The sequence below is a fragment of the Nostoc sp. genome (genome assembly GCF_036916985.1).
Lineage (GTDB): Bacteria > Cyanobacteriota > Cyanobacteriia > Cyanobacteriales > Nostocaceae > Nostoc.
In genome coordinates, this window is sequence record NZ_JBALFD010000014.1 from 57,672 (window position 1) to 115,342 (window position 57,671).

56 protein-coding genes (1 of these 56 only partly in view) are annotated in these 57,671 nt (G+C 41.1%); 28 read left to right on the forward strand and 28 right to left on the reverse strand.

Features of this window, described 5'->3' with window-relative positions:
- The 4 genes from V7L07_RS03845 to V7L07_RS33410 form a co-directional block, all read right to left on the reverse strand.
- Nucleotides 1-1,047, reverse strand: the 5' portion of a protein-coding gene (locus V7L07_RS03845) for a hybrid sensor histidine kinase/response regulator (protein WP_335055224.1). It extends 570 nt beyond the left edge of the window; only the first 1,047 of its 1,617 coding nucleotides appear in the window; it begins with the start codon at nt 1,045-1,047; the stop codon falls past the left edge of the window.
- Between the two features lie 11 nt (nt 1,048-1,058).
- Complete coding sequence (locus V7L07_RS03850; protein ID WP_335055226.1) at nt 1,059-1,664, reverse strand: chemotaxis protein CheX; 606 nt, start codon at nt 1,662-1,664, stop codon at nt 1,059-1,061.
- A gap of 6 nt (nt 1,665-1,670) precedes the next feature.
- Nucleotides 1,671-2,036: a response regulator gene (locus tag V7L07_RS03855; RefSeq protein ID WP_335055229.1), complete on the reverse strand. Its 366-nt coding sequence runs from the start codon at nt 2,034-2,036 to the stop codon at nt 1,671-1,673.
- 285 nt (nt 2,037-2,321) lie between these two features.
- On the reverse strand, nt 2,322-2,459 hold the full coding sequence (locus tag V7L07_RS33410) for an IS1/IS1595 family N-terminal zinc-binding domain-containing protein (protein ID WP_442936004.1): 138 nt from the start codon (nt 2,457-2,459) through the stop codon (nt 2,322-2,324).
- A gap of 144 nt (nt 2,460-2,603) precedes the next feature.
- Between V7L07_RS33410 and V7L07_RS03860 the strand changes: the two genes are divergently transcribed.
- From V7L07_RS03860 to V7L07_RS03885, 6 genes are all read left to right on the forward strand, one after another.
- Nucleotides 2,604-4,790, forward strand: coding sequence for a chemotaxis protein CheA (locus V7L07_RS03860; RefSeq protein ID WP_335055231.1), 2,187 nt, complete (start codon nt 2,604-2,606; stop codon nt 4,788-4,790).
- Nucleotides 4,783-5,235: a chemotaxis protein CheW gene (locus tag V7L07_RS03865; RefSeq protein ID WP_335055233.1), complete on the forward strand. Its 453-nt coding sequence runs from the start codon at nt 4,783-4,785 to the stop codon at nt 5,233-5,235. The genes V7L07_RS03860 and V7L07_RS03865 overlap by 8 nt, the downstream gene beginning before the upstream one ends.
- 34 nt (nt 5,236-5,269) lie before the next feature.
- Nucleotides 5,270-6,571, forward strand: a complete 1,302-nt coding sequence (locus V7L07_RS03870; RefSeq protein ID WP_335055235.1) for a methyl-accepting chemotaxis protein — start codon at nt 5,270-5,272, stop codon at nt 6,569-6,571.
- A gap of 73 nt (nt 6,572-6,644) precedes the next feature.
- Nucleotides 6,645-7,715, forward strand: a complete 1,071-nt coding sequence (locus V7L07_RS03875) for a protein-glutamate methylesterase/protein-glutamine glutaminase (protein ID WP_335055237.1) — start codon at nt 6,645-6,647, stop codon at nt 7,713-7,715.
- Entirely contained in the window at nt 7,715-8,551 is an 837-nt protein-coding gene (locus V7L07_RS03880; protein WP_335055238.1) for a CheR family methyltransferase, read from the forward strand. The genes V7L07_RS03875 and V7L07_RS03880 overlap by 1 nt, the downstream gene beginning before the upstream one ends.
- A 589-nt stretch (nt 8,552-9,140) precedes the next feature.
- Nucleotides 9,141-9,452: a hypothetical protein gene (locus V7L07_RS03885; RefSeq protein WP_335055239.1), complete on the forward strand. Its 312-nt coding sequence runs from the start codon at nt 9,141-9,143 to the stop codon at nt 9,450-9,452.
- Between the two features lie 245 nt (nt 9,453-9,697).
- On the opposite strand, the gene V7L07_RS03890 is transcribed toward V7L07_RS03885, so the two are convergent.
- The 4 genes from V7L07_RS03890 to V7L07_RS03905 form a co-directional block, all read right to left on the reverse strand.
- Nucleotides 9,698-10,336 carry a histidine phosphatase family protein gene (locus tag V7L07_RS03890; RefSeq protein WP_335055241.1) on the reverse strand — a complete coding sequence of 213 codons (639 nt, stop codon included), beginning with the start codon at nt 10,334-10,336 and terminating at the stop codon, nt 9,698-9,700.
- A gap of 381 nt (nt 10,337-10,717) precedes the next feature.
- Nucleotides 10,718-11,062 carry an isochorismatase family protein gene (locus V7L07_RS03895; RefSeq protein WP_335055243.1) on the reverse strand — a complete coding sequence of 115 codons (345 nt, stop codon included), beginning with the start codon at nt 11,060-11,062 and terminating at the stop codon, nt 10,718-10,720.
- Nucleotides 11,059-11,583, reverse strand: a complete 525-nt coding sequence (locus tag V7L07_RS03900) for an adenylate kinase (protein WP_335055245.1) — start codon at nt 11,581-11,583, stop codon at nt 11,059-11,061. The genes V7L07_RS03895 and V7L07_RS03900 overlap by 4 nt, the downstream gene beginning before the upstream one ends.
- A gap of 526 nt (nt 11,584-12,109) precedes the next feature.
- Complete coding sequence (locus tag V7L07_RS03905; protein ID WP_335055247.1) at nt 12,110-12,865, reverse strand: phosphocholine cytidylyltransferase family protein; 756 nt, start codon at nt 12,863-12,865, stop codon at nt 12,110-12,112.
- A gap of 107 nt (nt 12,866-12,972) precedes the next feature.
- Between V7L07_RS03905 and V7L07_RS03910 the strand changes: the two genes are divergently transcribed.
- Entirely contained in the window at nt 12,973-13,317 is a 345-nt protein-coding gene (locus V7L07_RS03910; RefSeq protein WP_335055249.1) for a hypothetical protein, read from the forward strand.
- Nucleotides 13,318-13,327: 10 nt separating this feature from the next.
- Here V7L07_RS03910 and V7L07_RS03915 read toward each other — a convergent pair whose 3' ends face one another.
- On the reverse strand, nt 13,328-14,050 hold the full coding sequence (locus V7L07_RS03915; protein ID WP_335055251.1) for a 2OG-Fe(II) oxygenase: 723 nt from the start codon (nt 14,048-14,050) through the stop codon (nt 13,328-13,330).
- Between the two features lie 491 nt (nt 14,051-14,541).
- Between V7L07_RS03915 and V7L07_RS03920 the strand changes: the two genes are divergently transcribed.
- Together V7L07_RS03920 and V7L07_RS03925 are read left to right on the forward strand one after the other, a co-directional pair.
- On the forward strand, nt 14,542-14,982 hold the full coding sequence (locus tag V7L07_RS03920) for a KTSC domain-containing protein (protein WP_335055253.1): 441 nt from the start codon (nt 14,542-14,544) through the stop codon (nt 14,980-14,982).
- 63 nt (nt 14,983-15,045) lie between these two features.
- Nucleotides 15,046-15,543 (forward strand): molybdenum cofactor biosynthesis protein MoaE, encoded by a 498-nt coding sequence (locus V7L07_RS03925; protein ID WP_335055255.1) that lies wholly within the window; start codon nt 15,046-15,048, stop codon nt 15,541-15,543.
- Between the two features lie 518 nt (nt 15,544-16,061).
- Here V7L07_RS03925 and V7L07_RS03930 read toward each other — a convergent pair.
- On the reverse strand, nt 16,062-16,985 hold the full coding sequence (locus V7L07_RS03930; protein WP_335055257.1) for a nucleoside hydrolase: 924 nt from the start codon (nt 16,983-16,985) through the stop codon (nt 16,062-16,064).
- A 14-nt stretch (nt 16,986-16,999) separates the two neighbouring features.
- Here V7L07_RS03930 and V7L07_RS03935 point away from each other — a divergent pair, with 14 nt between their 5' ends.
- Nucleotides 17,000-17,431 carry a nucleoside deaminase gene (locus V7L07_RS03935; protein ID WP_335055259.1) on the forward strand — a complete coding sequence of 144 codons (432 nt, stop codon included), beginning with the start codon at nt 17,000-17,002 and terminating at the stop codon, nt 17,429-17,431.
- 57 nt (nt 17,432-17,488) lie between these two features.
- Here the strand turns inward: V7L07_RS03935 and rbsK are convergent, their stop codons facing one another.
- Nucleotides 17,489-18,424, reverse strand: coding sequence for a ribokinase (gene rbsK / locus V7L07_RS03940; protein ID WP_335055261.1), 936 nt, complete (start codon nt 18,422-18,424; stop codon nt 17,489-17,491).
- 428 nt (nt 18,425-18,852) lie between these two features.
- Here rbsK and V7L07_RS03945 point away from each other — a divergent pair, with 428 nt between their 5' ends.
- The 8 genes from V7L07_RS03945 to V7L07_RS03980 all read left to right on the forward strand — a co-directional run bounded on the left by V7L07_RS03945 (nt 18,853) and on the right by V7L07_RS03980 (nt 29,072).
- Nucleotides 18,853-19,551, forward strand: coding sequence for a hypothetical protein (locus V7L07_RS03945; protein ID WP_335055263.1), 699 nt, complete (start codon nt 18,853-18,855; stop codon nt 19,549-19,551).
- A gap of 379 nt (nt 19,552-19,930) precedes the next feature.
- Nucleotides 19,931-23,785 carry a CHAT domain-containing protein gene (locus V7L07_RS03950; protein WP_335055265.1) on the forward strand — a complete coding sequence of 1,285 codons (3,855 nt, stop codon included), beginning with the start codon at nt 19,931-19,933 and terminating at the stop codon, nt 23,783-23,785.
- Nucleotides 23,786-24,145: 360 nt separating this feature from the next.
- The gene (locus V7L07_RS03955; protein ID WP_335055267.1) at nt 24,146-24,325 is read left to right on the forward strand and encodes a hypothetical protein; all 180 of its coding nucleotides are present in this window, start codon (nt 24,146-24,148) and stop codon (nt 24,323-24,325) included.
- A gap of 3 nt (nt 24,326-24,328) precedes the next feature.
- Nucleotides 24,329-24,511 carry a hypothetical protein gene (locus V7L07_RS03960; RefSeq protein WP_334980317.1) on the forward strand — a complete coding sequence of 61 codons (183 nt, stop codon included), beginning with the start codon at nt 24,329-24,331 and terminating at the stop codon, nt 24,509-24,511.
- 31 nt (nt 24,512-24,542) lie between these two features.
- Nucleotides 24,543-26,228, forward strand: coding sequence for a M14 family metallopeptidase (locus tag V7L07_RS03965; RefSeq protein WP_335055269.1), 1,686 nt, complete (start codon nt 24,543-24,545; stop codon nt 26,226-26,228).
- A 145-nt stretch (nt 26,229-26,373) separates the two neighbouring features.
- A complete protein-coding gene (locus V7L07_RS03970) occupies nt 26,374-26,532 on the forward strand; it encodes a hypothetical protein (RefSeq protein WP_335055271.1) in 159 nt (52 codons plus the stop codon).
- 74 nt (nt 26,533-26,606) lie between these two features.
- On the forward strand, nt 26,607-26,942 hold the full coding sequence (locus V7L07_RS03975; protein ID WP_335055273.1) for a GNAT family N-acetyltransferase: 336 nt from the start codon (nt 26,607-26,609) through the stop codon (nt 26,940-26,942).
- 444 nt (nt 26,943-27,386) lie between these two features.
- Entirely contained in the window at nt 27,387-29,072 is a 1,686-nt protein-coding gene (locus V7L07_RS03980; RefSeq protein WP_335055275.1) for a fasciclin domain-containing protein, read from the forward strand.
- A 563-nt stretch (nt 29,073-29,635) separates the two neighbouring features.
- Here the strand turns inward: V7L07_RS03980 and V7L07_RS03985 are convergent.
- The 7 genes from V7L07_RS03985 to V7L07_RS04015 all read right to left on the reverse strand — a co-directional run bounded on the left by V7L07_RS03985 (nt 29,636) and on the right by V7L07_RS04015 (nt 34,761).
- On the reverse strand, nt 29,636-30,238 hold the full coding sequence (locus V7L07_RS03985; protein ID WP_335055277.1) for a hypothetical protein: 603 nt from the start codon (nt 30,236-30,238) through the stop codon (nt 29,636-29,638).
- A 45-nt stretch (nt 30,239-30,283) separates the two neighbouring features.
- Nucleotides 30,284-31,309 (reverse strand): glucokinase, encoded by a 1,026-nt coding sequence (locus V7L07_RS03990; protein ID WP_335055279.1) that lies wholly within the window; start codon nt 31,307-31,309, stop codon nt 30,284-30,286.
- A gap of 84 nt (nt 31,310-31,393) precedes the next feature.
- Nucleotides 31,394-32,041: a histidine phosphatase family protein gene (locus V7L07_RS03995; RefSeq protein ID WP_335055281.1), complete on the reverse strand. Its 648-nt coding sequence runs from the start codon at nt 32,039-32,041 to the stop codon at nt 31,394-31,396.
- A gap of 285 nt (nt 32,042-32,326) precedes the next feature.
- Complete coding sequence (locus V7L07_RS04000) at nt 32,327-33,010, reverse strand: SAM-dependent methyltransferase (protein ID WP_335055283.1); 684 nt, start codon at nt 33,008-33,010, stop codon at nt 32,327-32,329.
- Between the two features lie 12 nt (nt 33,011-33,022).
- Nucleotides 33,023-33,586: a Uma2 family endonuclease gene (locus V7L07_RS04005; RefSeq protein ID WP_335055286.1), complete on the reverse strand. Its 564-nt coding sequence runs from the start codon at nt 33,584-33,586 to the stop codon at nt 33,023-33,025.
- Between the two features lie 168 nt (nt 33,587-33,754).
- Complete coding sequence (locus V7L07_RS04010) at nt 33,755-33,994, reverse strand: type II toxin-antitoxin system Phd/YefM family antitoxin (protein WP_335055288.1); 240 nt, start codon at nt 33,992-33,994, stop codon at nt 33,755-33,757.
- A 35-nt stretch (nt 33,995-34,029) separates the two neighbouring features.
- Nucleotides 34,030-34,761, reverse strand: coding sequence for an ABC transporter ATP-binding protein (locus V7L07_RS04015; RefSeq protein WP_335055290.1), 732 nt, complete (start codon nt 34,759-34,761; stop codon nt 34,030-34,032).
- A gap of 161 nt (nt 34,762-34,922) precedes the next feature.
- Here V7L07_RS04015 and V7L07_RS04020 point away from each other — a divergent pair, with 161 nt between their 5' ends.
- Nucleotides 34,923-35,774 (forward strand): Rpn family recombination-promoting nuclease/putative transposase, encoded by an 852-nt coding sequence (locus V7L07_RS04020; protein ID WP_335055535.1) that lies wholly within the window; start codon nt 34,923-34,925, stop codon nt 35,772-35,774.
- A 2-nt stretch (nt 35,775-35,776) separates the two neighbouring features.
- On the opposite strand, the gene V7L07_RS04025 is transcribed toward V7L07_RS04020, so the two are convergent.
- The 6 genes from V7L07_RS04025 to V7L07_RS04050 form a co-directional block, all read right to left on the reverse strand.
- Nucleotides 35,777-36,568 (reverse strand): ABC transporter ATP-binding protein, encoded by a 792-nt coding sequence (locus tag V7L07_RS04025; protein ID WP_335055292.1) that lies wholly within the window; start codon nt 36,566-36,568, stop codon nt 35,777-35,779.
- Between the two features lie 52 nt (nt 36,569-36,620).
- The gene (locus tag V7L07_RS04030) at nt 36,621-37,559 is read right to left on the reverse strand and encodes a branched-chain amino acid ABC transporter permease (protein WP_335055294.1); all 939 of its coding nucleotides are present in this window, start codon (nt 37,557-37,559) and stop codon (nt 36,621-36,623) included.
- A gap of 54 nt (nt 37,560-37,613) precedes the next feature.
- Complete coding sequence (locus tag V7L07_RS04035) at nt 37,614-38,216, reverse strand: Uma2 family endonuclease (RefSeq protein WP_335055296.1); 603 nt, start codon at nt 38,214-38,216, stop codon at nt 37,614-37,616.
- Nucleotides 38,217-38,230: 14 nt separating this feature from the next.
- Entirely contained in the window at nt 38,231-39,181 is a 951-nt protein-coding gene (locus V7L07_RS04040; protein ID WP_335055298.1) for a branched-chain amino acid ABC transporter permease, read from the reverse strand.
- Nucleotides 39,182-39,188: 7 nt separating this feature from the next.
- Nucleotides 39,189-40,457, reverse strand: a complete 1,269-nt coding sequence (locus tag V7L07_RS04045; protein ID WP_335055300.1) for an ABC transporter substrate-binding protein — start codon at nt 40,455-40,457, stop codon at nt 39,189-39,191.
- A gap of 477 nt (nt 40,458-40,934) precedes the next feature.
- Nucleotides 40,935-41,258, reverse strand: coding sequence for a DUF6464 family protein (locus tag V7L07_RS04050; RefSeq protein WP_335055302.1), 324 nt, complete (start codon nt 41,256-41,258; stop codon nt 40,935-40,937).
- 557 nt (nt 41,259-41,815) lie between these two features.
- Here V7L07_RS04050 and acnB point away from each other — a divergent pair.
- From acnB to V7L07_RS04075, 5 genes are all read left to right on the forward strand, one after another.
- Nucleotides 41,816-44,479 carry a bifunctional aconitate hydratase 2/2-methylisocitrate dehydratase gene (acnB, locus tag V7L07_RS04055; RefSeq protein WP_335055537.1) on the forward strand — a complete coding sequence of 888 codons (2,664 nt, stop codon included), beginning with the start codon at nt 41,816-41,818 and terminating at the stop codon, nt 44,477-44,479.
- Nucleotides 44,480-44,633: 154 nt separating this feature from the next.
- On the forward strand, nt 44,634-46,340 hold the full coding sequence (locus tag V7L07_RS04060; RefSeq protein ID WP_335055304.1) for a DUF262 domain-containing protein: 1,707 nt from the start codon (nt 44,634-44,636) through the stop codon (nt 46,338-46,340).
- Between the two features lie 212 nt (nt 46,341-46,552).
- Entirely contained in the window at nt 46,553-46,972 is a 420-nt protein-coding gene (locus V7L07_RS04065) for an endonuclease domain-containing protein (protein ID WP_335055307.1), read from the forward strand.
- 182 nt (nt 46,973-47,154) lie between these two features.
- Nucleotides 47,155-47,367, forward strand: a complete 213-nt coding sequence (locus V7L07_RS04070) for a hypothetical protein (RefSeq protein ID WP_335055309.1) — start codon at nt 47,155-47,157, stop codon at nt 47,365-47,367.
- Nucleotides 47,354-47,626, forward strand: coding sequence for a type II toxin-antitoxin system RelE family toxin (locus V7L07_RS04075; protein WP_335055311.1), 273 nt, complete (start codon nt 47,354-47,356; stop codon nt 47,624-47,626). Before V7L07_RS04070 ends, V7L07_RS04075 begins: the two co-directional genes overlap by 14 nt.
- A gap of 222 nt (nt 47,627-47,848) precedes the next feature.
- On the opposite strand, the gene V7L07_RS04080 is transcribed toward V7L07_RS04075, so the two are convergent.
- The 3 genes from V7L07_RS04080 to V7L07_RS04090 all read right to left on the reverse strand — a co-directional run bounded on the left by V7L07_RS04080 (nt 47,849) and on the right by V7L07_RS04090 (nt 51,022).
- Nucleotides 47,849-48,601, reverse strand: coding sequence for a hypothetical protein (locus V7L07_RS04080; protein ID WP_335055313.1), 753 nt, complete (start codon nt 48,599-48,601; stop codon nt 47,849-47,851).
- A 363-nt stretch (nt 48,602-48,964) separates the two neighbouring features.
- On the reverse strand, nt 48,965-49,360 hold the full coding sequence (locus V7L07_RS04085) for a hypothetical protein (RefSeq protein ID WP_335055315.1): 396 nt from the start codon (nt 49,358-49,360) through the stop codon (nt 48,965-48,967).
- Between the two features lie 1,377 nt (nt 49,361-50,737).
- The gene (locus V7L07_RS04090; RefSeq protein ID WP_335055316.1) at nt 50,738-51,022 is read right to left on the reverse strand and encodes a hypothetical protein; all 285 of its coding nucleotides are present in this window, start codon (nt 51,020-51,022) and stop codon (nt 50,738-50,740) included.
- 301 nt (nt 51,023-51,323) lie between these two features.
- Between V7L07_RS04090 and V7L07_RS04095 the strand changes: the two genes are divergently transcribed.
- The 4 genes from V7L07_RS04095 to V7L07_RS04110 all read left to right on the forward strand — a co-directional run bounded on the left by V7L07_RS04095 (nt 51,324) and on the right by V7L07_RS04110 (nt 54,083).
- A complete protein-coding gene (locus V7L07_RS04095) occupies nt 51,324-51,629 on the forward strand; it encodes a hypothetical protein (RefSeq protein ID WP_335055317.1) in 306 nt (101 codons plus the stop codon).
- 2 nt (nt 51,630-51,631) lie between these two features.
- Nucleotides 51,632-51,853, forward strand: a complete 222-nt coding sequence (locus V7L07_RS04100; RefSeq protein WP_335055319.1) for a hypothetical protein — start codon at nt 51,632-51,634, stop codon at nt 51,851-51,853.
- Between the two features lie 879 nt (nt 51,854-52,732).
- A complete protein-coding gene (locus V7L07_RS04105; RefSeq protein WP_335055321.1) occupies nt 52,733-53,830 on the forward strand; it encodes a Gfo/Idh/MocA family protein in 1,098 nt (365 codons plus the stop codon).
- Nucleotides 53,831-53,837: 7 nt separating this feature from the next.
- Nucleotides 53,838-54,083 carry an HNH endonuclease gene (locus V7L07_RS04110; protein WP_334780151.1) on the forward strand — a complete coding sequence of 82 codons (246 nt, stop codon included), beginning with the start codon at nt 53,838-53,840 and terminating at the stop codon, nt 54,081-54,083.
- A gap of 406 nt (nt 54,084-54,489) precedes the next feature.
- On the opposite strand, the gene V7L07_RS04115 is transcribed toward V7L07_RS04110, so the two are convergent.
- Nucleotides 54,490-57,225, reverse strand: coding sequence for a DUF3536 domain-containing protein (locus tag V7L07_RS04115; protein WP_335055323.1), 2,736 nt, complete (start codon nt 57,223-57,225; stop codon nt 54,490-54,492).
- Nucleotides 57,226-57,671: the final 446 nt, after the last annotated feature.

The following is a 57,671-nucleotide window of genomic DNA, read 5'->3' on the forward strand; positions in this document are numbered from 1 at the left end:
TAATCCGCCAGAACTTCGGCTTGTGCTACTATCTGCCTGACGAAAATACTCGAATACGTGTGGCAGAAAATCAGGATTAATACCTTTACCCGTATCACAGATTCTCAGTTGTATCTGAGAATCAATCTGTTCTAAGTAGACTTTGACTTTTCCACCGGATGGAGTGAATTTAATGGCGTTAGAGAGTAAATTCCAAACAACTTGTTGAAGACGACTACCATCACCCTTAACTTGTCCAATTTCTATATCGAGATAAAGATTAATTTGAATAGACTTTGCTTCTGCTGCCAAATGCACTGTCTCTAAAGCAGCTTCAATAATAAAAGCAAGATCAACAGTTTCTAAATTAAGTGCTAGCTGGCCTCGAAGAATGCGGGATATATCTAATAGGTCTTCAATCAACTGAGCCTGTAGTACAGCATTGCGTTCGATTGTCTCAAGGGCACGCACAGTAGTAGCTTCGTTTAATGAGCGGTTTTTCAGTAGCTTTGCCCAACCCAAAATTGGATTAAGAGGGGAACGAAGTTCATGAGAAACAATTGCCAGAAATTCATCTTTGATGCGGTTTGCTGCCTCAGCTGCTTGTTGCGCTTTCTGGCGTTCTTCCGCTACTGCTAGTGCTTGATCTCGTAAGTTTTTATATTCCTGAACTCGAAAAGTTAAATCTGTAAAATCTTCAATTGAGAAAAGGGCATAAAACCTATTTCCATCCGTTGCAGGCACAGCAGTTACAGTTGTCTGCTGAATGCGATATTTATTTTCAGATAACGGTATAGGAATAACATATTTATGCAATTGAGAAGAAAAGATTGCGGGAGGCCCGCCTTGAAAAATTTGATCTAAGCGACTAGTATAACGAGGCTGATTCAAATGAGGGAAATATTCATGAATAGAAGTTCCTAAAATTTTATTTCTAGAAATTTTTGTCCATTCCTCTAAGCAGCAGTTCCAGAATAAAACAATGTAATCTGACTGTAGAACAAAAGCTCCTAAAGGAATTTTATCTAAAAGGCTAAATCTTTCGTTAGCTTGTTCTATAATATTCATTGTTTTATCTATCATATTACTGCAATTTCATCATTAATTGCATTGATCAGCGCATCAAATGTACCTACGTGAAAGATTAAAATAATATCCCCAATAATTTCTAACTCTTCAATGATGAACCGAGCTTGTGCTAGCAATATTTTGGAGTCACTTTCATAAGTAGATAATAATAAGTTTTCAATTGTATCTTCTAAGTAAATAGGTAATGTATAGTTCACATGCTGCTTTAGCACATTACTAAGGGAACCCATTACCCCGTTGATCACAATGTTACCAATTTCGCTCAGAGTGCCAATTTTCACCGCATCTAGATCGGGCGAACCTGGTTCTTCACCTGTAAGCACTGCAACTAGTGATGATGCACTGTCAGTAGGAAAAATCAAGCCCGCAGCACCAGAAAAAGAACCTGTAAAGCCTAGCCTTACAGATGCCAAGCTGTCATCATGGAATCGTGTTGCTAATTCCTGATAAGTTTCAGTAGTACTTAATACCTTCACATACGGAATTTTGAGGCCAATGTGAGAGTCTACCATCTCATTCAGCAGACTTGCGGCTCGACCAACTCCAATATTAATCAATTCTTGTAGTGCATCTAGTTCTTCTGCTGTTACATTCATCAAAACTCATTCCTTAGTATTAATAACTTGCTGGACTGCCTTTCGCAGCTCATTTTCTTTTGCTGGTTTATTAATAAAGTTAATCGCCCCAAGACTATAACTTTGATTGCGCGCCCCTTCTTGGATATCAGCTGAGATGATAATTGTAGGAATTTTTAATTTTTCATCTTGTAGAGCTTGCAGAAATTCAAACCCATTCATATCTGGCATGAGTAGATCCGCTAATACGCAATTGGGTTTGCGTTGGTGAACTAATTCTAATCCCTCACGCCCATTAGTTGCTTCTATAATTTCGTAACCATCAACTTGTAGAAACTTACGGATCATTCTGCGAGAAAAGGCTGCATCATCAATAATCAAAACTAATGTCATTATCTCTACCCTTTTAGATTTTCCCTCAATAAGTGTTGATTTATCTCAGTTAACTGATATCATTAATTAAATAAAATCTTGAGCATCAAATAAATAATTTAAACCTAGCTTATCCACTTAAAGATATTTCCTAAATAATTCATCGCCTGATAAATTAATGATATACGGTGTAACTAAACTTTAGTTAAGTTGTTGAAATTTCATCGGAGCCAAGCCTGGACTTACAAAGTCAATGCAAAATTTTCGTATAGTGAATATCAGTTGTCCGCTCGATTTCTCGCCGGCTCATATAGTTGGACTAGCAGCATCAAATTGGTAAGATTCGAGAAACTGACGACCACATTGTTTACATTTGTAACATTGTCTACCTTTACGAAAACCATTTTTGAAAGTTTGAGTTGAATAGCAACCAGGACATTGCATATTTATTACTTTACCATTAAGATAACACTATTCAGCATTAAAAATCTAAACATAATCTCAAATAATCTCAAAGCGGTAGATTGCTGAGATTTAAAATTAAATTAGAATGAATACAAAAGATATAAATTTTTAATTTAGAAGGCAATGGAGTTAACTGAAATTAACGATGATATAGAAGCATTCCTCATTGAGAGCTATGAAAATCTAAATCAAATTGAACAAGATATTATTTCTCTAGAGAAAACATTAGAACAAGGAGAAGCCCTAGCTCGCATTTATCGCTCACTCCACACAATTAAAGGAAACTGCGGGTTTTTACCTTTTCCCAAATTGGAATCACTTGCTCATGCTGGAGAAAATTTGCTCTCATCTTTACGCGATCGCCAGATAGTAATTACCCCCACGATCATCAATACGTTATTGCAAATATTTGACAGCATTCGGCAAATTCTGTCCCAAATTGAAGCAACAAGGCATGAGGGCGATCGCGATTATTCAGCACTCATTACGACTTTAACTCAATTACAGTCAACTGAGCAGGCGACGATCGCATCTGCTGTTAATCCGCAAGACTTACAGGTAAATGCCGATACTACGTATCTCAATAATGAATTCCCTGAAGTCTCAACCTTGACATCATCAGAATCTTCTCAGATCCGAGTCAATGTTAACCTGCTAGATCAGGTGATGAACCTCGTGGGTGAACTCGTTTTAACCCGTAATCAGGTGATCGGATTTAGTACAAAGTTTAAGGATAGTAGCTTTGCTGCTACTTGCCAACACCTGAGTCTTCTGACATCCCAGTTGCAGGAAGAGATTATGAAAACTCGACTGCAATCAATTAGTACTATTTGTCAAAAGTTTCCTCGCGTCACCCGCGATTTAGCGATCGCTTCCGGTAAACAAGTTAAGGTTGACATGGAGGGGATAGATACTGAACTGGATAAAAGCATTATTGAAGCAATTAAAGACCCCTTGACTCACTTAGTACGCAACTGTATAGATCATGGCATTGAGTTCCCATCTGAACGGACTGCTTGTGGAAAGTCATCTGTGGGACGGCTATTTTTAAGAGCTTTTCATGAAAGCGGCAAAGTCAATATTGAAATTGGCGATGATGGCCGTGGGATAGATGTAGAAAAACTTAAAAAGCGATCGCAGCAACTTGGCTTAGTGAGCGCCGTAGAAGCCGCGTCCATGAGTGAGTCGGAAGTCATAAACTTAATTTTCTTACCCGGCTTCTCTTCTTCAGAACAGGTGACAAACCTTTCTGGGCGTGGAGTTGGGATGGATATTGTCAAGAATAATATTGATAAAATTAACGGGACGATTGAAATTCATAGCCAGCCAGGACAAGGAACGACATTCAAAATTAAGATACCCCTGACCTTAGCAATTATTCCCGCATTAATTGTCAGCAGTGGTGGCGATCGCTATGCCATTCCCCAAGCAAGTATACAAGAGCTAATACGCCTAGAAGCACAGGCAGTTAGTCAGATTGAGATGTTTTACGATGTTCCTGTATATCGCTTGCGGGACACTCTTGTACCATTAGTTTATTTTAATCAAGTATTACAAATCCCCAATAGTGATACTAACTTGGAAATGTTCAGTCTGGTAATTGTGCAAGTTGATAACTATCAATTTGGATTGGTTGTGGACACAATTGAAGACATCCAAGACATTATGTTTAAACCTCTAGGAAAACAGTTAAAGGCGCTATCTTTATTTGCCGGAGCCACTATTCTAGGGGATGGCACAGTGACATTAATTATTGATGTTGTTGGTTTGGCAAACCGATCTGGTGTAACCGCAACACAAAAGCAGCAGTTATTGATTGAAAACGCCAGAAAAGACCAAGACCAAGTTAGCGATCGCCAAACAATATTATTGTTTGAGGGGCCAGAAGGCGCTCGTATGGGCATTCCCCTGGCCATTGCCTTTCGACTCGAAGAGATTCTTTGTTCTGCGGTAGAGAAAGTAGGGAATCACTATGTCGTGCAGTCTTACGGTAAAATTTTGCCGCTAATTGACCTGCACAAAGTATTTTCCCATAATTATGAGAATGACCTCGATGAGCAAATTAGGGCAACTGTTGCAGAAACTCTCCAGATAGTGATTGTCTCCCCCTCCCCAGAACTCAGCGTGGCGCTAGTAGTTGAGCGGATTCTTGACATTGTAGAAGCACCACTGACAATTACAGGTGTCTCTAGTAGACCAGGTGTGCTTTTGTGCGCTGTATTTCAGGGTAAAATTACAGAAATCCTTGACATTGAGGCTGTAATTCGCATTGCTAACCCTCATTTGCTGCAATTGATTGCTAATGACTGAACAACAAATTTGTACATTTTTTCTCAAAGGAGTTTATTTTGGTATTAACGTCCTACACGTTCAAGAAGTGATTCGCCCACAAACAATAACTCGTATACCTTTAGCCCCACCAGATATCTGTGGCTTAATTAATTTACGTGGACAAATTATTACTGTAATCGATTTGCAACGCCGATTAGAGATGAGTGAGCCGCAGACACAATTAAATATAAAACCTGTAGATGAAGCCCAGGGATTTAATATTATTGTAAGTTTTGAGGATGAAGTAGTCAGTTTGCTCGTCGATAATGTTGGTGATGTCTTAGAGTTTCCACAGAACACGTTTCAACTTCCACCTACAACCTTAAAAGGTAAAATGCGTTGGATGCTAGCAGGGGCTTACCCTCTCCCAGATGGATTTCTGCTAGTTTTAGATGCCGAAAAAATTCTAAATGTTAATTTATAAATCACGTTAACGAGTAATTGAGGAGCGCTTTGCAATGACTACGAATCGGGCTGCAAAAACAGCCAACTCTAAATCTTCTTCAGAAGATAGTGTAACTTCTCCGGCTGATAATGGTGTCACAAAAGAGCAACTGCAAGCGTTACTATTAGCACTGAAATCTGTAAAAAATGGTGATTTTAGCGTCCGTTTAACTGCCGAGAATAATGAATTAGGTGAAATTGTCTTGGTTTTTAATGAATTGGTAAGTTTCAACCAGAACTTTGCCCAAGAAGTTTCTAGCTTGGCAGCCGAAATTGGTACTGAAGGGAAGCTCGGCTCTCAAGCCGTTGTCAAAGGAGCAGAGGGGAGTTGGCAAGGATTGCTTGATAACTTCAACCAAATGTCTACAAATTTAAAAGAGCAGATCAAAAGTATTAATGAAGTAACCCTTGTCGTTGCCCAAGGAAATTTAGCCAAACAAATTGAAGAACGCAATGCGGGAGATTTTAAGCAACTCACAGATAATGCCAATCAGATGATTAGCAGCTTGAGGTCTTCAATCAGACAGATGGCAGAGGTGGCAACGGCAGTTGCCTCTTCGTCAGAAGAATTGACCGCAGTTAGTACAGAAATGACCCAAAACGCCGAACAAACTTCTGAACAGGCAACCTCGGCATCTAGCTCCGCCGAACAGGTGAGCCAGAATAGCAGTACAATTTTGACTGCGGTAGAGCAGATGAATGCCAGCATTCAAGAAATTGCTAAGACCGTCATGGAAGGGGCAAAAGTCACGACTCAAGCAGTTAAAACTGCTGACCGCACCAATGAAACAATTAATAAACTGGGTCAAAGCAGCATTGAAATTGGCAAAGTAATTAAAGTTATTACGGCGATCGCTGGACAAACAAACTTGCTGGCGCTCAATGCTACAATTGAGGCAGCAAGAGCCGGAGATGCCGGTAGAGGATTTGCTGTAGTGGCAAACGAGGTGAAAGAATTAGCCAAACAAACAGCAAATGCCACTGAAGATATTAGCCAGCGCATAGAAGCGATTCAGACAGATACAAAAGCTGCCGTTCAAGCCATAACTCAGATTACTGATATTATCAATCAAATCAACGACTTTCAAAGCACGATCGCTAGCGCTATTGAAGAACAAACAGCAACTACAAATGAAATTAGCCGCAATATTGCTGAGGCAGCCAAAGGAACATCTGATATTGCTAAAAATATCGCAATTGTGGCATTGAATACTCAAAGTACAACGATTGGCACGAGTAATACGTTACAAGCAGCCACAGAATTATCGCGCATGGCAGTAGATTTGCAGAAAGTTGTTAGCCAGTTCATATATTAGTTTTTTCACTGTCCCCAATCCCCAATTCCCAATCCCCAGTCCCCAATCCCCAATCCCCAATCCCCAATCCCCAATGCCCAAAATCCGAATACTAGTTGTTGATGACGCGGTAGTAGTTCGGAGTCGAATCAGTAAGATTTTGTCTATCGATCCAGAACTAGAAGTGGTAGGAGTCGCTGCTAACGGTCGCATCGCTCTTGCCAAAATTCCCCAGGTTAATCCTGATATTGTGATCCTGGATATCGAAATGCCAGAAATGGATGGTTTACAAACTCTGTCCGCGATTCGACAAATTTATCCTCACCTACCAGTGATTATGTTCAGTACCTCTACACGGACTGGAGCGATCGCCACCCTCGAAGCTCTCTCTTTAGGGGCTTCAGATTATGCCACAAAACCTAGTAACTTAGGAAGTGTAGAGGCGATAAATCAACATATTCAAGCGGATTTAATTCCCAAAATCAAAGTATTTGGTGCAAAAAAGACTCCATTGACAACACCAAGCACAGTTCATCCAGTTGTTTTTCCCCTTTACACCAATCCCAAGCGGGTAGAGGTTATAGCAATTGGGGTTTCTACTGGAGGGCCTAATGCCCTAAGTATATTGCTTAGAGAGCTTCCAGCCGATTTATCAGTTCCCATCTTGATTGTGCAACACATGCCCCCCATGTTTACGAAACTATTAGCTGAACGATTATCTTCTAAATGTCAAATCCCAGTCAATGAAGCGGTTCCTGGAGTGGTATTAGAACCTGGACAAGCTTGGATTGCACCGGGAGATTTTCATTTAGTTGTGCAACGCGACAAAGGTGTGGTTCGACTTGCGACTCATCAAGCACCGAGCGAAAATTCCTGTCGTCCTTCAGTAGATGTACTCTTGCGCTCGGTAGCAGAGGTTTATGGTGCCGGAGCGATCGCAGTCATCCTTACAGGTATGGGGCAAGATGGGTTACATGGCTGTAAGTGTATCCGCGAGGCGGGTGGACAAGTGCTAGCACAAGACAAAGCTAGTAGCGTAGTGTGGGGGATGCCTAGTTTTGTGGTTAATGCTGGACTTGCCGATCAAGTTGTCACCCTTGACCAAATGGCAACTGAAATTATGCGGCGAATTCGTGACCATAAAATTTCTATTTCAGGTCTGTAATGCAACAGACTAAGAGCGTAAGCACCGATGATTTTGAGTATCTTCGTCAATTAGTTCGCGATCATTCAGCAGTTGTGTTGTCTGCTAATAAAATTTACCTAGCGGAGCTACATTTACAGCCAATTGCAGAATCAGCAGGATTCACTTTCATTTCTGAACTGGTGGGATATTTAAAGACTCAACCCTTTAACAATCTTCACATCCAGACAATCGAGGCGTTAGTCACTAACGAAACCTCATTCTTTCGAGATCATCATCCTTTTGAAGCACTGAGACAATACATACTACCAGAGTTAATCAAAAAACGAGCCATTGAGCGATCGCTAAACATTTGGTGTGCTGCTTGCTCTAATGGACAAGAACCCTACAGCATCGCTATGCTAATTCGTGAACATTTTCCCTTACTTACCAATTGGTCGATAAGGCTAATTGCTAGTGATTTTTCTACCAAGGTATTAGCGCGTGCCGAAAAAGGGCATTATAACCAACTTGAAATTAGCCGTGGACTATCTGAAAATCTCCGTGACAAGTACTTTCAGAGGCTAGATAGTGACTGGCAAATCAAGTCCGAAATTCGCCAGATGACTCAGTTTCGTCAGATCAACCTGATGGAATCTTGGTCATCCCTTCCTGAAATCGACGTGATCTTTTTACGCAATGTTTTAATCTACTATGATATAGCGACCAAGAAAGCCTTGCTGAGAAAGGTAAAACAGCAATTAAGAACAGATGGCTACCTGTTTCTCGGTACGGCTGAGACGACTATCAACCTGGATAGCTCATTCAAGCAGGTTTCATTTAACAAAGGTATCTGCTATCAATTACACAATGCTTAACCCGGATTTATCGCTTGTGTAGCAAAATTGTCCCAGAAAACAGCGATCGCTCTCCCTCGATACGCTTGTTGTGCTACCACCAACCACATAGTAGATAACATCTGCTCTATATCTGGGTTTAGACGAGAGTAACTTACTTCGTCACTAGACCAATTGCATCTGTCCAAGTCAAAAACTCGAAGTTAGGAATGGGAAGTCATAGGGTGCTTAGTGACCGAAAACGACTCATGATACAAGCCCCTAAATTTATTTATGGAGAAGCAAAAAAAATGTATAACGATAGCGCAGCGTTAGCGAGTCATCGAGCGTCGTGGCACAACGCATCGCGTTTCGCGTCTCCCCTTGGGAGAAGAAATACGAAGTCCGTTTACAAGCCCCTAAATTTATTTATGGGGATCATTAATTTTGAATTTTGAATTTTGAATTCGGAGCGTACCCCTGCGGGGAAGCAAGCTACGCGCAGCGTCTCGTAGAGAAGCGACGTGACTTTAGTCATGTTTAAGTGGTGACATTTGCTAGATATCTTTTCTTGATTATGCAGAATATATTAGCAATATACAAGTTAAGGAAAACAAGGATTAAAGGATATATGAATCGCTTAAAATCTATTCTTCTTGGTGGTTTATTAGCATCTGTTTCAATTGCTGCTCTTTCAACTCATGCTAATGCTTCTGTTGTGAATTTTCGCAATGATCATTTAAATACTAATACTATTGCTCTTAATAACGCTAAACTAATTCGTGAGCGTCAATTGCATGAACAGCAGGTTCGTGAACAAAAGGCTCGTGAATTACGTGAACGCCAAGCTCGTGAACAAAAAGCCCGTGAATTACGTGAACGCCAAGCTCGTGAACAAAAAGCTCGTGAATTGCGTGAGCGCCAAGCTCGTCTTCATCACTAAAATTTGAATTTTTACTCGCTCTGCGATCGCCCCGCATTCCCATTCCCCTATCTCCTGTAAGATAGGGTGAAATGGGAGCAATGCTCTAATAGTGAGCAGGAGAAGCAGGGGAGGCAGGGGGAGACAAAAAATAAGTGTATTCCGGGCTATTACAGTAGCGAAAATTACTAAAATTTTCTCTTTACTCCCCCTGCTCAAAAATAGCCCATTTCAGTATGATTTCACTTTTTCACGTTGCTACCCTATTATGTTCCCGGACGAGAGCGAATACTATCGGGTATATGATGGCGATCGCCTAATATTTCTAACAAGGGGCCATTAACGTCAAATTTAACCATACTTACCGACGCGACCAAAATATTCACCCGATAGCGATAGCGTCCTAAATCAATTCCCAGTAAACTGCAAAGCATAATCCGAATCGTGGCTTTATGAGAAACTACTAAAACATTACCTTCGGGGTGTTTTTCTTGAATTTCAGCAATTACAGGCATAGAACGGTTAGCAATATCTACCGCAGTTTCTCCACCTAATGGTGCATTCCAAGCGGGTTCCGTCAACCATTTTACATAGTTTTCTGCGTAATTCTCTTGAGCAAACGATTTACTCTTAGTTTCCCATTTGCCGTAACTACCTTCTCTTAGCCCGTCACGCAACTGCATATCCATACCGATAGCATCACAAAATGGCTTGGCAGTTGCAATTGTGCGCTTCATCGGGCTAACATAAACAGCCTCCCACAACAAGCTTTGATAAACATCGGCAAAACCGGATGCCATCTGCATCCCCTCTGTTGTCAACTGGGCATCAGTTTCACCGCAGAAATTACCACTTTGACTAAAAGTAGTTTCTCCATGTCGGAGTAAATATAAATTGAGTGTCATAGCTTGTATCGCAATTGGGATCAAGGAGTTTGTGCAAAATTGAAGGAGGCAGAGGGCAGAAGGAACAAGTCTTTATGAGATTCAGATTCCTCCTACACTTGGCAGCACTGAACAAGAGTTCAGTCGGGATTTTAAACCCAAGTTCGCTACGGTCACTCAACTGATGGCAGAAGACAGTATTCCAACTGAGCCTCATATCCTCTGCCTTTCTTGATAAACTACCATCAATCTTGCAATCGAGTCTGTGACACCAGGACAAAGTAATCAACCAAAAAAGTCAATCAACCACAAACTTTTATCAACGACGTGGTATTCCTAAGACTTTAGGCTAGGGGTGTTGACAGGGGATTTATGATTTTTGGCTCATGTCACCGCAAGGATTCAGGTTTTATAATTAAAGTTAAAGGGCTTAGAGCATTTTTTATTAATTAAAATAAAACTCGAAAAGTTCTCTGTAAATGCTGAGTAATAAGGTTTATCAAAAATATTATTTATATCTGGCTGAAGTTCATCAATAATGATCGTTTCTGGTTCATATATCAACTTCGACCAATTAATTAGTTTGACATAATTACTGTCAGCAGTATTGATAAATCTTGTAAATCTAACGATTTTACCAGTCGCCAAAAAATGCTCGATTAATTTAATGACAGTAGGAATAATATGTCTGCATTTCTCAGGCATAAAACCATTTTGCATATCCACTACAAGAAGGATTTCGCTCATTTGTGCCCTGCATGAATTAATTCAAGAAATTGCGAAATTTCTTTAGTCGAGCGAATGTGATAAACATTTTTGATGCTTTGAGCCTGCTCGATAAACTCACGATATTTTGGGGTCAAATATTTGTGACATAACCAAAGCACGCGGTAGCTACTAAGAGAACTCCTTAATATGGGGCTGTTTTCGGGCCAGCCTGATGGCGGTTGAAAGTAACCTGTGATGAGTCGTTTAGTTACCCACCAAAAATGCACATAGAGTGGTAAATCAATAAAAACTAGAGTATCCGCCTCGTCAAGTCTTGGCCAGAGAGTTTCCATGCAACCAAACCCATCAATAATCCATTGGTCAGTAACTAAAATTTGTTGATGGGCGTGCTTATAGTCTTCATGTGGAAGCTCTGTGCCTCCTGATTGATATTTAATCTTATCCAAGGCGTAAAGTGGCAAGCCAGTGATTTGAGATAATCTCTCGCTTAGAGTTGATTTGCCGCCTCCAGCATTACCAAACACCGCTACTTTTTTCATCGCCACTCTCCTTTTAGTGTAATCAAGTCAAATTTGGCACAAGCTTGTCACGAAAGAATAAAAGTTTTCGCTAGATTACTTTTATACTACAAAATGTGTCGCCAACTTTCCTCTCTTCAGCATTAATAAACCCACAAGCGATCGCTCTCTTAAGCGAGGCATAGTCCATCTGTGCAACCATCGATTCTCTCTCTATATTGCCGAAAGCCCTGCTGACGTGGGCTATTGGAGTGATGAGTGGGGTGTTGGTGGGAAATCTTGGGTCAAGATTCGTTTTACAAGTTTTTTTAGGCTGACCCAGCACTAAGACAGTTAGGTTAAATTGCAAATAAAATCATATCCGTCTACGACACGCACTTGCGTTCGCTGCGGACAGGCTTCCAGAGCGATCGCACAATCCTATTGCTAGATGACGAAACCAAGTACTAGGGGGAATTTTAAGACTTGTGTGTACACCGTAGCCTTTTAGGAGAGAGGTCAAACTATAATGTATTCCAAGCCAAACCCGCTATGAATGAAGATACTTTCAGACATTTTCTGCGACTTCTATCTGAGGTAAAATCTCATTTTGGGCACGTTGAATATCCTGGGGAAAATCGATTTCTAGCCAAGGTAATCCAGTTATGTCTTCATAGCCAAATTCTTCTGGAGTTTCTAACAATAGATCCCGAATTACTTCTTCATAAGGTTCATCATCTCGTCCATCTGCAACATACTTTTCTGTGCGATTAGCAAGACGGTGAGCAGCAGCACTTCCAAACCGAAAGAATCCCACTGACTCGCCAATCAAATCATAAACCAAACCAAGAGCTACTTGTTTGCGAAACTCCACTAGATAATTATTTTTAACACAAAGCTTTACGGGTTCATCTCCCGGTTCAAAATCCCGATCCAGCAAGAAGCTATTGGGGATATTTGTCTTTACCAGTCGTTCGATGATGCGGCGATCGCACAACACATCTGCATCCATTAATAATATCTCATCGCCAGCAGCTAAATGCTGACGTACAGTCCAAAGGCTGATTACACTGCCTTTAGTATAATCAGGATTATAAACTGTACTAACCCAATTTTCGGCTCCTAATACTTTGATTTCATCCTGAATTCTTTGTGCTTGATAACCCACAGTAATTACCACTTGGTTAATCTGGTAATGACGGAGATAGTTCAAATGGCGCTCTAATAGAGATTTGCCGTTAAATTTCAGTAAGCATTTGGGTTGGATTTGCCCGTCTTTACCTAAGCGTCGTCCAACGCCAGCAGCTAATATAATTGCCTTCATCGTCAAGTCACCAACAAAGCTATGACACCAGGAAATCTAAAAATTTTCCCAGTATTTCATAATGACTGTTTTTTGCTCCAGACAATATTTGTTAATTAATTCTTAACATGGAAGAAACAATAATTCTGTATCGCCCCACAGGCCCAAAAGAGCTAGAACTGGTTAAACAAAGCGAATACACCAAATGGCCGCCGAGACTACCTGAACAGCCAATTTTCTACCCAGTGACAAACGAGCAATATGCCCAGGAAATTGCGACTAAATGGAATATTCGGGACAGTGGCGTGGGTTATGTGACACGGTTTGAGGTTAGAAAAATTTTCATGGATAAGTATGAAGTTCATCAAGTCGGGGCTTCATATCATACAGAGTGGTGGATTCCAGCCGAAGAACTGGAAGAGTTAAACAGCAACATTGTGGGTAAAATCGAGGTGATTGGGGAATATAGGTAGAAGCCAGATATTATTGACCTGAAGTGCGAAACACTTGGCGAAACCCGAAATAAGCGATCGCATCTTTCATATTTGAGACAAAACGTTTTAGCATACCCATACGGGTGTCGGTGACGTACTCCAAAGTCAAGACAATACGCTGTTCATTGTCACCCAAAGGAGTAACTCTGTGGTAAAGTTTATCACCATTGAATAAGACTAGAGTACCAGGAGTTAAGGAGAGCGATCGCTTTTGCGTTTCTCGTTCAGGAATATCCTTATAGAGTTGATATTCCAACTTACTGGATGAATTATCAACTAAACCAAGCAACACTGTATAGCGTTTCCCGCGATAATAAGAGGTATCGTAATGATACTGGATATGATCTCCTGGCTCAGTGTAATAGTACAGTGCGTAAGTATGGGGATCGGTATCAGGACAAGGAAGGAGTTTTTCTGTTGTAATTTGATTGAGGAAGTCAAAAAAGGCACTGAGTTGATAAAACTCTCCGAAAATTGGAGCTAGGCTATCTAAACTATAGCGGCTGATACTACCGCCCTTTTTATGATTGGGAATATAGTTGCGATTGATCGCAGGTTGCAAAGACGGCAACAGTGCTAAAAAATGCTCAATGATGGAGTTTGGGATAAAGTTCTCAATCACCAACAATTCATTCTGTGCTTGAAACTCAGCTTGAAGTTTCTGGTAATCAACAGCTACTATTGCTTTATCAATTTCAGTTTGAAGCTCCATCGATCATTTGATATTAATACAAGCTTGCAAAAACAAACATACCATTGACTTACGCACGGACTAAGGAACTTCCAAAAAAATATCCAATTAACTCTTGTGGGGTGGGTATCTTACCATAGGTGTCAAGTTAAGCTCAAACTTCCTATGTCAATAAGCATTTATGCTGATAAATTCGGTTTGAAAGGGACAAAAAACGAACTTTTTCAGGGACTATTAATGCTTTGTTTATTAGCATCACTCCCAGCTTGCCTATAAAAGTTAGAAAAAAGTTCACCTTTATACTTCGTTCCTAACAAAACCCATCGTTGACAAATGGGTTTTAACCTTAAGTTGACACCTATGGTATCTTACCCGCCCAGTACATAACACAGGCTTGGTGAAAAAAACTTGACAGCAGAGTGCTTGGATAGTATATTTGTACTATCCAAGCACTTAAGTATTGTATAAAACTTTAACACTCCCGACTACGCCAATAGGAGAGCGCAAAATAAATGAAGCTATCTAAGGTAGACTTGAGCAGTTTAGTAGCGATCGCTCACTCTGATGGATATTTGCAGTTGTTGCTCGATCGAGGCGACGAATTAGAGTTTTTGGAAATTCCAGCGCCAATACAGGCTTATGAAGGATTGCAAGAACTCAACGAAGCGATGTCTACGACGGGCTACGCCTACGCCGAAACAACTGCATTACCTTTTGAAGAAGAACCAATTTTGATGCTACCAGTTGTCTCCTCAATGGCTATGGCTGTAGGCTACGATCGCAACGAACAGATTTTGCAAGTTGAGTTTCAAAGTGGCGCTGTTTATCAATACTTAGGCGTAGACGAGGATACTTGGGAAGATTTACATTCCTCTGACTCCATTGGCAGCTTTTTCAATCAAGAGATTAAAGGTAGATATGATTGCGATCGTCTAGATTGTGCAGGCCATTAAACATAGACTATCAAAGCTTTTTTCAGAGACAATATAAAAAGCCCATACAATATCAAAGCTGTTATGACAACGACACTTGCCTCTGCTGTTAAACCAAGAGCCGAAGATAGTTTTGCCATTACCTTTGCACCATTATCTCTTGAAGAAATTTACACCAAGTCTGACGATCCAGCCAATGGTGCTGTGGTTCTGATGAGTGGCATGGTTCGCAATCAAACCGATGGTAAACCTGTGATTGCTCTAGAGTATCAAGCTTATGAACCGATGGCATTGCGGATATTTTATCAAATTGCTGCTGATATTCGCTTATCTATGTCTGATGTGAATCGAGTCGCAATTCATCATCGCGTTGGACGTTTGCGAGTTGGAGAAATCAGCGTTTTAGTCGCGGTAGGTTGTCCCCATCGCAGTGAGGCGTTTGAAGCTTGTCAATATGCTATTGATACGCTCAAACACAATGCGCCTATATGGAAAAAAGAGTGGTATAGCGAACTAGATGGTAAACTATCTAGTACTTGGGTAAGTATTGGTGCTTGTGAACAGTCAGGAAAAAATTGTTAAAATTCCCGAAGTGATTGCCTATGCACGTGTTTCGTCTGCATAGGGCGATGCGAGCGTAACCATAGCGTGAAAATAGCAGACCTTGAAAATGCCGTAATAGAGGCTTTTACAACTAGAGCGGATGAATTGCTGAATTTTATCGTATAGACAACCTTCAATAGTTATCGGGTCAAAGGCAAGAGTCTTTATATAGTGAGGATTTGGAAGTTGATGGAGTGCTGCGATTTTCCGAAGAGGAGAAGTTATGGGTTGCCGCCATTGATTGGGATCAAATCAGACAAGTTGAAGATTTTGTTGTGCAGGCAAAAGTTTGAGTATTTACTTCACTTAATTTTTTAGATTTTTATGAAAAAAGTGAAGGTTTAAAACCGTACTTCGTCCTGCTACGCTAACGCCTGCAAGTGGCGCGTTCGCGGTAGCATCTCGTAGAGAAAGAATCCTTGTTTTCCAAGGTAGGTAGAAACCCCATCCCTTGTAGGTGGCTGAATTGAATTTTGAATTTTGAATTTTGAATTGATTCATCTTGCCCATTGCTGCAAGATGTAAGCATAAAAAGCCTCTTTATCTACCTGATCCATTGCATAAATTTTTCGACCATTAGGAACTACTTTAGTACGCCCCTGACTAAGACCAGTGGTAATAATTTCTGTTTCCCATTCGCGCAGTTGATAATATTCTGGATGTCCTAAATAAGCCGTTGCCAACACATCCCAGAAATAATAATCTTGGGGGATAACTAGTGCATAACATTGTCCAGCTAGATCAGAGATGGGATAGTGGCGTTGTCGCCCCATTTTGTATACTAACTCCGATGTGACTGGGACATTGTTAGTTAAATCCAAAGGACACATAATAATTTCAATTTGGGTTTGCCATACCCGCGCGGCTGAAACCGCATCCCAATAAACATTCCATTCGGCGGAACCGTCTTGTCCTGCTTCCAAACTTTTTTCCACATTACCATTAACATTTAACGCACCCCCCATCCACACAATTTTGTGAATCTTGGCTTCAATATCCGGTGCTTTATCTAAAGCTACTGCAACCGTTGTCAACGGGCCAGTTACCATCAGCGTTACGGGGCTTGATGCGTCACGTAACACCTGTATCATGAAATCCTGACCTGTTTCGGCAACCAGAGGCGTAGTAATGGTTTCGCTTTGATTGAGAATCGGGAGATGATCGACGATAAACGAATCACGGCGATAGAGAGTAGGAAATGGATTGATACCGCGCACAGTGCTTTCTGCCACCGGGATATGAGAAAATCCCATCAAATCTATAATTTTACGTGTGGCGCTAACAGCTGGTTGAACGTAGCAATCTGCTGGAGTGACGACAACACCAAGAAGTTCTATATGATCCATCGTCAACAGCAGCATAGTTGCTAGATAATCATCTACACCGCCATCATGATCCATTAATACAAGTTGTTTTGTCATAAAAGGAGAATTATATGGATGAGTTTATGGAAGCTGCTATTCAAGAAGCAAAACAAGGCAGACAAGAAGGTGGAATTCCTATTGGTTCGGTTCTCGTTAAAGATGGCAAAATTCTCGGCAGAGGACACAATAAACGCGTGCAAGATGCCGATCCTGTTACCCACGCCGAAATCGATTGTCTCCGCAATGCTGGAAGAGTTGGCAGCTATAGAGGGACAACACTTTATTCAACTTTAATGCCGTGTTACCTGTGCGCTGGGGCAGTGGTACAATTTGGCATTAAAAAAGTCATCGCTGGAGAATCCAAAACTTTTCCTGGTGCTAAAGAATTTATGGTATCTCATGGTGTGGAAGTAATTGATCTTAATCTTGACGAATGCGAACAAATTATGAGTGAGTTTATTGAAACTAACCCTGAACTTTGGAATGAAGATATTGGTAAATAGGGATTGGGTATTGGGTATTAAGGTAAGAGTTGTTTTCCAGTCCCTAGTCCCCAGTCCCTAGTCCCTAGTCCCCAATCCCCTTTCCTTAAGAAATGCATCAAATATAAACCTATCTGGTAAAGAAGTTTGTGCGCCTGGCTTTGTCGCCGTCAAAGCACCTGCGGCTGCACCCCAAATAACTGCCTGATGTAAAGAAAGTCCTTCAAAAAGTGCCGCAGCTAAACCGCCATTGAAAGCATCACCTGCGGCTACTGTGTCTACTGCATGAATTGAAAACGCGGGTACAAAAAACTTTTCTTTAGGAGTGGCACAAAAAACACCTTTAGAACCCAGTTTGACGATCGCACATTTCACACCCCGTTCTAACAAAACCGCAGCTGCTTTGGCTGCTTGTTCCTCTCCATCCACAGAAAAACCCACCAACTGCGCTGCTTCAACTTCATTTGGTGTGATAATGTCTACTAATGGATACAGTTCATCTGGTAAATTAGATTGTGTGGGTGCTGGGTCGAAAATTACTTTTATGTTTGCACCTTTTGCAGCTTTAGCAGCAGCAACTACGGCATTGATCGGAATTTCTAGTTGTAAAAGTATTGCTGTAGCTGTTGGTAAAAGGTGGGATAATCGCTCTACATCTTCTTGATTTACACTCCCATTTGCACCAGGAATAACGACGATTTGATTTTCACCAGTATGACTCACGGTGATGATTGCGACTCCAGAACTAACAGTTTTATCCACAAAAATGTTATCAGTCTGCACACCAGCTGCTTGCAAATTGTTAACAAGTTCCGTTCCAAAATCATCTGCACCTACACGCCCCACTATCTGAGTAGGAATGCCCAATTTCGCTAACGCTACGGCTTGATTGGCTCCCTTCCCTCCCGAAACTTTAAAAAAATCTTCTCCTAGCAACGTTTCTCCTGCGACTGGCAATCGGGGTGTTGTTGCTACCAAGTCTATATTTATACTGCCAAAGACGATAATACTCATAATGCCGATTTTTACTGAGGTTAAAGTTATTTAGATCACTTCAATCGGGATATACTTCTAGATTATTAGTAAACTAAAGCAACTTATTCAACTAAGTTATTCTCGCCTCAACCCAGACACAAAGAGGGTGTTATCTACTCAGTGTTTGGTGGTAGCACAATAGGCAATACGGTTCGGTTAAGGTTTTTTGATGAAAATTCTAGATCGCAAAGACGCGATAAATCATCACAAAGACGCGATAAATCGCCGTCTCTACAATAATCAGTTTTTTGTCTTGACGGCAATTCATTGCGTCTCTTGCCTTAACCGAACAGTATTTGCACAACAATCCCCAGTCCCCAATCCCCAGTTCCCTCTATACGTTTTATTGACTGAACTAACGCCATAGTCCAGTGCGATCGCTACAATCTTAGGATAAGCAATATTCGATGGTGCAGCAGATGCTCAAGCGGCTATTTCAATGGTTCAAAAAGCTTTTTCAGAACTTGTTTGGTGGAAAACAGACTGCCTCCAAATCTAGGGGGAATGTGGAAAAGGAACCAGCGCCACCCCTAAGCGATACGGATCTGGAATTTCTCTTTAACGAACTGTTGCAAGGAGTTCATCAAGCACGAGGCGAAGCATGGGCGCGAAAGTGGCTGCATAATATTGAACATCGTATCCCAACTGAAGACTGGGTTGAGTGGTTAGGGCGCTTTGGCGACAGATTGCTTGCATCACCTACACCCAACAATGAAATGGCTGCGCGGTTAGTGCAACTGGGTGAATTGGACATCCCAGAAATCGGAGATGTTGCCTATAGTATTGGGATGCAGTTGTTGACACGCAATCCAGGCGAACCCATTTGGGAATATGCCGGGCCAGATACAGTTAGCATAAATTTGCCCTCTGAGCCAACTAACCCAGTATCAGAGTTAGGAGATACGCCAGAGAACCCCCCGGAGGGAGAATACCAAACTGTCACCCTAGAAGAGTTGTTTGTGATGTTACAGGAGGATGAAAACTTACGCCAGCAGATTGCTCAACAGCTTGCCGTTGAAACAGATGACCCACAAGTGCTTGTCCAGGCATTGATTAGCCAATTATATCCCGGTGGTGAATCGACTACAGAGCAAACAGAAAATTAATGGCAGAGTCAAGAGATTTTGGATTTTGGATTTTAAATTTTCGATTGACCCCATCGATAAACAGATGCAGCTGGAAGATTTTGGATTCTGGATTTGTGTAACCTCCGAAGGTTGAAAACGCGTAGCGGGATGTTAGTTAGGCATGAACCATAAAGAATCTAAAATCTAAAATCTAAAATCTAAAATTGTCAGGGCCAAAACTCAAGAGTTAAATCTGGGAATTGTAACGTTGTAATGCTATGCTCTTGAAGATTTGTATATTTTTTGCTAACCTGCTACGGAAGCGCTGTCCGAATCTAATGGATTTTTACGTAATTGATGATTTTTTTAACACAACGATGGCTACAATCTAGAAAAACAAAATCCAAGAGTGTGGCAGATGCTCAGGCGGATATCGCAGTCGCTTAAAAGGTTTTTAAAGCGCCTCATTGCAAGTAAACAGACTACTTCTCTCAAGGGTGTGAGAGGACGCAATCTGGTGGGAATACTACCAGAACTAACCAATGCGGATCTGGAACAATTGTTTATCCAATTGTTAGAAGGCGTGCATCAAGCACGAGGACGACAGTGGGCATTGAGGTATCTGCAACGGGTTGAAAATCGCATTCCAGCTGAACGCTGGATAGATTGGTTGGTGATGTTTGGTGAAAGCTTGCTAGCTTCACCTACACCAAATCCTCTTTTAGCAACACAGATGGTGCAATTAGGGGAACTTGGTGTTGGCAGAATTGGAGATGTTGCTTATGACATTGGCATTCGGCTAATGCAAAATTTACCCACAGAAATAGAGTATCAGGACAATCAGCCACAAGATGACGGAGAAATAACTCCTGGGCAAGAACTGATCGGCGATTTGGGCGAGCAGTTATGGGAGTATGATGAGCCAGAGTTTGTAGAAATAACTCCTGGGCAAGAACTAATCCGCAATTTAGGCGAACAGTTATGGGAGTATGATGAGCCAGAATTTGTAGAGATCACCACAAATGAAGAAATTATTATCCCAAGTTCCCCTGGACAAGAGCTAATCCGTAGCTTAGGCGAACAATTATGGGAATATGATGTGCCAGATGTTGAACCAATCACGTCAGCACCTCAAAATGTCTCTTTTGAGGAAAGATTACCGGAAAATTTAGAGGAACTGGTATTGGAGTATGAAGGGGAAAACGCCCAAACCACAATATCTGAAAACGTTCCTCTCCCCCCACTGGAAGATTCAATCACTTCCTTAGCCCAACTGAGGTTCGGCGATGAAGAAGTTGTTCAAATTACAACACCAGCAAATCTCCTTTCCACTAGGCAAAAGACTGAATTAGCAACGTCTTCCTCGGTGGAAACCTGGGATAATACTTTGACGAATTTAGAGCCAAATGTAGCTAATACCTTAGATGAGTTGTGGGTAAGGTTGGATCAAAGTACCAATTTAGTCCAGCAACTTGCTTCGGATTTGGCAGTTCAAAGTAGCAATTCCTCTGCTAGTATTGAGCGACATGGCGATAATCCGATTACCCATGCTCAAGGGTGGTTTTACCAAGGTCTAAGCCAAGCGAAAACAGGTGATTTGTTAGGCGCGATCGCATCCTATGACCAAGCCATTGCAATGCAGCCCGAATTTTCAGAATATTGGTTTAACCGAGGCTTAACGCTGTTCCATTTAGAGCGTTTTGAAGAAGCGATAGCGTCTTATGAAACAGCCATAGAATTGAAACCAGACTTCTACAAAGCTTGGTACAACCGGGGTGGAACTCTCGGAGAATTAGGGTATTTTGAAGAAGCGATCGCTTCTTTTGATAAAGCTATAGAAATTAAGCCAGACTACCAAGAAGCTTGGGCTAGCAAGGGTTTGGCACTGCTGAAATTAGGTTGGCTACCAGAAGCTATTGCTAGTTATGACCAAGCCCTGAATCTGGAACCAGAAGACCAGGAAAACTGGTATCACCGAGGCATCGCCCTAGCTGTCAGCGAACAATTTGCCGAGGCGATTATATCTTACGACAGAGCTATAGAAATTAACCCAGAGTACCACGAAGTTTGGATAGACAGGGGTGTAGTGCTGTTTAATTTGGGAAGATGGTCAGAAGCGATCGCCTCCTGGGATAAAGCCCTGTCAGTTCAAGCTGATTTCTACTTAGCTTGGTACAACCGGGGTATAGCATTAGACAACTTAGGACGTAGAGAAGAAGCGATCGCCTCCTATCGGCAAGCGATCGCCATTAAACCCGACTTCCACCTAGCTTGGTATAATCAGGCAGTAGCATTGTTTTATTTAGAACAATTTGCCGAAGCGATCGCTTGTTATGACAACGCTTTGCAAATTAAACAAGATTATTGGGAAGCTTGGATTGGTCGGGGAACTGCGATCGGTAATTTAGTAAACTCTGACGAATTGCGGAATTTATCGAGTAGTATCACAGCGACCAATCCCGCCTTACTACAGGGCGGCTACGAAGGAAAATTAGCCAGCTACGAGGAAGGTTTAAAGCATCTGCGGACAGATACCCATCCAGAAGGTTGGGGTAGATTGCATTTTGCGATCGCTAATACTTATTACGACCAAGGCAAAAAACACCCCAATCCCCGCGATTATTGGCGCAAAGCCGCGTCTGAGTACCATCAGGCGCTATTAACCCTCACACTAGAATATTTTCCCCAGTTGCACTTAGAGGTTTTGCAATCTCTAAGCAAAGTGCTGATGGGTTTGGGACAAACGACACAAATTCCAGAATTACTGCAACGCGGTACAGATTTATTGCGACAATTACTGAGTGAAGAAACTCGCTCAGATGAAAGTAAAAAACAACTAGCTTTGAAATTTGCAGGCTTCGATCAATTGGCAGTAGATTTAGCCGTCGAGTCTGGTGATCTAGTAGAAGCTTGGGAAATTGCCGAACAAGGCAAAAATACTTGTTTAAACTGGCTACTTTATGGCTGGAATGATCATATTTATTCGCCTTATTATGATGCAATTCAACAACTATTTAATCCCACAACAGCAATTATTTACTGGCATATTAGTCCAGTTGCTCTACAGACTTTTATCCTCAAAGATCAAGCACCATCACCGATTCTGCTCTTTACACCGATGCAAGATGTTGGGGGGGTATCTTTAGGAGAAGATGCTATTCGTCTAAATGAATTGCCCCTACCCGAAGCAGTACAACGCCTAATTGAATTTGAAACTTGGTTAGAAGATTGGCATCAAAAATACCAAGAATATCGCAGTATAGCCCAAGATAAAGAAAGTAAAAGTCACCATCCTTGGCGAGTTGAGATGGAAGAAAAGCTGTTGCAACTGTATGAAATCCTGAATATTTCCACAATTGCCCAGGAACTCGAAGGCATCACCCAACTGGTTTTAATTCCTCACCGTGACTTATACAGATTGCCCATTCATACACTTTTCCATCTCTCTTCTGAAAATAGCGAAGAATTACCGAATGTGGAATCAAATTTCACCGTCACTTATTTACCTAATGCCCAAATAGGTTTATCAATCAGAACTGAGGATATTTGGCAGTGGCAAAATAAGTTATTGCTCAGTGTTGAACATCCTGAGAGTACAGCTTATCCGCCGCTTAAATTTGCCAAACTGGAATCTGAAATTGTTAGTCAGATGTTCAATAATATCCAACGAATCCAGGGAGCAGAAGCTACAAAAAGCCTTGTTGTAAATGCTTTATCTGAGAATTACAACATCTTACATTTTACGGGTCATGTCACTAATAATTTAGTTGAACCTAAAAAATCAGAATTAGCATTAGCAGGTGAAGATAGACTTACACTAGATGAAATCTACCAACAAAATCTCACAAGTTACAACCTTATTACCCTCTCTGCCTGTGAAAATTTAATTGCTAACAACTACACCAGTAGCGAATACGTGAGTTTAGCGAGTGGTTTTGTCAGTCAGGGCGTACCTCATGTAGTGAGTACTCTCTGGAGTGTAGAATCTTCGGCTAGTGCTTTGGTAATGATCGAGTTTTACCGACGATTACAGCCAAATAAATCAGCCGTTACTGCTTTAGCTGAAGCAACACAATGGCTGAAAGAACTAACTGCTGGAGAACTGACAAAATGGTATGAAGATATCTTAAATAATCTGCATCCAGAGGAAGTAAGAATTCAAACTTATTTAGCAACACAACTATATAGAAATAGTAAAATGGCATCAGATAAAATTCTTTATAACCATCCTTACTACTGGGCAGCCTTTACAATTACAGGTAAACCTAATTAATCCTTTGAAACTTCTATTTCAGCCATAAAATTAGCTAGATACTTATTTTTAGCTTCACCTCTCTAAAAAGCTCAATAACCTCAGTAAAATCGTCTAATTACATACAAAAAATACAAAAATTGTATGAATTCGCTGTGGTCTGAAAGTTTATGCTAGGAGTGAAGATTAAAAATAAATATGAAATCAGAAACAAGAAATACATTACTTAAAGCTTAGAGGATGTTTTAAAAGTGGGTGGCTGTAATTTTAGGCACTTATTGATCCCCCCAACCCCCCTTAAAAAGAGGGGGGCAAAGTCTCTAAAAGTCCCCCTTTTTAAGGGGGATTTAGGGGGATCTAAAACGTTTTGCTACCGAGCAAATGACTTTTAAAACATCCTCTTACGCAGAACTACATAAGATTATTGAAGAGTTATATGAAGCTCATGATAGAGCAATAGAGAACAATGATTTTGACGATGCTAGTTTGTTGGCTAGTCGAGCAGATAGACTTTATGAAGAAGTCGAAAATTTAGAAATCATCATCTCAGAATTGGAGTAGATAATGAAAACAATTGAAGAATTAAAAACTCGGATCAAAGAACTCAGTAGCCAAGCTGTAAAATTTAGTAAAAAAGCAACTGAAGTGTGTTTGACAGATCGAGAACAAGCTAAACACTTCAGACAACAAGCTAGAGAAGCTAGTAAGCGCTGTCAGTTATTGATACAAGAATTAAAACGGCAATAGGTTTAAAATAATTCGTATTCAGGGGTTTATTATGCCAGATGTTCGGTTTGATAAATACTATCGTTATGAAGACTTAACACGTATTCTGCACAGTTATGCTGAAGAATTTCCCCAACTAGTACGCATAGAAAGTATTGGCAAGAGTTACGAAGGACGTGACATCTGGCTATTAACAGTTACCAACTTTGCCACTGGCGCACATCAAGAAAAACCTGCCCTCTGGGTTGATGGCAACATCCACGCCACTGAATTAGCACCGTCAAGTGTTTGTCTATATCTTTTGCAAACGTTAGTTACAGCTTACGGTACTCACCCAGAAATTACCCGTTGTTTGGACACTCGCACCTTTTACATTTGCCCCCGTGTTAATCCTGATGGTGCTGAATTGGCATTGGCTGACAAACCAAAATTTATTCGCTCTGGTACTCGTCCCTATCCCCATGATGAGGAAGGCAACGACGGGTTAGTGATGGAAGATATCGATGGCGATGGTCGGATTTTACTGATGCGAATCTCTGATGATAATGGGGCTTGGAAAGTTTGTCCAACTGAACCTCGCCTGCTGGTGCGACGCGAACCCACAGAAACAGGTGGTCAGTATTATCGCGTACTACCAGAAGGAAATATCAAAAATTACGACGGAGTTCAGATAAAAATTCAGCGTTCTAAAGAAGGGCTAGATTTAAACCGGAATTTTCCATTTTTGTGGCGGCAAGAATCTGAGCAATTTGGGTCTGGCCCCTATCCTACATCTGAAACAGAAGTGCGATCGCTAGTTCAATTTATCACTACACATCCTAATATTACAGGAGCGATCGCCTTTCATACCTTTAGCGGTGTTTTCATCCGTCCCTACACCCACCTCAGCGACGATGAATTCCCCGTTAATGACCTCCGCACCTATCAACGTATTGGCGCTAAGGGTACTGAACTCACCCAATATCCAGCTATCTCAGCCTTTCATGATTTTCGCTATGACCCCAAAGACGTAATTACAGGTACATTTGACGACTGGGCTTATGAATATCAAGGTCTATTTGCCTGGACAGTAGAAGTCTGGAGTCCGCAACGCCAAGCTGGAATTAATGATTATAAATACATCGATTGGCAGCGAGAACACCCTGTAGAAGATGACTTGAAGATGCTGCACTGGAACGATGAAAAACTTGCAGGTAAGGGCTATGTAGATTGGTATCCCTTCCAGCATCCCCAACTCGGTCAGATTGAACTAGGCGGCTGGGATACCATGTACGCTTGGACAAATCCACCCCCTGAGTTTTTGGAGAAAGAAATAGCCCTTTTCCCAGAATGGCTAGTTTGGCACTTGTTAATATCTCCTCGTTTAGAGATTTACGAAGCCAGTGTCCACAAATTGGGTGATGATACTTATCAGGTACGATTGGTTGTGCATAACACAGGCTGGTTGCCCACCAATGTCACCCAAAAAGCCTTAGAAAAAAAGCTGGTGCGGGGCTGTATCTGTGAAATTGAACTGCCTCCTGGGGGAACTTTAGTAACGGGTAAACCCCGTGAAGAGTTAGGTCAATTAGAGGGACGAGCCTACAAGCCTTCAACTCCCATTAGACGGCACAGCGATCCTACCAAGGATCGGGCAAAGGTGGAATGGGTGGTGCGTGTGCCCCAAGGTAGCACAGTTAAACTGCTAGCCCGTCATGAACGTGCTGGAGTTGTTCGCACTGAATTAACATTCCCATGATTTTGATATTTATCGGACTTACGCAATAACTCTCTAAAACTCTTATCCCTTTGCGGACTTTGCGTACTTTGCGGTTCGTTTTTTATTATTTTGCATAAGTCCTGATTTGAAATTTTCAAACATACTTCCTGGCGTAATTACGTTTTTGTCTAAACCTATAATTACCGTTCGCCTGATTAGGCGTGACGAACTTCCTCAACTTCTGGCGTTGTATCACCACCTAAACCCCATCGATGCCCCTCTACCGGCTGATGATGTTTTACAATCCATTTGGGATGCGATTTTAAACGATCCCCGTTTGTAAGCTGTTTCACATTCAACTTGCATAATTAGGGCGGGCAAGATGCCCACCCCACAAGAGTGATATGAATTTTGGATATGCAAACTAGATGTGGTTTAGCTTATTACATTGTGGCTGATGTAGATAACCAGATAGTCGCAACGTGTAACTTAACTATTGTTCCCAACTTGACTCGTGGCGCACGTTCATACGGCATTATTGAAAATGTAGTCACTCACCCCAATTATCGACGACAGGGATTAGGTACGCAAGTACTGCATTATGCCTTAACTTTGGCATGGCAGCAACAGTGTTATAAAGTGATGCTTCTGAGTGGCTCAAAGCGCGAGGAGACTTTGCACTTCTATGAAAAAGCAGGGTTCAAGCGTGGGTTAAAAACCGGATTTGTTGCCCTAGTTCCAGAGGAGTTGTGAGCCAGATTGATACAGATGAGACATCTTTTCCAAGTCCTAGTTTATCTTTGGATTCTTTTTTATAAAATCGTCTTTTGCAAACAACTTAATTCTTAGCCAAAGAATTTAGCACAATCAGGCTCGAAATTTTTGATTGCGATCGCTAATTTTTGGTCTAGAATTTGCAAATTTTCCGTCAGTGACAACTATCTAAAGAGTGAAAGTTTTTCCTCAAAGTCTAGTCTTGAGTTAGTTGCATAGTCTTGATCAAAGACTAATAATAAATTATATTACCAAGACACGTTTTATTTCTTAAATCTTGCTAAAAATCATGATGCATTGAGCTTGTCAAACGGGTTTTATATCGAGGCAAACCAAATAATCATCTGGATATTTGTATTTACTTAACCCTGAATCCAGTATTTTCCAATAGTCAACCGAAGAAATTGAAAAGAGGATATTTCCATGTCTAGTTTGTTTCGTTGGTCATCAACAAAAGTTGCTTTCCTAGTTCTGGGAATGACGGCTGCTACAATATCTCCCATTGTAATTTCTGCCCCAGCTTCATCTCAAACTACTGTTCCATCTACTACCCCATCCACTACCCCACCTGCGACACCAGCACCGACTTCAACAGTTAACTTGTCTGATGTCTCCTCAGATTATTGGGCGCGTCCTTTCATTCAAACCCTGGCTGACAATAACATAATTGCTGGCTTCCCTGATGGCAGTTATCGGCCAAATCAACCTGTGACTCGTGCTGAATTTGCCGCCTTGATTCAAAAAGCTTTCAGTAACCAAAATCGAGTTCGGCAATTAAGTCCAGGTGGGTTTAGTGATGTTCCTGCTAACTACTGGGCTGCTTCTGCAATTCAAAACGCCTACGAAACTGGATTTTTGGCAGGCTATCCTGGCAACGTGTTTAAACCAAATCAAGAAATTCCCAGAGTGCAGGGGATTGTTTCTTTAAGTAGTGGCTTGGGTTTGTCTGGTGGCGATGCTAATACTCTCAGTAGTTACTACAACGACGCTTCAGCTATCCCCAACTATGCTGTTAATAGTGTGGCAGCAGCGACACTAGGTAATCTTGTTGTGAATTACCCGGATGTGAAACAACTTAATCCGCAACAGTCTTTAACTCGTGCTGAAGCGGCGGCGCTATTATATCAAGCTTTAGTTAAGCAGGGAAGGCTGCAACCCATTGCTAGCAATCTTCCAGCTAGTCAGTATGTTGTCGCTGGAACTCCAACCAGTACTGATATTGTTTCTCTTGCTGCATCCAGTAGTTCTTTTACAACTCTGACTTCTTTATTAAAGACATCGGGTCTAGCAGATGTTCTTCAACAGCCAGGCCCTTATACAGTATTTGCTCCCACCGATCAAGCATTTGCGGCTTTGCCTGCTGCTACTTTACAACAGTTACAGCAACCAGAGAATAAAGAAGCATTGATTAAAATTTTGAGATATCATGTGGTTCCCGGTGCGGTAACTGCTAGTCAACTCTCGTCTGGGAAACTGGAAACCGTTGAAGAAAAACCTGTAAATATTCAAATCGATCGCGCCAACAATCAAGTCTCGGTGAATAATGCCAGAGTACTCCAGGCGGATGTTAAAGCTAGCAATGGTATTATCCATGCAATTAACCAAGTCCTGATCCCGCCTGATGTTAACATCAGTCAGTTAAATCAACCGCCAACAGGAAATAATGGTACGCCTGATGTCACAGTAGGTAGAGCTACTCGTGGTGGCAGAAGCTATGTCGGAGTTGCTGGTAACATTGGTTTGACCGGAGACAGTACAGCTTTAGGCGAGGGTAACTTTGCAGTGATTAGCAAAGTTGGTCTGACACGTAATATCTCAGTGCGACCATCGGTAATATTTGGGAACAATACACTGTTTCTGGTTCCCGTTACTTTGGATTGGTCTCCTAGCACAGCAGGTTCAGTGGGTCAGGAAACATTTTCTATATCTCCTTATGTGGGTGCTGGTGTAGCTATTGCCGCTAATAACAATACTGATTTTGGATTACTGCTAACTGGTGGTGTAGATGTTCCTCTCGGTTCTAAATTTACACTAACGGGTAGTGCAAATGCTGCTTTTGTCGATAATACTGATGTAGGAATACTATTAGGAATTGGTTACAACTTCTAAATAGAAGTACAACAATACAGTAGTATAGCGGTTCTCGTTTGGATGCAATACACAATAGGGCACAGCATTGCTGTGCCCTTACAAATAGTCTGTATTCTATGCAATTAAGAACCGCTATAGTCTGTCAGTCAATAAATAATTGATGGATAAATTACAGCAGTTTTCATGTATTTGAACCACATCTGTCGTCAGGGCACAGCAATGCTCATTGGTGTCAACTTAAGCTAAAACCCTTTTCAAATCTCGTTTACAGCCTCCGGCTGGAAATGCTGCTCCTGACGGCTCTGCCGCTATTTCAGACTTGCGGTACTAGCCTTTCCACGCGGAGGTAACGGAAGCCTCAATTTCACGAGAGCATTCCAAATAATATAAGTTAACGTGAGTTCGACAAGTGTTATTTGACCTCTCCCCTAGCCCCTCTCCGTGTCGGAGAGGGGAGCAAAAAGCTTAATTTTTCGTTGCTCCTCTCTTTCCGTTTCGGAGAGGGAGAGGTTCATCGAACTCACGTTAAGTTATATCAAACCCACCTTATAAATTGGGATTCTCCCGATGTTAGAGTTATTTCACTTTTTCAAAACTACATGGAAGGAATTTAAATACCCATTAATAGTTTTAGCTAATGTCTTCTGCTGTTTTTTTGTAGTTATTGCCATTACTTGATATAATCTGCCTTCGGCAACATACATTCTACTTTTAGTGATTTTCCCTCCAGAATTAATATACTCAATTTCTTTGCCAGGATGATTATTAGAACTACGAATGTTTCGTTGACTAATTAAATTACTTTTCGTAGTCTTTAAAGCCATATCCCGTGCATTATTAAGTACAACTTGGGGATCAGCCATTTGACCATAACTATAAGGAAAATCATTGTAAGCAACTATGTATGCTACTTGCTGTTTTGGTGGTTGAGCGACAAATATTTCTAAGGTAATTTCCCCCATGTAAGTTTTTTGGTATTCGGTATTTCTGTTGGGGTTTCCTGGCATCAAAATACTAAAGCGTCCATCGGGAGCGTTGTACAATTTCCATTGTGGCTGCACGGGTTGAGAAACTGTTGGTTTGACAACAGCCACCGGAGGTTTGACTGGACGCGCTTCCACCAAAATAGAGCCACCACAGACAATGGTGGCGGCGATTAGTGGCAGCAGACTTTTAACTGTCATAAGTTTTACCTTTTGAGATGCCGATCTCACTGATGATGCTAGCTGTTATAACCTAGCAGCACATAAAGCAGCACCAATTAGGCCGACTTGCGAATTGAGGATTACATACACGGGGATCTCTTCCAGGAGGCGGCGCATTCTCCCTTTTTGGGTGAAATTTAATAAGAAACCACTGTTTTGAATTAAGGGCAAGATTTTGGGCGCAATTCCGCCAGCGATGTATAAGCCTCCGTAAGGTAGGAGTTTCAAGGCGAGATTACCGGCTTCTGCACCATAAGCATCTATAAATAATTGCAAAGTTTGTTCCGAGAGGCGATCGCTACCTTGCAATGCAGCTGTACCAATAGCAGCACCAGGATCAACGCTTTTCTCTTCCTGTCCCGCTTCTTGTTCCCAAGTTCTGACGATTTGGGCAATATCTGGTGATTCGGCGGCAAATTTGCGATCGCGCAAAAATTGGTAAATTGCCACAATTCCCATCCCAGAAACCACACGTTCTACAGAAACGCGCTGGATATCATGTTTACCCAGCAGGTATTTCAACAGTTGAAACTCAATCTCGTTCCGAGGGGCAAAGTCAGCGTGTCCACCTTCTGAGGGAAAAACTTGATAATTGTTTCCTTGTTTAATTAAAAATCCTTGTCCTAAACCAGTACCAGCACCAATAATGCCAATGGGGGCTTCGGGTTGAGATTTGCCAACTTGTAACGTGTGCAAGTCTTGTGTTTGTAAACCTAAAATACCGTAGCCAACGGCGGCGAAGTCGTTAATCAAAGAAATATGCGAGATACCTAATTCTTGTTGTAGACGTTCGGTATCTAGGAACCAGATTAAATTGGTTAGCTTGGCAGTATTTTTGACAATAGGTCCGGCGATCGCAAAACAGGCCTTTTCTGGTATTGGTGTATTAGCTTTGACCAAAAACTGCTGCACTATGGGTACTAAATCGGGAAAATCAGCACTGTGGTAACTTTCCTGATAAATAGTATGTAAAGTTGGTGAATCTGATGTTTCAACCAATCGCAGAATAGTTTTCGTACCGCCGATGTCTCCTGCTAGTAACAATGTCATAGAACTTATTCGCGAATTAATTACTTTTTTTGTAGGATATACCCAACGTACCAGAAGCCATGAACGCAAATCTCTATCAAAGGTTTAAGCAAATCGAATAACTTCTTCTATGTGGGTTAAATGCGAAGTATCTCCCGTTAGTTCTAATAACCACTCTGGGTCTTGGCGTACCACTTTTACCAGGGAACACAAGGAAGCCTTGACCTCTGTTTTGGCAATTTCCCCCACTAGCCCCATTGCCCCGCCCAACACAGATGCACCATGCGCCACTAGCAGGATATCCTCTGGAAAGAACTCAGTAGCTAAACATCTCGCAGTTTGCCCAGAACGTTCTCGCACTTTTTCGTGAGTTTCAGGATATTTAGCAGCGATGCGCGAGGTATAGCTGGTGTCAATTCTGGGGAATAACTCTGCTAAGGCTCGAGTTGAGAGTCTTTCGGGTTCTTCTGTCATCCAAACTGGATTTAGCCATTCACTCAAGCCTGTTTCGAGTTTGATTGGCAATTTGAGCATTTCTGCAACTGCATTTGCAGTTTGTACAGTTCTCAGGAAAGGGGAAGCGAAAATATGGCCAATATTTTCTTTTTTCAAACGTCTAGCTAACTGCTGTGCCTGAAGCATACCATCATCAGACAAGGGTGGATCGTAGCGTCGTTCGGCAGTGAGAAACCAATCGGGGTTTACGAAGTCGAGGCGGTTAGCGTGTCTTGCTATCCAGACTATTTGACTCATGGGTTTAATGATTCCGGTGAATAGAATTCGCCGCTAAACAAATAATAGATATCTGCAAGAGGGCTACAAATATTAATATATTATGACAAAATCGTAATAATATTTAATAATAATAATGATTAGGAAAAGTTATCAGTATAAATTAGTTATAATAGTTCTGGTTTGGCTGCAACATCAGGTAGAGCTACAGGGTTGCTCATGGGTGTCAACCTAGAGCTAGACAAAATTCTCTAAATCAGCTTCAATCATAAATTCCCAAGTATTAGCAGACACAAAATTTAAATCTTACATTGAATTGATACGCAAGATTTGGTTGCCATTCTTCTGAAATTCATAAGGTACTTGCTTGATTTCCACTGAATAATGGCGTTGTTGTAGTTCATTGATAACTGGCTTCAGGTGAGGAGATGCTTCACCGGATATTTTTAAGAGTGGAAAAATGCGTACCTCTTTGGCAACTCGGCACATCTCTAAAACTGATGCCAGATGAAATTGTTCTGAAAACTGATCGGAATAAGTAAATAATAAGTGGGAACACAAAGCTAAATCAAACTGATGTGTTTCAAAAGGCAAGACAGGTAATTCATCTGTTATATAACGCTTTTCATTAATTCCTAAAAGTAAATCTGCCACAAATTTTTGCATCGCTGCCATACGAATTTGACCCATCTGTTCAGGCGACTGGATATTCTGCCAAACATAATCTTCTCGGTTGGCTTTAACACCATCTATAACTGTTTGATAAATATCTTCAATGCGGTTACTAATTACATCTGCTGTGAATTGATAAATTGGATCGCAAGAAACAATCTTGTATCCTTGAGCAGTCATTTCCGCATTGAAACTAGCAGGGCCACCAGCGCAATCGAGTATAGTTAACCTTAGTTCTTCAGGAGTTAAGTCAAACATCTTAACGTATTCTTCCATCGAACGTCCCCAAGGAATGACATCTTTAAGTTTAAAACCCATTATTCTATGTTCCTACAACTTCAACCATCCAAATAGTTGCCCTACAGTTAACTGAAAACTGCTAACTAAATCGGGAACTGGTAATATTTCTTGTTCTTCTTGTAAAAGTTCTGGTTGCTGCTTTGGCGGATAAACTAAAACAGAACGCTCATCTGGATCAATCAGCCAACCAAAGCGACTACCATGTTTTAAACAATGTAGAATATTTCCCGTTACTTTAGTCTGGCTTTGATCCGGCGAAAGAATCTCAATCGTCCAGTCTGGATATGTCTTGAAGACATTAGCGACATCTCCACGCTCATCTATAGGAATCCGTTCCCAAGCAAACACAGCTACATCAGGAACAATTGAGCGTTCGCCAAAAGTACACCTCAGTTCTGGAAAAGCTAGGGCAATCTTTCGACTTTCAACTACTTCATTTATACCTGTGACTAACTTACCCTGTAATTTGCTATGTTTTCCTTGTGGCATTGGCTTTTGAATAATTTGACCGTTGATGTATTCTGAGCTAGGTTTTGTTTCTGATAGTTTCAAAAACTCTTCTAAAGTTAGGGGTTTAGTTGGTGATTTTACCATCTGCTTGTACTTCCTAATTTTTTACATACAACAATCATTATCGTTTAAAATTTTAACTAGGTATATTTGACAAACGGCGTTGGCTATGGACACCGTTCGCGTAGTGTCTCGTAGAGAAGGTATCGCTACTAATAAACCACAGGAAAATATGGGTATTTAGTAGTAGTTTTATTTACCCTGAAACTCACTTATAATATTCTCTGGCAGTGGTTCATCAAAATCATCGGGTACAATAAACTCTCCTGTACAGAGTCCGAATGGTCTAGAGATATTAGGTGTTTTTAACGTCGGTTTAATTTCAGCAATTGGCTTTCCACCACGTATAATTATAAGAGTTTCCCCAGCTTCAACGCGCTGAAGATAGCCTAATAAATCACGTTTTATTTCATCGACACTAATCCAGGTCATAAGAAATCTATTGGATTATTACTCTACTATAATCATCACCCTAAATAAGCTTTTTTAACCCGCTCATCACTAATCAATTCTGATGCTGCACCTGTTAAAGTTATAGAACCAGCCTCTAGAACGTAACCGCGATCGGCAATTTGTAGCGCCAAATTCGCGTTTTGTTCAACTAACAAAATAGTCACGCCTGTAGCTCGGAGATTTTCAATAATTGAGAAGATTTCCCGGACGATCGCAGGTGCTAAACCTAAGCTAGGCTCGTCTAAAAGTAAGAGTTGTGGTTTACTCATGACAGCACGTGCGATCGCTAACATTTGTTGTTCACCACCGCTAAGAGTTCCTGCTAGTTGATTGCGTCTTTGTGATAAACGGGGAAATAGCTCAAATTGGCGCTGAATATCTGCTTTGATCTCGGCTTGATTAGAGCGAATATAAGCACCCAAAAGTAAATTATCAAATACTGTTTGCCGCGCTAACACTCTGCGTCCTTCAGGACAATGGGCAATACCAAGTTGTACAACCTCATGAGTTTGGCGGCGGGTAATATTATGTCCATTATAGATAATTACACCACTCTTAGGATTAACTACTTTACTTATGGCGCGGAGTGTAGTACTTTTACCAGCACCATTAGCACCAATTAAAGTAACTACTTCGCCTTTTTGAATAATTAAATTAATCTTTTTGAGAGCTTGGATACCGCCATAATTTACATCAAGTTCTTGAACTTCTAAAATTGTATAATTTGGTTTACTATCGGCTTTCATCGGCAGTTTACATCCAGAAATGTTGATTCAAAACCTAACATACATCAATCATACATTTCTTAAAACAGTGCGTAGACATTGCTTCAACTTAAAAACCAACGCCAGAATACTGCCATCTTTATGATGTACCATTGATTACTGATAAAGATATTAAGCGTTCTGTGGCAAAAGTAGCAGATATTGGTAGCAAGCGACTAATTAATTTAGCTCCAGATGCATGGGTACAATGGGTGACACAGCGTCCTGAAGTCGTGGCAAAAGAAATTCTCGGTTCTGAATTTCAGTGGATTAGTCGAGAAACAGATGTGTTGGTGAAAGCATACAGTGCCACTCACGGCGATTTTCTCGTACTCAACGAACTACAACTGCGTTACACTGCACAGATGCCTCTACGGATGAGAGCTTATGCTGCCTTGGCACAAGAACGGTATCGATTGCCAACTTACCCAGTACTGATCAACATTTTACCGCCTCCACCTACGTTAACTATTGTTAATAGTTACGAGCAGGAATTTTTAGGATTACGTGCCATTCAAGATTATCGCGTGATTAATTTATGGGAAATCGATGCTGAAATAGTCTTTCAGCAACCACTACCATCGTTGTTACCCTTTGTGCCAATCCTGCGAGGAGGGGGAGAAGTATCGGTTGTGCAACGCGCATTACAGGCGCTAAGAGCAGATGAACAGCTGAACCAATTAGAATCATTGCTGGCATTTTTTGCTAGCTTTGTGTTAGACACGCCTTTAGTGCAACAAATCATGAGGTGGGATATGGCAGTATTGCGAGAATCGCCTTGGTATCAGGAAATTGAGCAAAGAGGTATTCAGCTAGGCCTTCAGCAGGGTGTTCAACGGCAGTTAGTACGAGTATTGCGACGACGCTTTGGTGAAATTCCTCATGAAGTAGAAGCAAGGCTTGAGAGCGAAAGTGTGGAAAAATTAGAAAATTTAATGGATAGCGCGATCGCAGTGAATTCTTTAGACGAATTTGTGGTAATTTTGTCTAGATAAATTCAATCATTTCCCAAATAAGCTTCAATTACAGCCGGATCATTTCTAACTATAGATGGTTCACCCAAAGCAATTAATTGACCAAAATCTAACACCGCAATGCGATCGCACAAACCCATAACCAATGGTACATGGTGTTCTATAAGAATGATCGTCAAATTGAAGCGATCGCGCAGGCTACGGATAAATTCACTCAATTGCTGCTTTTCATTGGGGTTCATTCCCGCCGCAGGTTCATCGAGAAGTAAAATTTGCGGTTGTAATGCCAAAGCACGGGCAATTTCTAGCCGCCGCTGATCGCCATAGGCAAAGTTTTTGGCTTTTTCGTCAGCGCGATCGCTTAATCCCACCAAATCTAATAAGTCTAAAGCTTTTTGCTTAGTTTTCAATTCTTCACGAGGCGCTGGTGGTAATCCTAAAACTCCTGTAATCATATTACTTTTAGTGTGTAAATGTCGGGCAATTATCACATTTTCTAAAGCTGATAATTCCCCAAATAACCGGATATTTTGGAAGGTACGGGCAATACCTAAAGCCGCAATTTGATGAGGACGCAGTTGGGAAACTTCTGCACCTTGATAAATTAATTTACCGCTAGAAGGTGGAATAAAAGCAGTAATCAAATTAAACAGTGTTGTTTTGCCAGCACCATTAGGGCCAATCAGTCCAAAAATCTCATGTTTATTTACACCAAAAGATACATTATTTACTGCCACTAAACCACCAAAGCGGCGAGTTAATGCTCTTGATTCTAAGACAATACTGCTGTTATTTATTGGAAGACTATGTGACATTTTTGCATACTATTATGAATTATAAAACTTACGCAATAACTCTCTAAAAATCTTACTCTTTTGCGCCCTTTGCGGTTCGTTTTTTCCTTTGAAAAATATCTGGAGTAATTAGCCCTTGAGGAAAAAAGATTGTACCTATTACTATAAGTAAGCCAAAAATAATTAATCTCCCATCGCGCAAAAACTGCGCTAACCAATTAGGTAAACCACCAGTATCAGCAAGGCTTCGCAGAATCTCTGGTAAAGCTGTAAATACCATACCACCAACTACCGGCCCTAAAAAAGTTCTCGAACCACCAATTAAAACAAAAGTTAAATATATAATACTAGCGTCAAAAGTACCTTGACGAGCATTCCAAGTATTGAGAAAGTGGGCACTAATAGTACCTACAACCCCTGCAAGTATAGCCCCTAATGTAAACGCTAAAACTTTGTAATAAGTAGGATTGATTCCCATTGCACCCGCAGCTAATTCATCTTCGCGGATAGCGATAAAAGCCCTTCCTACGCGGATACGTTCTAAACGATAAAGCAGCACCATACTAATTAACAGTAATGGCAAAGCAATCCATAAATACTCAAGTTGTGTTTGGAAAGGTTGAGGAATGCCAAAAATTCCGACAGCGCCGCCTGTAATATCCAGATTGAGGGAGATAACGCGCAGAACTTCGACAAAAGCAATAGTTGCGATCGCTAAATAAATTCCTCGCAATCTCAACGCCGGAATTCCCACTATTACACCCAATACACCAGAAATTATACCCGCAATTAACATCTCTAATAACAACAATGGAATGGGAAATAAACCACTGCTAGGAGTTAAAACTTTTGTGGATAAAATTGCTGCAATATACCCACCTAAAGCATAAAATCCTGGACTAGCTAAAGACAATTGCCCTGTCATTAGCGGTAAGTAAAGTGACAGTCCTAATAGCGCCCCCAATACCATAGAAACAATTAAAGAAGCGTAAGTAGCGAAAAAATCAGCCATTTATTTTAAAGTATTTCCATATAAGCTCAATTAAACTATCACTTTTATCAATTATTAAGCTGTTAATATTTGCTCTGCTGTCAGCGCCAGTTCAGGAAAAGTTCGTGACACAATTTGTTCTGAACCTCTAAAATGTGTGCAGTTATATTTTCCCTCAGCATCTAATAGAAAAACAAATACAGCCGGAACTTTTGGATTTCCTAAATACTCTCTTAGCCCAATTGCTAAATAATCTACAATCCAATATTCTGTAATACCTAAACATTGATATTCATCTAACTTATCAATGTAGTCATCTTCCCAATTAGTTGATGTCACCTCCACAGCTAACTGGATAGGTTCTTCAAGTGCAGCATAAGCAGAACGATTTGAACGCCATTTATCTTTATCTATGACACTTACATCAGGCTTACGTCCTTGCTCTATGCCATTGGCAGTTATAGTTTTAAATACTGCTGTATTTTTTACTACGTAATTCAGATTTAGACGTTTAATTTCATCTTTGAAAGAGTCAGCCGTAAAGTCAGCTACATCATCATGATTTCTGGTTGCACGCACTTCTACAATTTCTCCATCTACAAGTTCATATAAACCTGACTCTGGACACTGTTCTAAAAATTGATCAAAAGTTAACTTTTGTTTTGTGTATGTTTTCATAACAATTCGTCTCTTTATACTTTCTGAATAAACCGCCGCCCTAGTAAACCTTGGGGTCTAACTAATAGCATAATAAACAAAATTCCAAAGGCTACTGCGTCTTTATATCCAGAGTAATCGGCGGGTACAAATGCTTCCACTAATCCAATTACCAAGCCTCCCACCACTGCACCAGGAATACTACCTAAACCACCTAAGACAATTACTGCTAAACCCCGCAAACCAAAAGCAATGCCGAAATATGGCCCTGCAATACTAACACTAGAAGCAACTAAAGTTCCTGCTAATCCTGCTAAAAAGCTGCTGATAAAGAATGTTAAGATGATAAAGCGATCGCTATTAATGCCTAACAAACTAGCTGTGGTTGGATCTTCTGCGATCGCCTGCATTGCCTTCCCATATTTAGTCCGATTGATGAAATAGGTAAGAATTGCCACAATTACCACAGATACAGTAAAAATTACCACCTGAACACTGCGAATCGGAATTGGGTTTTCTGGACTACCAAAGTTAATCGCAGGTGGCAAATTACCGTAAGTATTTGCAGGGTATGTATAACTTTCCGCACCTACCAAATACTGGATTAAATTCACAATTACCACTGCTACCCCCAAACTGGAAACAACAGTTAGTAAAGGATCAGATCCTTGACGGCGCAGAGGTTGAAAAGCAACCCGTTCCATCACTACCCCTACCAATCCCGCCAAGGTACTTCCTAAAATCAAGGCGATCGCAAATGGTAATTTTATCGGTAGGGCTGCATTAGCTAACAAGCCATTAAATCCAAAATTTCCACCCATAAGTGCGTAAGTGAAATATGCACCCAAGGTAAAAATCGCACCATGAGCTAAATTAATGATGCCCAAAATAGAATAAACCAAGGTATATCCTAAGGCAAAAATTGCATAGACGCTGCCGATGGATAACCCATTTAATAATTGCTGTAAAAATAGATTGATATTCATTTAGCAATTATTTTAAAAACGTAAATTTACCTTTGCTCCCGTCTTTTTCCATCTTGATTTGGGCAACATAGAAATCTTTTTGCACAACTTCACCTATGGGAGTAAAACCAATTTCACCCAGAGGTGTATTGTATGTTCCAGCAAGTATCTGTTTGTTTAATTCTGTCCGCAATTCTGCTAGCTGTAATTTGTTGACTTTGCTCTTTTTATCTAAAGTTTGGAGTGCTTCGACATAAACCTGTACTGCTGTAAAAGTTTGAGCGCTAAATTGGGGTGGTTCTTTTTTGTATTCGTCAGTATAGGCTTTACGAAACGCTGCGTTAATTTCACCTGGATGTTCTGGACTATAAGCTTGAGCAATCAACACACCATCACAAAGGGCTTTACAAACTGGTAATATATTGGATGTATTTAAACCATTTCCACCAACGATTAAGCCTTTATAACCAAGTTCTCGTAATTGTCTGACTAAATTTCCACCATCGGCAGCCAACCCAGAAATAATGACCAAATCTGGTTTGAGATTAATGGCATTGGTAGCTTGACTTTGAAAATCTGTATCACTAGTTTGGAACTTTTGGACTGTTATTAATTCCAGCCCTTGATCCTTAACTGTTTGTTGAAAAATTTCCGTTTCTGACTTGCTAAATGCATCATTTTGAGCATAGAAAACTGCGACTTTTTTCAGTTGGGGGTTTTGCTTAAGTGCAGCTTTCACTGAATTAGGTGCGACAACGGAAACTGGTGCGGAAACACGAGCAACGTAATCACCAATTTCGGGAATGCCTTTAGCAGTATTTGATGGGCCAATAATTGGTACTTTTGCACGTTCGCCAATGGGGTCAGCACTAAAGGCTTGCTGTGATAAAGTTGGGCCTACAATACCGATAACTTTATCTTTGTTAATGAGAGTTTGAAAAGCGTTAATTGCCCCAGCTTCATCACCACTAGTATCTTGAAAAACTAATTTAATTGGTGTGCCATTAACCCCACCTTTACTATTGAAATATTTCTCGGCAAGTTTGGCTCCAGCAACTTCCTCTTGTCCTAGTAATGCCACATTGCTAGTTTGTGCAACAGCAATACCGATGGGAATAGCACCTGACAATGTACCTGTTGTTCCCGTGGTATCGGTTGCAGTGTTATTTGGGGTACTTGAACTATTAGTTGGAGAACTTGTCACAGGGCTATTGCCACCACCATCACCACCACAGCCTGTTAGTAGTAAAGCACAAGTTGATAATAATGCTGTTGTCCGAGCGATCGCGTTGTTCATCGTTGAATAATCATGTAGTTATGAGATATTCGTGAAAAACTCATAATCTGCAAATAAAGTAACGCAGATTTACACTTTTGCACGAATTCTATTAAATCATTCTTATTTCACCATGCAAAGAGAAATATTCAAAGTGTTTGTAAATACAAATTATTATAATTAGTGATGATTTTATCATTCCTCCGTTGTAGTACAGCACGGCGTAAACAGATATACCAGTCTAAATCCCTGAAAACCTTACGCTGTATTAATTTTGAATTTTGAATTTTGTTAGCGCAGCGTTAGCGAGTCTTCTCCCTTGGCGTTAGCCTCTCCCTTTGGGAGAAGGGGAGACGCCAAGGGCGAACGAGCGTTACGAGCGTCATTTTGAATTCCGCCTTGCGGTACTAGTGCTATGAAGTCCCTGACAAAATCTCCAGGTTAGAGCGTCTGCGTTAACCAGGTAATTTTAGCTTGTTGAGTATTCAGTCAGAAATTTTAAGTCTTTTTTTCACTACCAGCTAATTCCTTTGGTTCGTAGTGACGGCAACCGTTACATGGACCATCGGGATTGATTGCACAGCGAATGTAGCCAGATCGAGCATTAAACTTGCAGCTGATATCGCCAATTAGATAACCCACCCCTTCTAAATAATAGCGATCGCCTGCAACCAATCTCACATTTTGCCGTTCCTGCACCACTGGAAAATTCGTCGCGGCTTGTCTCATCCGTAAGCGCGATCGCTGGGTTTTGCGGATTATCCACAGGGAAAATAGGGACGGTAAAAAACCAACGGCAATCACTAAAAGTGTCTTTAACACCTTCTTTTTACCTCTTTTGTGCGCTGATTGATTTTCCCTAATGTTGCACTCTAGTTTTACGGAAGTGCAAATATTAGGGCAGCTTTGCCTCTTTGCCCCCACCTATGGTTGCAATTAGCAGCAATGGCAGTGAAGTTCTTTCCACCACTTCAATCAGCATAACTGCTACAACCTCAAGGGTGAAATGCCGTTGAATGTCGATAATTTTAAGATTTGTTAACTAATACCTTTTTGAACAAGCATTTGGTTTCAGCCTTAGAGGATATTTTTGACTCTCACAAAAATAGCATGAACCGAAAATCACCAAATTTCATCAAAGTCAACACCCTAGTTGGAGAGCAACTAAATTTATTTATGGAACGAAATAAAAACATTGTTTGTGTAGTAGCTAATTCCATTCGCCCAATACCTTCCAAACTTTCAGTATAAAAAAAACTGCTAATAATCGATTACCAGTAAGGCTTTTAGTAATAAAAGTAAGCTAAAGTTTTATAGCCAAGTATTGCCTAAAAATATTTCATAATTAAAGGGAGAAAATCCCAATGGAGAAGATAAAAATGCTAGAACAATATCGTAAACACCTTGCCGAAAGAGCAGCACTCGATATTCCCCCCTTACCATTGGATGCGAAGCAAACCTCAGAATTATGTGAATTACTGAAAAATCCGCCCAAGGGTCAAGAGGAGATATTATTGCATTTATTGAGCGATCGCGTTTCTCCTGGTGTTGATCCAGCAGCTTATGTCAAAGCTGGATTTCTTACCGCCATTGCTAAGGAGGAAATTACCAGTCCGTTGATTGCGCCCATCGAAGCGGTGCAATTGCTGGGCACAATGATTGGTGGTTACAATGTGCAATCTTTAATTGATTTGCTGCAATTGCCCACTGTATCCCTCTCAGACTCTTCCGAAACACCTCTAGTAATGGGCGGACAAGGAAAGGAACCCATCGCCGCCTACGCCGCCAACGCCTTAAGCAAAATCCTCTTGGTGTATGACGCTTACCACGATGTTCTAGAGTTATCTAAAACTAATCCTTACGCCAAGCGGGTGATTGACTCTTGGGCGGAAGCTGAATGGTTTACCCTCCGCCCAACAGTTCCAGAAGCGATTACTGTCACAGTTTTTAAAGTTCCTGGTGAAACCAATACCGACGATTTATCCCCCGCCCAAAGTGCCACAACTCGCCCAGATATTCCCTTACACGCCCTAGTGATGCTAGAGTCACGGCAACCGGGAAGCTTGGCAACCATAGCCGAATTGAAGAAAAAAGGGCATCCCGTAGCTTACGTGGGAGATGTAGTTGGTACTGGTTCCTCGCGTAAATCTGCCATCAACTCAGTATTATGGCATACAGGAAATGATATACCTTTTGTGCCAAACAAACGCGCTGGGGGTTATATTTTAGGTGGTGCGATCGCGCCAATCTTCTTTAACACAGCAGAAGATGCCGGTGCTTTGCCTATTCAGTGCGATGTCACAAAACTAGAAACAGGTATGGTGATTACCATCCATCCCTACAAAGGTGAAATCACCAACGAAGCAGGCGAAGTTATTTCCACCTTTGACCTCAAACCTGATACTATCCTCGATGAAGTCCGCGCAGGTGGACGCATCCCCCTACTTATCGGACGTACCCTCACCGACAAAACTCGTCTTGCACTTGGTTTAGAACCTAGCACCGTTTTCACCCGTCCCCAGCAAGCCTTTGATACAGGGAAAGGCTACACCTTAGCACAGAAAATGGTAGGAAAAGCTTGCGGATTACCTGGTGTGCGTCCCGGTACATCCTGCGAACCAATCATTACTACCGTTGGTTCTCAGGATACCACAGGCCCCATGACCCGCGACGAATTGACAGAACTCGCCTGTCTTGGTTTCAGTGCAGACTTAGTGATCCAAAGTTTCTGCCATACTGTTGCTTATCCCAAACCAGTAGACATCAAAACCCATCACGAACTCCCCGATTTCTTTGCCTCTCGTGGCGGTGTCGCCCTCCGTCCCGGTGATGGTATCATCCACTCTTGGTTAAATCGGATGCTGCTACCCGACACCGTGGGAACTGGCGGCGACTCTCACACCCGCTTTCCCTTGGGTATTTCCTTCCCCGCCGGTTCTGGATTAGTCGCTTTTGCAGCCGCCTTGGGTGTCATGCCTTTAGATATGCCAGAGTCAGTTTTGGTAAGATTTAAAGGAGAATTGCAACCAGGTATTACCCTGCGCGATGTCGTAAATGCCATTCCCTACGTAGCAATTCAAAAAGGTTTGCTGACAGCAGAGAAGCAGAACAAGAAAAATGTCTTCTCTGGGCGAATTCTAGAAATAGAAGGTTTGCCAGATTTAAAAGTTGAACAAGCCTTTGAACTCACTGATGCAAGTGCCGAACGTTCTTGTGCCGGATGCACAATTAAGCTGAGTGTAGAGACAATTTCGGAATATCTGCGTTCTAACATAGCGCTGCTGAAAAATATGATCGCACGGGGTTATCACGATGCCCGTACCATGCTGCGCCGTGTGGCCAAGATGGAAGAATGGTTAGCAAATCCCGTCTTATTAGAAGGTGATGCCGATGCGGAGTATGCCGAAATAATTGAAATTGATTTGAACGAAATCAAAGAACCAATTGTTGCTGCTCCCAATGACCCCGATAATGTTAAGTTATTATCGGAAGTTGCTAACGATCCAGTACAAGAAGTATTCCTCGGTTCTTGTATGACAAATATCGGTCATTATCGCGCAACAGCCAAAGTTTTGGAAGGTGCAGGTGAAGTGAAAACCCGCCTGTGGATAGCACCACCAACCCGCATGGATGAACACCAATTAAAAGAAGAAGGTGTATATAGCATTTTTGGGGCTGCGGGTGCTAGAACAGAAATGCCAGGATGCAGTTTGTGCATGGGTAATCAGGCGCGAGTTGCTGATGGCACAACAGTATTTTCTACCTCTACCCGCAACTTCAATAATCGCATGGGTAAAGATGCGCGAGTGTATCTTGGTTCAGCAGAATTAGCCGCAGTTTGTGCGCTGCTGGGGCGACTTCCCACAGTACAGGAATATTTGGATATTGTGGCGAGTAAAATTGAGCCTTTTGCAGATGATTTATATCGGTATTTGAACTTCGATCAAATTGCTGGTTTTGAGGATGAAGGGCGCGTGATTCCGTTGGAAGATATGCCGAGGCTTGAGGATATTTTGGGTATGCCGACTGCTGCGAGGTACTAATAATTTCTCTTAAGTCGTCGCAGGTTCAAGCTTGAGGCTATACTGATTAAGCCCGTCCATACGGGCTTTTTTGCTGATTATTACAGATAAATATTTTTTAAGCAAAATTACGATTATTATTTTTAATATAGTTTAAATTATACTTAAGTTCAGAATGAAAGCCTCAGAAACGATTCTCCGTCACTTGCTAGAAGGTGGTAAACAGTTTCAAATACCTCTGTTTCAACGATCCTACTCTTGGAAACAGGAAAATTGGAAGACTCTTTGGGAAGATTTGATGAGTCTCTACAATGATGAAATACAGGGTTCTTATTTTCTTGGCCCCATAGTCACACAGGCAGAATTAGGAACAGCTGACGGCATCACTCCATATATTGTAATAGATGGGCAACAACGTCTTACCACCCTTAGTATTCTCCTAGCAGCATTACGAAATCATGTCAAAAAATCTGATAAACAAATGTCTGAACAGATATATGAATGTTATTTAATTAACAAATATCATAAAAATGACGATTACTTTAAAGTGCTACCTACCCAGAATGATCGTGAGGCATATAAAAGTATAGTTGAAGCTAAAACAGCTAAAACAGCTAAAACAAAAAATCCAGAATCGCAGTCAGGGCAAATAAATGAAGCTTATAGTTTTTTTGATAAACGCCTGAAAGAATCTGTCCCTAAGCAAGATATACCTCTTGATTTAACAAAATTGCAAAGAATTATATTAGAGCAATTAGTTATAGTAAATATCACTTCTGATGCAAACGATAACCCATATCTTATCTTTGAAAGTTTAAATAATAAGGGAGAAGAACTAACTCAGGTAGACTTGGTTCGTAACTATATATTTATGAGGTTACCGCATGGAGAGCAAGAAGAGGTATATGAGAACGAATGGTTACCTTTTGTAGAAACTTTTAAATCTAGTTTTAGCCAAAAATTCTATTCAGATGAATTAACAAATGCATTTTGGTTTTATCTACGTAAAGATGGTGAAGCAGTTAACCAAAAAGAAATTTACAAAAATATCAAAAAACGCTTTGATAAGTCAGAGATTGGTGTAAAGTCTGAGCTACAAAACCTTATACAGTTTGCCAAGTATTACCAGCGTCTGAATTTCTGTGAGCAAGAACCAGAGATTAAATTAAGATATTTCTTCCAGCGATTAAAAAGGCTTGACTTTACAACTTGTCATATATTCCTACTCAATGTTTATCACGAGTATGAAGAGGAACGCTTATCGCTTGATAAGTTTGAAGAAATTTTGCGTTATCTAGAGTCTTATTTTGTACGTCGTTTATTTGCTGGAATTTCCACCAAAACTTTAGGATCAGTTTTCAACGCTTTGTACTCTGAAGTCCAGAAAGTAAATCCTAGTGATGTGGTTGATGGATTACAACAAGTCTTGAAGGGTTATGATAAGAGCAAAGTTTGGCCTGATGATGATGCATTGCGTGATGGGATTATTAACAAGGGTGTATACACTACAAGTTTAAGTGATAGAGCGAAGCTTCTTTTAGAGAGTCTAGAGTCATCTCTTACTAAAGAAAAAGTTAAGTCAGAGAGTTTAACTGTTGAACATATCATGCCCCAGACATTAAATAAAGAATGGAAAACAATGTTAGGGGTAAATCATGCTTCTGTTCAGAAAAAATGGCTACATACGTTAGGTAACCTCACATTAACAGGATATAACTCTGAGATGGGTAATAAACCTTTTTCAGAAAAGCTAACATATTTCAATACTAGCAATTTGTCTTTAAACCATTATTTTAGACAAATAAATGTTTGGAATGAAGAAGCAATCAAAAAACGTGCAGAATATTTAGCTGATATAGCTATTAAAGTCTGGCCTAGATAAAAGAAGTATTTCATTCAAAGAATACCAATACTTGGTTGAGTCCTTTATAGACTTGCGATCGCACCCTCTCACTTCGCACACAGACCTAACCCCCCAACTCCCTTCCCTGCAAGGGAAGGGGGAGAAATCCGGCTCCCCTCTCCGCTTCGGAGAGGGGCTGGGGGAGAGGTCAATCATAATCTAAAAATAAACACCTATTTCATACTTCATAAATGAATAATCCAACACCCGAAGAACCCTACCCACTGACAAAAGAGGGAACTCGCAATATTGTAATCGGATACAAAGCAGACTTAGTTAAAGTGCAGCGTGCCAAAGAACTACGTCAGCAAATGACACCAGAAGAAAAAATTCTTTGGCAACATCTTCGTGCTAATCGCCTGAATGGTTTGCACTTTCGCCGTCAGCAGATTATCAATGGCTTTATTGCAGATTTCTACTGTCACGCAACTGCATTAGTGATAGAAGTAGATGGCAAAATTCATGAACAACAAGCTGAATATGATGCAGAACGGGACAAAGTTTTGTCAGCTAGGGGACTGCGTTTGTTGCGAATTAAAAATGAAGAAGTGAGACACAAACTTGATAAAGTTTTGATGCGTATTTCCCTAGCTTGTTCTCAACAGACCTAACCCCCCAAGTCCCTTCCCTACCAGAGAAGGGAGAGAAATCCGGCTCCCCTCTCCGCCTCGGAGAGGGGTTGGGGGAGAGGTCAATCCATGCGATCGCGATAAACTGTTAAAATCTAATTACCTGACACCAAAATTTTAACAGGTGAACACCAATGGATTTCTACACATAGGAGTTATTAAAAATGCTTGAAGTTCACAAGAACTATGTTCTCGACGAAAATCAAAAACCTATTGCCGTACAAATTCCTATCGCTGAATTTGAAAAGATTGAAGAAATTCTTGAAGATTACGGTTTAGCAAAACTCATGGAGGAAGTAGAGGAAGAAAAACCATTATCGAAAGATGAAGCACTACAATATTATCAATCACTAAAAGAAGAAAATGTGGCAAGTTGAATATACCAAAAGATTCTTGAAAGAACTTGCTGCTTTACCAGTTGAGATTCAAAGCCGCATAGAACCTATCGTGTTTCAAGAGCTTGAATCAGAGAATCCGTTTGAATTAGGATATATTGAAAAACTGAAAGGCTATAGTGATAAATATAAAATTCGAGTTGGTGATTATCGGATTGGTGTTACTCTTGATCAAGAAACAAAAACATTAATCTGCCAACGAGTTGCTCACCGCAAAGACATCTACAGAATTTTTCCTTGAAGCACTGAAAAGCTTTTTAATATTACTGTATACACACCCTAATACGATTTGAGCAAAAGCGCGATCGCACAATCATTAAATAAGTCGCTGAATAGCTGAAAATTTAGTGTTTTCAGTACTCGCAGTCTAGACAAAAATTCCTCTAAATCGCCTGATAAATTGGGAGATTTAGAGGATTTACAATAAGAGAAATCGAGCAATTTGACCGCTAAATTCTTCTTATTAACTACAAGTATTTGCTGAAGCAGAATTCACTGTTGTTAAATCGCCAGTGAAAATAACTGTGTATTGATAAGGTGATGAACCAGAACAATTCATGGAATTTGTATTAGCGCGACGGGGAGTCCACCATGATTTTGCTTGCACAGTCAAATTTGCGCCGTTCCATGAGAGAGCATTGACAACTAAAGAGTTAGTTTTGCCATCATCCGCCTTTTTAGCAGATAAGAATGTGGCATAATTAACATCGCCATTGTCTGGATTAATCCGGGCTATAACTGCGACTTTTGGCCCGCCTCCGCTACCATAGTTAGACAGCCAACGTCCAGTAGCAAAGCGGCGAAAATCATTACCTGGTTGAGTGCCGGTGGAAGAGTAAACGCCATATAAAACATTGCTCCCATTCCAATACAATCCATAACCTGTACCATCGTCCCCAGTTGTTTCATAATCATCACGACACCAGGCTTTTATCCCATTATTAAAGCGGATAGTTCTAGGATTTTTGTTATTAGATGAGACTTGCCGATAACCAATGTAAAAGCTTGTTGTTCCACTAACTACTCTGGGGCCATTTTTAGCTTTGATTGTTGCTTCACTATCACCGCAAGTGAATGTCACAGCATTACCAATAGATGAATTTACTATTTGGGCTAAAACTGGAGGAGCTTTTTGTGTGAGTAATAAATCAGATGCTAATACTACAGACAAAGACAAACATGCAAAATACTTTTGTAATTTGCGAGAATAATTCATGGTATGAACCTGCCGAGTAAGTGAAACGAGAAACACCGTATCACTATAAACTCTAATTAGTATTTAGACAAGTAAAATTGTTTCAACCCCCATTTTGCAGCATTTTCAACATTACAAAAAACGAAAATAGACTACAAGTGCATAACAGGATATGCATGAAAATGCTTGATAGTAGCTGTATATAATTGTGATTTCTTAAAGAACATCAGTGAATAAAAGAAATTCCCATGAGCTACGCTCTAGTGTAGGCGATCGCAGCAGTCACAACAATGGTTTCAATGAATAATGTAGCCTTTGTTGATTCTGTATACTCCTGGTGAGAAGCTTTCTTTTGCTCTGTTTTTTGCTTTGTTTCGTCTTTGATTAAGCGGTTTTAGCATTTTCATCTGATACTTCTCCTGTAACAGCTTTCAAGCGGCTCAATCGGCTTTTACGGATACGTTCGCTATCACGAACGCCACCCGCCATCTCATATTCGCTACTGTCTTTGCCATATTTAAAAGCAACCCCCATCACCATCTTATCTGTAAGATTACTTAAACTTTTTTCCATTGCATCAATTTTAGTTTTGGAAGAGTCAATTAAAACCAAAGCAGTGTTATAAGCATCAAGCATAGTTCGTAATTGCTCAATTGATTGAGCTAGGTTTTGCAAATCGCAATTATTACCAAAATCCAAATTTGAATCAATTGCTTTCAGTCCAGCGGATCTCAATTCAGCTTTTTCTAAAACACGAGATGTACGTTTTCTGCGGGACATAAATCTATTCCTTTGTGAAGGTTATAGGGCTAGTTTGCCTTACATCAGTTGTTTTCTGGTTCAGTAAAATTCATGAATAATTGTATTTCTGCAAAAAATACAAACCAATCTGCGTAATTTCTCTTAATTTTTGGTTTGCACCAATTTATCTTCACAGTTGCTTTAATGTTGATGAGGAATATTGCAATGTTGATGAGGAATATTGCAATGTTGGTGAGCAACATTACAATGTTGATGAGGAATGTTGCAATGTTAGTGAGGAATGTTGCAATATTTATGAAAAATATTGCAATGTTGATGCGGAACATTACAAGGTTGATGACGAACATTACAATGTTGATGAGAAATGTTGCAATGTTACAGCAGTTTTTAGGTGTTTAGACCATGAATTAGATGGAGAATGTGGAGTAGGCTTGCCGTAACTTGTACTGAGCGTAGTCAAAGTAGCGTAGTCAAACGGGAGGTCAGAGTGTATTCAATATACTCTGACCTCACTTCCATTCCTCTCTCCTAAAAGGAGAGAGGCTTTGAATTTTGCTCCCCAACGCTAGTAGGGAAGTGGCTGGGGTTCGGTTTGTATTGGACTCAACTGAGAAGCGCTATATAGCAATCCGATTTGATTTCTGAACTTATTTGCGTAGTAGACGTAGGTTGGGTTACGCAAAGCCTCCACCCAACCTAAAATTTTTTTGCTAATGACTTGGGGGATGTAGAAACCCCAATCTCAAGCGAAGCCAAATTGGGGTAGTTCATTACACTAAGATACTTATAGCGGTTCCCATTCAGATGAGGTACAACATTATACCGCAAGGTGTAGGGGTAGGGCACTGCCCATTGGTGTCAACTTAAGCTGGAAATAGCTTATCTGTTGGCTTCCATGCCCGCCCGGAAATTTATTTCCGGGCTAATAGCTTAAGTCTACTGAAGTAGACTGGAGATTTTTAGCGATATTTAGTCATCTTCAGATGACTTTAGCTATTATACGGGAATTTCAATTCCCGGCGGACGAGCGGTTTCACGTTAAGTTGACACCAATGGGCAGTGCCGTGCCCTTACGGGTGTACCTTACTGGGTCGGGAAATGCTATATTTTCTCATCAATATTTCAATAAGTGGTCAGACAAAAATATTTACAGTTATTGCGATTGCTTTATTCTGCAACTCTTGGAGATGCTACCGCGAACGCGACCTTCGCAATAACATTGTGTAATTAATTCTGTCTGACTACTTACTGCTTCACTCATGCCATTTATATTCCCAATACAAAGCTTTCAGAACGAAGACAAAGTAATACTTAGGTACTATCATAGGGCGATCTCAGTGTGCTAGTTGCGTAAGTCCTGTCTAAGTATAAAGACCTCTCCCAACACATCCCCACTTATTCTTCATTTATTTCTGGAGGTTCTTCTAAAAAGCCAGCAATTGGGAGAGGGAATTCACCGCTATTGAGTAGTATTTCAAAGCATTCATCTTCTGAAATTCCGTGTTTTTTAGCTTTGTAGGCTAGTAGCTCTTTAAAGGCTCCGATATTTCTTCTTATATAGAATGAAGTTATTGAGGCTAAGTTAGCTCTTAGAGATCGCTCCATTAGCTTTGAGGCTACCAAAAACCAATCTTTATCAAAATCTGATAAATCTATTGATCCGACATTTAATTTAGCCATTTTTTACTTCTTTATTTTTCCTATATTACACTTATTTGATACTGGTACACCATGTAGTATACTAGTGATATAAGTTACTTACACGAACTTTTTAATATTTTTTAATACGATGTTAAATCTATATAACATTGGTATATTAAAAAGGTGGATAAATATATAACATCTGACCAGACAGGTATACGCTACAAGATTAGACAGAGGATAGTAACTTGTCTTGTAGCTACTTGGACATGTCTAAGACTGTCGGTTTCTTGTCCGTTCTTTGTCTTGTCCACACTTTGACCTGCTACTAATAGAGACAATGTTAGCCACTGACCAAGACACGACCACTAACGATTCACTTGATGAGCCTGAATATACCCGAACGATTGTTGCTGGGAAATTAAAGATTTCAGCAAAAACTCTTGTTCGTTATTTAGCATTTGGTACTGATTATATTCCTGCCTTGAAAGCTTATGTATTGGATGACCGCCCTTTGAACGGTAAACGAATTTTGGAGTCCTATATCAAATATTTAGAAGAAATTCAATATCTAAAGTTAGATTATTTGCCTTTGCGAGTAACTGAGATTTTGAATCATAAATATACACTACTGGAGAGTGATTGATTATGAGTATTTCAGAACTTGTGACATTTTTAAACGGTGTTTCTTATATTCTGGACTCTGTACAAGATTCACCGGAATTAAAAAGATTGATCGAATCAAGATATTACTTGACAAGTAATAATCTAGTTTTCGCTGACATTCTGCTAGTAATCGAAGAAGTATCTAAGGGATTAGCCCAAGCAAATAAATTTGAATTAGATCAAAAACTATTATTGGAAGAATAAATCATACAACTAAAAAATTATGCTCTCAAACATCAGATTTCCGTTATCGATGCCATTGAGATTATATCTTCCAAATTTACCAAAATTGCTCTTAGAGGTTGTTTGAAAAGTAGTTACCTGTGATTTTAGGCACTTGTTGATCCCCCCTAACCCACGCCAGTCGCTCCACTTGGGGAGACCCCAGATGCTCGCGTCGCTAACGCTGTGCTATCGCCCTTGGCGTCTCCCCTTCTCTACGAGACGCTACGCAAAGGGAGAAGACCGCGCTGGCTCCCCTTAAAAATGGGGGAATCGGAATTAAAGTCCCCCTTTTTAACGTGAGTTCGACAAGTCTTATTTGACCTCTCCCCCAGCCTCTCTCCGTGTCGGAGAGGGAGCAAAAGGCTGAATTTTTCGTTGCTCCTCCCTTTCCGTTTCGGAGAGGGAAGTTGGGAGGGAGAGGTTCATCGACCTCACGTCTTTTTAAGGGGAGGCACTGCGTTGGGCGGGTTCCCCGACTTGAAGCACGTGGCGTGGATTTAGGGGAATCTAAAACGTTTTGCTACCAACAAAAGGACTTTTCAAACATTCTTTTACCATAAAATCATTATTTTCGGCTATTGTTTGCGTAAGTCTTAAGATGATTACAATAGAGAATTATCTGGTAAATCCACTTGCACATAAAAGGCTATGCTTTTTTGAGGTGGAATTATTAAGGTTTAACTATAGCGTTTCTTGTTCGGATGCAATATACTTTGACCTCACTTCCATTCCTCTCTCCTAAAAGGAGAGAGGCTTTGAATTTTACTCCCCAACGCTAGAAGGGAAGGGGCTGGGGGTTAGGTCTGTATTCTATGCAACTGAGAACCGCTATAAGTAATTAATGGGAGCAAAAATGATATGATTGGGATTGCGATCGCAGGCACCGGCTTTGGTCAAAAAGTCCACATCCCTGGATTCCAAGCGCATCCTGGCACTGAGGTAGTTGCTGTTTATCACCGAGATATAAATAAAGCCAAAGCTATAGCAGAATCCCATAATATCCCCCACGCTTCCGACTCACTTACAGATATTGTGGCATTACCAGAAGTGCAAGCAGTCAGCATCTCTACACCGCCTTTTTTGCACTATGAAATGGCAAAAACTGTATTGCAAGCTGGGAAACATTTATTACTAGAAAAACCGACAACTTTAAATGTAGGTGAAGCTAAAGAACTTTATCAGTTAGCTAAAGCAAAAGGCGTGATTGCGACTGTAGATTTTGAATTTCGCTTTGTACCAGCATGGCAGCTGTTTGCAGAATTATTGTCAGAAAACTATGTGGGTAAGTTACGTCTAATTAAAATTGATTGGTTAGGTTCTTCTCGTGCTGATACTTCACGCCCTTGGAATTGGTACTCTGACAAAGATAAAGGAGGCGGTGCATTAGGATCTTTGGGTTCTCACGCCTTTGATTATATTCACTGGTTATTTGGGCCAGTCCGTAGATTAAACGCCCATTTAACTACTGCGATTCCCACACGAGTTGACCCTGTGAGTGGGGAATCTAAGTCAGTGGATACAGATGACAACTGTATATTAACCCTGGAATTGGCAGATGGCACACCTTGTCAACTTTCTATCAGCGCGGTTGTTCATGCACCAAGAACCCATTGGGTAGAAGTATATGGCGATCGCGGTACATTAATAATGGGCAGTGAAAATCAAAAAGATTATATACACGGTTTTCGAGTTTGGGGTTCCCAGGTAGGTAAACCTCTAACGGAAATAGAAATACCGAATCGGTTAATTTTTCCCAAAAATCATGCTGATGGGCGCATTTCGGCATTTATCCGCGTCGTAGACCAATGGCTACAGGGAATTGAACGCAATCAGGAAATTACACCGTCACTACGAGAAGGAATTTATTCTCAGTTGTTGATGGATTTATCCCATGAATCTCATCAAAAAGCAAGCTGGGTAGATGTTCCCAGCTTGGAAGGATTTATTAGTAATTAGAAATCAAATGAGCAAAACTCCCCGCATTCGTATTCCGCCGGAAGTAAAGAAATATGTTTTTCAACGTGACCAATACCAATGCCGAAGTTGTGGTAAAACTACTGTAGAAACTAACCTCAGCATTGACCATATCATTCCTCTTGCCCGTGGCGGTCAAAATGATATCAGCAATCTGCAAACTCTTTGCTTGAACTGCAATCAGCAGAAAACAGACAATATTGATCCCCGTTTCCGGCGGCATTTTGATTTATGACGGTTCTCAATCAAGACGCGATTTATCGCCTCTCTACAATTAGAGAACTCCACAGAATGATTGATCCAAAAGCTGTCATTGCGTTCGCCCTTGGCGTTCCCGCAGGGTACGAAACGGAGTGTAGCAAAGCAATCCCAAGATTTTGCGGTTGCTTCATTTCGCTTCTCTACGAGACGCTACCGCGAACGCTCCATTCGCAATGACAATTGGGCATTTCTTTTTGTGGAGGTCTCTTAGGGTTTTGGATACATTAGACATCTCCAGAAAAGAAAAAAGACCCCTCTCCAAACCTCTCCGCGAAACGGAGAGAGGCTTTAAAACCCCACTTCCCTTGTAGGGAAGGGGGGTTAGGTCTGCGTGCAAATTTGTGGTCTCTAAATCTTTTCCGGAGATGTCTATTACGCACTTATCCCAATTGATTTGAGATCATACTGACATCAACAGCTAACTTTTTGCCCAACTTAAGCAACTGAAGACACTGATTATTTCCTTCATTATCAAGGTTAGTAATACAGACTGGCGCTATCTGACTGTGCAAACAACTAAAGTATAGTTCTTGCGATCGCTGTAGGGAAACATCAATATTTAGTTGATCCCCGACATCAATCAATCGCTCTAACAGTTGGATATCTGCATTAAAACTACCATTGGCATCGTGTAACAATTGCCAGAGCGATCGCGCGATTAATTGTTCTAACATCTGCTTACCGTCGGGAATATTTAGCCGACAACGCAGATGTTTTGCTTCAGTTGCGATCGCTTCTAATTCTAAAATGTGACTCCAACTCTTTTGGGGATCAGCGATATCTTGCTCAAGCGATCGCAATGTCATCAGACAGCGATGCCCCAAAGCAATATCGGCTGCTACCTGCAATTCTTGGGGTACTGCGATTTCATCTCGGTGAAACGCCATCAGCACACCGTAATTATCACGGTAGGCTTGAGTATATAACTGTCCTAAACGTGTCAGTGTTTCCTGACTCAGCAGCCGCATAATCCGGTGGCGTTCTTCAGCAAATAGATTTTGCAAGCTGAAAGCTTCTTCCCCAAATAGCTGCGTCATCGCCAAGATCGTATGAGCCGCACTAGCTTGTTTTAGTGCCCCAAACAGCTTTTCTTTTAATTGGCTATAGTCACGCCGCCCGGTAAATTGTTGAATACCGCAGTGGAAATCCCAGCCTCCCAAATGCAGCACCGCAAATACCAAATGCTCACTTTCCCAAGTAATCTCTGATACTAGCTTTAAATTTCCCACAGCCAGAGTTAGCGATCCCATGCGTTGCAGTTGGTAATCCAACTCATTGGCAGCGTAGCAATAAACCTTTTTGTGGTAACGCTGAGACTGTTTGTCAGCAGCATCTTTTCTCGGTAGGGAATTGTGTGTCTCTGCTGGTTTCTGACTGGTAAATAGGGAAGTAATGGCGTAATGGGCTGCGACTTGCTTAAATCCAAGTTGGGCAGTTAACACAAGTTGCCGATAAATTTCTGCACCGTGTTTGAACTGATCCACATTACTAGGAGCTAAACCAAGGCGTTTGACGAAACCTTTTTCTAACTGCACACCTGCCACATCCCCTGCCAATTCTAAAGCACGGGCAGCATAGCGGAGAATTTGCGTCCCCTCTGGACGAGAAATTTCTTCAAAAAACCAACCGCAACTCGTGAACATTAACAAAGCGTGACGCTGCATTTCTAATAGGCGCAGAGCGTCTACTTGTTCGGCTGCTGTTAGTTTGTGGGTTTGATGACGGGCTAAGAAACGGTTGACATTACTAGCAGAGCGATCGCGCATTACTTGGATATATTCATCTCGTGCTAACCAGGGATCGCGAAATAACTGTCTACCATGTTCTGTATACACTTCAGTTAGCTGATCCCGCAGCCAATTTAGAGCATCCCGCAAAGGACGACGCCATTTCTGATGCCAAACACCTCCCTCTCCACCACAACCACAATCATCTTCCCATCTGCCGACACCGTGGGCGCAACTCCAGGCTGTGACTGACTTCAATTCCACTTCCCAACCAGGAGAATTTAAGCTGAGGTAGTGGGCAAAGTTCGTCACCGTCCAACCATGTTGAGCAAACTCTTTGGTAAAGGCGTAGGCTAAAGTTTTCTCAGTTCCCTTTTTGTGGTGTCCGAAGGTTTCCCCATCTGTCGCTACTGAAATTAACTGTGCTGGGCGATGATCCCCACGTACTGCTGAACCGATACGTCCGGTAAAGCGACTCGAATTATAAACGACATCACTAAAACCCATATCCCGCGATATCGGGCCATCGTAGAAGAAAATATCAATGTAAGGGGGGGAGTGGGGAGTGGGGAGTGGGGAGTGGTTACTATCTCCATTCCCTTCCTTGATCGCACTCAGAGGTGAAGATGAAGTGTCTAATGTGGGCTGCAAATAACAACGATAGGGACGAGTAGAATCAATCTGACTACCGCCGACTTCAATCCATTCAGGATGAGGATGCTCTGGAGTAGGGAGGGGACGGCAACGCAATGCTTGAGATGGTGCAAGGATAATGAAGCGAATACCCTCAGCAACAAGAGCTTCTAGGGTTGCGTAGTCTACAGCCGTTTCTGCTAACCACATCCCTTCGGGATCGCGGCCAAAGCGGGAGCGGAAGTCTTCTTTACCCCAGCGAATTTGGGTATATTTGTCGCGCTCATTGGCCAGAGGCATGATGATGTGATTGTATACTTGCGCGATCGCATTGCCATGACCATCCAGGCGATCGCTACTCTTGGCATCTGCCTCTAAAATCCGCTGATAAACCTCCACATCGTAGCGTTCTAGCCACGACATCAGCGTTGGTCCAATATTAAAACTGAAATATTCGTAATTGTTGACGATCCCCACCACTTCGCCTTGATCATTTAAGACTCTGGCAAAGGCATTCGGACGATAGCATTCCCAATGAATCCGCTCATTCCAATCATGGAAAGGTGCAGCGCTCGGTTGGCGTTCAATTGCGTCCAGATAAGGGTTTTCCCTTGGTGGCTGGTAAAAATGACCATGCACCGTCACGTAAACACCATTAGCCTTTCTCAGGGGATCAGTTTCTTTGGTGTTATTGGGATCTGAATGTAATGTTAACGTTGAGCCAGAGCTAGCTGGCATTTGGGCAGCAGAAGTCATGTATATTCATCCAAAACAAAAAATTTGCAGTTGCACCGAAAATATTGTGCGTAAACCTTTCTCCAATAGTTTGAACACAAAATCCGGTATAAACAACAACTATGGAATCTAACTAAATTTTTGACAAAGCGGTTTCATTGTAGTGGGAAATCTGCGTTATCGCACAGCCCTTTCCCTGAAGGCTCAAAATCATTAGCCATTGAATAAAGCCTCAGTTAGGGGTTTTCTTTTCTTGGGTGCTAATCAAAATTTTAATTGTCTTTTAATATATTAAACCTTATTGCTGGTGTAATATCTTGGCTTAAATTCATACTTTTGCAACAAAAGATGACAAAAACTCCTTAAATCGCAATCTTATTTTACACAATATCCGCAGTGGCGAACGGAAAACAGTACAATCTCTGAATTGGTCTAGAGGCGGTTGAGAGTATCCTATGGGAGTAGTA

Bases quoted from the DNA above. Each gene is read 5' to 3' on its own strand.
- V7L07_RS04000 (WP_335055283.1), bottom strand. From the start codon at position 33,010: ATGGGTTTTAAACTTAAAGATGTCATTCCTTGGGGACGTTCGATGGAA.
- V7L07_RS03925 (WP_335055255.1), top strand. From the start codon at position 15,046: ATGACAACGACACTTGCCTCTGCTGTTAAACCAAGAGCCGAAGATAGT.
- V7L07_RS04065 (WP_335055307.1), top strand. From the start codon at position 46,553: ATGAATAATCCAACACCCGAAGAACCCTACCCACTGACAAAAGAGGGA.
- V7L07_RS03890 (WP_335055241.1), bottom strand. From the start codon at position 10,336: ATGACACTCAATTTATATTTACTCCGACATGGAGAAACTACTTTTAGT.
- V7L07_RS03945 (WP_335055263.1), top strand. From the start codon at position 18,853: ATGGTGCAGCAGATGCTCAAGCGGCTATTTCAATGGTTCAAAAAGCTT.
- V7L07_RS03975 (WP_335055273.1), top strand. From the start codon at position 26,607: ATGCAAACTAGATGTGGTTTAGCTTATTACATTGTGGCTGATGTAGAT.
- V7L07_RS04045 (WP_335055300.1), bottom strand. From the start codon at position 40,457: ATGAACAACGCGATCGCTCGGACAACAGCATTATTATCAACTTGTGCT.
- V7L07_RS03895 (WP_335055243.1), bottom strand. From the start codon at position 11,062: ATGAGCGAAATCCTTCTTGTAGTGGATATGCAAAATGGTTTTATGCCT.
- V7L07_RS03905 (WP_335055247.1), bottom strand. From the start codon at position 12,865: ATGAAGGCAATTATATTAGCTGCTGGCGTTGGACGACGCTTAGGTAAA.
- acnB (WP_335055537.1), top strand. From the start codon at position 41,816: ATGCTAGAACAATATCGTAAACACCTTGCCGAAAGAGCAGCACTCGAT.
- V7L07_RS03920 (WP_335055253.1), top strand. From the start codon at position 14,542: ATGAAGCTATCTAAGGTAGACTTGAGCAGTTTAGTAGCGATCGCTCAC.
- V7L07_RS03935 (WP_335055259.1), top strand. From the start codon at position 17,000: ATGGATGAGTTTATGGAAGCTGCTATTCAAGAAGCAAAACAAGGCAGA.
- V7L07_RS03910 (WP_335055249.1), top strand. From the start codon at position 12,973: ATGGAAGAAACAATAATTCTGTATCGCCCCACAGGCCCAAAAGAGCTA.
- V7L07_RS04040 (WP_335055298.1), bottom strand. From the start codon at position 39,181: ATGAATATCAATCTATTTTTACAGCAATTATTAAATGGGTTATCCATC.
- V7L07_RS04115 (WP_335055323.1), bottom strand. From the start codon at position 57,225: ATGACTTCTGCTGCCCAAATGCCAGCTAGCTCTGGCTCAACGTTAACA.
- V7L07_RS03900 (WP_335055245.1), bottom strand. From the start codon at position 11,583: ATGAAAAAAGTAGCGGTGTTTGGTAATGCTGGAGGCGGCAAATCAACT.
- V7L07_RS04035 (WP_335055296.1), bottom strand. From the start codon at position 38,216: ATGAAAACATACACAAAACAAAAGTTAACTTTTGATCAATTTTTAGAA.
- V7L07_RS04085 (WP_335055315.1), bottom strand. From the start codon at position 49,360: ATGTCCCGCAGAAAACGTACATCTCGTGTTTTAGAAAAAGCTGAATTG.
- V7L07_RS04070 (WP_335055309.1), top strand. From the start codon at position 47,155: ATGCTTGAAGTTCACAAGAACTATGTTCTCGACGAAAATCAAAAACCT.
- V7L07_RS03855 (WP_335055229.1), bottom strand. From the start codon at position 2,036: ATGACATTAGTTTTGATTATTGATGATGCAGCCTTTTCTCGCAGAATG.
- V7L07_RS04080 (WP_335055313.1), bottom strand. From the start codon at position 48,601: ATGAATTATTCTCGCAAATTACAAAAGTATTTTGCATGTTTGTCTTTG.
- V7L07_RS03955 (WP_335055267.1), top strand. From the start codon at position 24,146: ATGACTTTTAAAACATCCTCTTACGCAGAACTACATAAGATTATTGAA.
- V7L07_RS04100 (WP_335055319.1), top strand. From the start codon at position 51,632: ATGAGTATTTCAGAACTTGTGACATTTTTAAACGGTGTTTCTTATATT.
- V7L07_RS03930 (WP_335055257.1), bottom strand. From the start codon at position 16,985: ATGACAAAACAACTTGTATTAATGGATCATGATGGCGGTGTAGATGAT.
- V7L07_RS03965 (WP_335055269.1), top strand. From the start codon at position 24,543: ATGCCAGATGTTCGGTTTGATAAATACTATCGTTATGAAGACTTAACA.
- V7L07_RS04010 (WP_335055288.1), bottom strand. From the start codon at position 33,994: ATGACCTGGATTAGTGTCGATGAAATAAAACGTGATTTATTAGGCTAT.
- V7L07_RS04005 (WP_335055286.1), bottom strand. From the start codon at position 33,586: ATGGTAAAATCACCAACTAAACCCCTAACTTTAGAAGAGTTTTTGAAA.
- V7L07_RS03980 (WP_335055275.1), top strand. From the start codon at position 27,387: ATGTCTAGTTTGTTTCGTTGGTCATCAACAAAAGTTGCTTTCCTAGTT.
- V7L07_RS03885 (WP_335055239.1), top strand. From the start codon at position 9,141: ATGAATCGCTTAAAATCTATTCTTCTTGGTGGTTTATTAGCATCTGTT.
- V7L07_RS04110 (WP_334780151.1), top strand. From the start codon at position 53,838: ATGAGCAAAACTCCCCGCATTCGTATTCCGCCGGAAGTAAAGAAATAT.
- V7L07_RS03950 (WP_335055265.1), top strand. From the start codon at position 19,931: ATGCTCAGGCGGATATCGCAGTCGCTTAAAAGGTTTTTAAAGCGCCTC.
- V7L07_RS04095 (WP_335055317.1), top strand. From the start codon at position 51,324: ATGTTAGCCACTGACCAAGACACGACCACTAACGATTCACTTGATGAG.
- V7L07_RS03990 (WP_335055279.1), bottom strand. From the start codon at position 31,309: ATGACATTGTTACTAGCAGGAGACATCGGCGGTACGAAAACTATTCTG.
- V7L07_RS03915 (WP_335055251.1), bottom strand. From the start codon at position 14,050: ATGGAGCTTCAAACTGAAATTGATAAAGCAATAGTAGCTGTTGATTAC.
- V7L07_RS04060 (WP_335055304.1), top strand. From the start codon at position 44,634: ATGAAAGCCTCAGAAACGATTCTCCGTCACTTGCTAGAAGGTGGTAAA.
- V7L07_RS04025 (WP_335055292.1), bottom strand. From the start codon at position 36,568: ATGTCACATAGTCTTCCAATAAATAACAGCAGTATTGTCTTAGAATCA.
- V7L07_RS04015 (WP_335055290.1), bottom strand. From the start codon at position 34,761: ATGAAAGCCGATAGTAAACCAAATTATACAATTTTAGAAGTTCAAGAA.
- V7L07_RS03875 (WP_335055237.1), top strand. From the start codon at position 6,645: ATGCCCAAAATCCGAATACTAGTTGTTGATGACGCGGTAGTAGTTCGG.
- V7L07_RS03860 (WP_335055231.1), top strand. From the start codon at position 2,604: ATGGAGTTAACTGAAATTAACGATGATATAGAAGCATTCCTCATTGAG.
- V7L07_RS03870 (WP_335055235.1), top strand. From the start codon at position 5,270: ATGACTACGAATCGGGCTGCAAAAACAGCCAACTCTAAATCTTCTTCA.
- V7L07_RS04030 (WP_335055294.1), bottom strand. From the start codon at position 37,559: ATGGCTGATTTTTTCGCTACTTACGCTTCTTTAATTGTTTCTATGGTA.
- V7L07_RS03960 (WP_334980317.1), top strand. From the start codon at position 24,329: ATGAAAACAATTGAAGAATTAAAAACTCGGATCAAAGAACTCAGTAGC.
- V7L07_RS04090 (WP_335055316.1), bottom strand. From the start codon at position 51,022: ATGGCTAAATTAAATGTCGGATCAATAGATTTATCAGATTTTGATAAA.
- V7L07_RS03865 (WP_335055233.1), top strand. From the start codon at position 4,783: ATGACTGAACAACAAATTTGTACATTTTTTCTCAAAGGAGTTTATTTT.
- V7L07_RS03880 (WP_335055238.1), top strand. From the start codon at position 7,715: ATGCAACAGACTAAGAGCGTAAGCACCGATGATTTTGAGTATCTTCGT.
- V7L07_RS03985 (WP_335055277.1), bottom strand. From the start codon at position 30,238: ATGACAGTTAAAAGTCTGCTGCCACTAATCGCCGCCACCATTGTCTGT.
- V7L07_RS33410 (WP_442936004.1), bottom strand. From the start codon at position 2,459: ATGCAATGTCCTGGTTGCTATTCAACTCAAACTTTCAAAAATGGTTTT.
- rbsK (WP_335055261.1), bottom strand. From the start codon at position 18,424: ATGAGTATTATCGTCTTTGGCAGTATAAATATAGACTTGGTAGCAACA.
- V7L07_RS03850 (WP_335055226.1), bottom strand. From the start codon at position 1,664: ATGAATGTAACAGCAGAAGAACTAGATGCACTACAAGAATTGATTAAT.
- V7L07_RS04075 (WP_335055311.1), top strand. From the start codon at position 47,354: ATGTGGCAAGTTGAATATACCAAAAGATTCTTGAAAGAACTTGCTGCT.
- V7L07_RS03995 (WP_335055281.1), bottom strand. From the start codon at position 32,041: ATGAGTCAAATAGTCTGGATAGCAAGACACGCTAACCGCCTCGACTTC.
- V7L07_RS04105 (WP_335055321.1), top strand. From the start codon at position 52,733: ATGATTGGGATTGCGATCGCAGGCACCGGCTTTGGTCAAAAAGTCCAC.